The 57,671-nt window shown below is 50.7% G+C and carries 47 protein-coding genes and 1 tRNA gene (1 of these 48 running past the window's edge); 25 read left to right on the top strand and 23 right to left on the bottom strand.

The window, feature by feature from the left end; genetic code table 11:
* Nucleotides 1-166, bottom strand: the start of a protein-coding gene (locus JWJ90_RS05285; RefSeq protein WP_205226158.1) for a hydantoinase/oxoprolinase family protein. Its footprint begins 1,469 nt before the window's first position; only the first 166 of its 1,635 coding nucleotides appear in the window; the start codon lies at nucleotides 164-166; the stop codon falls past the left edge of the window.
* 390 nt (nucleotides 167-556) lie between these two features.
* Nucleotides 557-1,684 (bottom strand): phospholipase D-like domain-containing protein, encoded by a 1,128-nt coding sequence (locus JWJ90_RS05280; RefSeq protein WP_240194761.1) that lies wholly within the window; start codon nucleotides 1,682-1,684, stop codon nucleotides 557-559.
* 289 nt (nucleotides 1,685-1,973) lie between these two features.
* Here JWJ90_RS05280 and JWJ90_RS05275 point away from each other — a divergent pair, with 289 nt between their 5' ends.
* Nucleotides 1,974-2,267 (top strand): GNAT family N-acetyltransferase, encoded by a 294-nt coding sequence (locus JWJ90_RS05275; protein WP_205226156.1) that lies wholly within the window; start codon nucleotides 1,974-1,976, stop codon nucleotides 2,265-2,267.
* 104 nt (nucleotides 2,268-2,371) lie between these two features.
* Here the strand turns inward: JWJ90_RS05275 and pgsA are convergent, their stop codons facing one another.
* The 15 genes from pgsA to argB all read right to left on the bottom strand — a co-directional run bounded on the left by pgsA (nucleotide 2,372) and on the right by argB (nucleotide 15,861).
* A complete protein-coding gene (gene pgsA, locus JWJ90_RS05270) occupies nucleotides 2,372-2,944 on the bottom strand; it encodes a CDP-diacylglycerol--glycerol-3-phosphate 3-phosphatidyltransferase (RefSeq protein ID WP_205226155.1) in 573 nt (190 codons plus the stop codon).
* Nucleotides 2,941-3,684 carry a lytic transglycosylase domain-containing protein gene (locus JWJ90_RS05265; RefSeq protein WP_205226154.1) on the bottom strand — a complete coding sequence of 248 codons (744 nt, stop codon included), beginning with the start codon at nucleotides 3,682-3,684 and terminating at the stop codon, nucleotides 2,941-2,943. Before JWJ90_RS05265 ends, pgsA begins: the two co-directional genes overlap by 4 nt.
* A gap of 114 nt (nucleotides 3,685-3,798) precedes the next feature.
* The gene (fsa, locus tag JWJ90_RS05260) at nucleotides 3,799-4,443 is read right to left on the bottom strand and encodes a fructose-6-phosphate aldolase (RefSeq protein WP_205226153.1); all 645 of its coding nucleotides are present in this window, start codon (nucleotides 4,441-4,443) and stop codon (nucleotides 3,799-3,801) included.
* Nucleotides 4,440-4,715: a YHS domain-containing protein gene (locus tag JWJ90_RS05255; RefSeq protein WP_205226152.1), complete on the bottom strand. Its 276-nt coding sequence runs from the start codon at nucleotides 4,713-4,715 to the stop codon at nucleotides 4,440-4,442. Before JWJ90_RS05255 ends, fsa begins: the two co-directional genes overlap by 4 nt.
* A 129-nt stretch (nucleotides 4,716-4,844) precedes the next feature.
* Entirely contained in the window at nucleotides 4,845-5,360 is a 516-nt protein-coding gene (folK, locus tag JWJ90_RS05250; RefSeq protein WP_205226151.1) for a 2-amino-4-hydroxy-6-hydroxymethyldihydropteridine diphosphokinase, read from the bottom strand.
* Between the two features lie 39 nt (nucleotides 5,361-5,399).
* The gene (gene dapB, locus JWJ90_RS05245) at nucleotides 5,400-6,212 is read right to left on the bottom strand and encodes a 4-hydroxy-tetrahydrodipicolinate reductase (protein ID WP_205226150.1); all 813 of its coding nucleotides are present in this window, start codon (nucleotides 6,210-6,212) and stop codon (nucleotides 5,400-5,402) included.
* 21 nt (nucleotides 6,213-6,233) lie between these two features.
* Nucleotides 6,234-7,115 carry a 4-hydroxy-tetrahydrodipicolinate synthase gene (gene dapA, locus JWJ90_RS05240; protein WP_205226149.1) on the bottom strand — a complete coding sequence of 294 codons (882 nt, stop codon included), beginning with the start codon at nucleotides 7,113-7,115 and terminating at the stop codon, nucleotides 6,234-6,236.
* A gap of 161 nt (nucleotides 7,116-7,276) precedes the next feature.
* Nucleotides 7,277-8,113, bottom strand: a complete 837-nt coding sequence (dapF, locus tag JWJ90_RS05235) for a diaminopimelate epimerase (protein ID WP_205226148.1) — start codon at nucleotides 8,111-8,113, stop codon at nucleotides 7,277-7,279.
* A 62-nt stretch (nucleotides 8,114-8,175) separates the two neighbouring features.
* Nucleotides 8,176-9,228 (bottom strand): fibronectin type III domain-containing protein, encoded by a 1,053-nt coding sequence (locus JWJ90_RS05230; protein WP_205226147.1) that lies wholly within the window; start codon nucleotides 9,226-9,228, stop codon nucleotides 8,176-8,178.
* Nucleotides 9,225-10,622 carry an argininosuccinate lyase gene (argH, locus tag JWJ90_RS05225; RefSeq protein ID WP_338032290.1) on the bottom strand — a complete coding sequence of 466 codons (1,398 nt, stop codon included), beginning with the start codon at nucleotides 10,620-10,622 and terminating at the stop codon, nucleotides 9,225-9,227. Before argH ends, JWJ90_RS05230 begins: the two co-directional genes overlap by 4 nt.
* Before the next feature lie 2 nt (nucleotides 10,623-10,624).
* The gene (locus JWJ90_RS05220; RefSeq protein WP_205226146.1) at nucleotides 10,625-11,824 is read right to left on the bottom strand and encodes an argininosuccinate synthase; all 1,200 of its coding nucleotides are present in this window, start codon (nucleotides 11,822-11,824) and stop codon (nucleotides 10,625-10,627) included.
* A gap of 187 nt (nucleotides 11,825-12,011) precedes the next feature.
* Nucleotides 12,012-12,935, bottom strand: coding sequence for an ornithine carbamoyltransferase (gene argF, locus JWJ90_RS05215; RefSeq protein ID WP_205226145.1), 924 nt, complete (start codon nucleotides 12,933-12,935; stop codon nucleotides 12,012-12,014).
* A gap of 221 nt (nucleotides 12,936-13,156) precedes the next feature.
* Nucleotides 13,157-13,744 (bottom strand): manganese efflux pump MntP, encoded by a 588-nt coding sequence (locus JWJ90_RS05210; RefSeq protein ID WP_205226144.1) that lies wholly within the window; start codon nucleotides 13,742-13,744, stop codon nucleotides 13,157-13,159.
* 42 nt (nucleotides 13,745-13,786) lie between these two features.
* Nucleotides 13,787-14,980 carry an acetylornithine transaminase gene (locus JWJ90_RS05205; RefSeq protein WP_205226143.1) on the bottom strand — a complete coding sequence of 398 codons (1,194 nt, stop codon included), beginning with the start codon at nucleotides 14,978-14,980 and terminating at the stop codon, nucleotides 13,787-13,789.
* Entirely contained in the window at nucleotides 14,977-15,861 is an 885-nt protein-coding gene (argB, locus tag JWJ90_RS05200) for an acetylglutamate kinase (protein ID WP_205226248.1), read from the bottom strand. Before argB ends, JWJ90_RS05205 begins: the two co-directional genes overlap by 4 nt.
* 287 nt (nucleotides 15,862-16,148) lie before the next feature.
* On the opposite strand from argB, the gene lptA reads away from it, so the two are divergent.
* The 4 genes from lptA (at nucleotide 16,149) to JWJ90_RS05180 (ending at nucleotide 19,455) form a co-directional block, all read left to right on the top strand.
* A complete protein-coding gene (gene lptA / locus JWJ90_RS05195; RefSeq protein WP_205226142.1) occupies nucleotides 16,149-16,676 on the top strand; it encodes a lipopolysaccharide transport periplasmic protein LptA in 528 nt (175 codons plus the stop codon).
* A 5-nt stretch (nucleotides 16,677-16,681) separates the two neighbouring features.
* Entirely contained in the window at nucleotides 16,682-17,413 is a 732-nt protein-coding gene (gene lptB / locus JWJ90_RS05190; RefSeq protein ID WP_205226141.1) for an LPS export ABC transporter ATP-binding protein, read from the top strand.
* Nucleotides 17,414-17,529: 116 nt separating this feature from the next.
* A complete protein-coding gene (gene rpoN, locus JWJ90_RS05185) occupies nucleotides 17,530-18,981 on the top strand; it encodes an RNA polymerase factor sigma-54 (RefSeq protein WP_205226140.1) in 1,452 nt (483 codons plus the stop codon).
* Between the two features lie 18 nt (nucleotides 18,982-18,999).
* A complete protein-coding gene (locus JWJ90_RS05180) occupies nucleotides 19,000-19,455 on the top strand; it encodes a PTS sugar transporter subunit IIA (protein WP_205226139.1) in 456 nt (151 codons plus the stop codon).
* A gap of 247 nt (nucleotides 19,456-19,702) precedes the next feature.
* Here JWJ90_RS05180 and JWJ90_RS05175 read toward each other — a convergent pair whose 3' ends face one another.
* Together JWJ90_RS05175 and JWJ90_RS05170 are read right to left on the bottom strand one after the other, a co-directional pair.
* Nucleotides 19,703-21,052, bottom strand: coding sequence for a class II 3-deoxy-7-phosphoheptulonate synthase (locus JWJ90_RS05175; protein WP_240194760.1), 1,350 nt, complete (start codon nucleotides 21,050-21,052; stop codon nucleotides 19,703-19,705).
* Nucleotides 21,053-21,205: 153 nt separating this feature from the next.
* A complete protein-coding gene (locus tag JWJ90_RS05170; protein WP_205226137.1) occupies nucleotides 21,206-21,772 on the bottom strand; it encodes a type I restriction enzyme HsdR N-terminal domain-containing protein in 567 nt (188 codons plus the stop codon).
* A gap of 698 nt (nucleotides 21,773-22,470) precedes the next feature.
* Between JWJ90_RS05170 and JWJ90_RS05165 the strand changes: the two genes are divergently transcribed.
* The gene (locus JWJ90_RS05165; RefSeq protein WP_205226136.1) at nucleotides 22,471-23,391 is read left to right on the top strand and encodes a 50S ribosomal protein L11 methyltransferase; all 921 of its coding nucleotides are present in this window, start codon (nucleotides 22,471-22,473) and stop codon (nucleotides 23,389-23,391) included.
* A 242-nt stretch (nucleotides 23,392-23,633) separates the two neighbouring features.
* On the opposite strand, the gene JWJ90_RS05160 is transcribed toward JWJ90_RS05165, so the two are convergent.
* Nucleotides 23,634-24,593, bottom strand: a complete 960-nt coding sequence (locus JWJ90_RS05160; protein ID WP_205226135.1) for an EF-hand domain-containing protein — start codon at nucleotides 24,591-24,593, stop codon at nucleotides 23,634-23,636.
* 544 nt (nucleotides 24,594-25,137) lie between these two features.
* On the opposite strand from JWJ90_RS05160, the gene JWJ90_RS05155 reads away from it, so the two are divergent.
* From JWJ90_RS05155 to JWJ90_RS05145, 3 genes are all read left to right on the top strand, one after another.
* The gene (locus tag JWJ90_RS05155; RefSeq protein WP_205226134.1) at nucleotides 25,138-25,836 is read left to right on the top strand and encodes a response regulator transcription factor; all 699 of its coding nucleotides are present in this window, start codon (nucleotides 25,138-25,140) and stop codon (nucleotides 25,834-25,836) included.
* 5 nt (nucleotides 25,837-25,841) lie between these two features.
* Nucleotides 25,842-27,359 carry an ATP-binding protein gene (locus JWJ90_RS05150; protein ID WP_205226133.1) on the top strand — a complete coding sequence of 506 codons (1,518 nt, stop codon included), beginning with the start codon at nucleotides 25,842-25,844 and terminating at the stop codon, nucleotides 27,357-27,359.
* 217 nt (nucleotides 27,360-27,576) lie between these two features.
* Nucleotides 27,577-27,652, top strand: a tRNA-Asn gene (locus tag JWJ90_RS05145).
* A 53-nt stretch (nucleotides 27,653-27,705) separates the two neighbouring features.
* Here JWJ90_RS05145 and JWJ90_RS05140 read toward each other — a convergent pair.
* The gene (locus tag JWJ90_RS05140; protein WP_205226132.1) at nucleotides 27,706-33,000 is read right to left on the bottom strand and encodes a hypothetical protein; all 5,295 of its coding nucleotides are present in this window, start codon (nucleotides 32,998-33,000) and stop codon (nucleotides 27,706-27,708) included.
* 518 nt (nucleotides 33,001-33,518) lie between these two features.
* Between JWJ90_RS05140 and JWJ90_RS05135 the strand changes: the two genes are divergently transcribed.
* The 4 genes from JWJ90_RS05135 to purL all read left to right on the top strand — a co-directional run bounded on the left by JWJ90_RS05135 (nucleotide 33,519) and on the right by purL (nucleotide 42,659).
* Nucleotides 33,519-35,198 (top strand): Na/Pi cotransporter family protein, encoded by a 1,680-nt coding sequence (locus JWJ90_RS05135; RefSeq protein WP_205226131.1) that lies wholly within the window; start codon nucleotides 33,519-33,521, stop codon nucleotides 35,196-35,198.
* Nucleotides 35,199-35,386: 188 nt separating this feature from the next.
* On the top strand, nucleotides 35,387-36,976 hold the full coding sequence (locus JWJ90_RS05130) for a peptide chain release factor 3 (protein WP_205226130.1): 1,590 nt from the start codon (nucleotides 35,387-35,389) through the stop codon (nucleotides 36,974-36,976).
* Nucleotides 36,977-37,011: 35 nt separating this feature from the next.
* Complete coding sequence (locus tag JWJ90_RS05125) at nucleotides 37,012-38,565, top strand: B12-binding domain-containing radical SAM protein (RefSeq protein ID WP_205226247.1); 1,554 nt, start codon at nucleotides 37,012-37,014, stop codon at nucleotides 38,563-38,565.
* A gap of 293 nt (nucleotides 38,566-38,858) precedes the next feature.
* A complete protein-coding gene (gene purL / locus JWJ90_RS05120) occupies nucleotides 38,859-42,659 on the top strand; it encodes a phosphoribosylformylglycinamidine synthase (protein ID WP_205226129.1) in 3,801 nt (1,266 codons plus the stop codon).
* 30 nt (nucleotides 42,660-42,689) lie between these two features.
* On the opposite strand, the gene JWJ90_RS05115 is transcribed toward purL, so the two are convergent.
* Together JWJ90_RS05115 and JWJ90_RS05110 are read right to left on the bottom strand one after the other, a co-directional pair.
* Nucleotides 42,690-42,854 carry a glycosyltransferase family protein gene (locus JWJ90_RS05115; protein WP_205226128.1) on the bottom strand — a complete coding sequence of 55 codons (165 nt, stop codon included), beginning with the start codon at nucleotides 42,852-42,854 and terminating at the stop codon, nucleotides 42,690-42,692.
* Complete coding sequence (locus tag JWJ90_RS05110; RefSeq protein WP_205226127.1) at nucleotides 42,839-43,375, bottom strand: cytidylyltransferase domain-containing protein; 537 nt, start codon at nucleotides 43,373-43,375, stop codon at nucleotides 42,839-42,841. Before JWJ90_RS05110 ends, JWJ90_RS05115 begins: the two co-directional genes overlap by 16 nt.
* A gap of 560 nt (nucleotides 43,376-43,935) precedes the next feature.
* Here JWJ90_RS05110 and JWJ90_RS05105 point away from each other — a divergent pair.
* The 12 genes from JWJ90_RS05105 to JWJ90_RS05050 are packed head-to-tail and all read left to right on the top strand — an operon-like array spanning nucleotide 43,936 to nucleotide 56,940.
* A complete protein-coding gene (locus tag JWJ90_RS05105) occupies nucleotides 43,936-44,307 on the top strand; it encodes a DVU3141 family protein (RefSeq protein WP_205226126.1) in 372 nt (123 codons plus the stop codon).
* Nucleotides 44,304-45,104 (top strand): ABC transporter permease, encoded by an 801-nt coding sequence (locus JWJ90_RS05100; RefSeq protein WP_205226125.1) that lies wholly within the window; start codon nucleotides 44,304-44,306, stop codon nucleotides 45,102-45,104. Before JWJ90_RS05105 ends, JWJ90_RS05100 begins: the two co-directional genes overlap by 4 nt.
* Nucleotides 45,101-45,763 carry an ABC transporter ATP-binding protein gene (locus tag JWJ90_RS05095; RefSeq protein WP_205226124.1) on the top strand — a complete coding sequence of 221 codons (663 nt, stop codon included), beginning with the start codon at nucleotides 45,101-45,103 and terminating at the stop codon, nucleotides 45,761-45,763. The genes JWJ90_RS05100 and JWJ90_RS05095 overlap by 4 nt, the downstream gene beginning before the upstream one ends.
* Nucleotides 45,764-45,773: 10 nt before the next feature.
* Entirely contained in the window at nucleotides 45,774-46,856 is a 1,083-nt protein-coding gene (locus tag JWJ90_RS05090) for a KpsE/RkpR family capsule polysaccharide export protein (protein ID WP_205226123.1), read from the top strand.
* A gap of 1 nt (nucleotide 46,857) precedes the next feature.
* Nucleotides 46,858-48,486: a polysaccharide biosynthesis/export family protein gene (locus tag JWJ90_RS05085; RefSeq protein WP_205226122.1), complete on the top strand. Its 1,629-nt coding sequence runs from the start codon at nucleotides 46,858-46,860 to the stop codon at nucleotides 48,484-48,486.
* A gap of 14 nt (nucleotides 48,487-48,500) precedes the next feature.
* The gene (locus JWJ90_RS05080) at nucleotides 48,501-50,168 is read left to right on the top strand and encodes a hypothetical protein (RefSeq protein WP_205226121.1); all 1,668 of its coding nucleotides are present in this window, start codon (nucleotides 48,501-48,503) and stop codon (nucleotides 50,166-50,168) included.
* Nucleotides 50,169-50,177: 9 nt separating this feature from the next.
* Nucleotides 50,178-52,196 carry a hypothetical protein gene (locus JWJ90_RS05075; RefSeq protein WP_205226120.1) on the top strand — a complete coding sequence of 673 codons (2,019 nt, stop codon included), beginning with the start codon at nucleotides 50,178-50,180 and terminating at the stop codon, nucleotides 52,194-52,196.
* Nucleotides 52,193-52,879, top strand: a complete 687-nt coding sequence (locus JWJ90_RS05070) for a 6-hydroxymethylpterin diphosphokinase MptE-like protein (RefSeq protein ID WP_205226119.1) — start codon at nucleotides 52,193-52,195, stop codon at nucleotides 52,877-52,879. Before JWJ90_RS05075 ends, JWJ90_RS05070 begins: the two co-directional genes overlap by 4 nt.
* Entirely contained in the window at nucleotides 52,879-54,543 is a 1,665-nt protein-coding gene (locus JWJ90_RS05065; protein ID WP_205226118.1) for a glycosyltransferase, read from the top strand. Before JWJ90_RS05070 ends, JWJ90_RS05065 begins: the two co-directional genes overlap by 1 nt.
* A gap of 15 nt (nucleotides 54,544-54,558) precedes the next feature.
* Nucleotides 54,559-55,260, top strand: coding sequence for an acylneuraminate cytidylyltransferase family protein (locus JWJ90_RS05060; RefSeq protein ID WP_205226117.1), 702 nt, complete (start codon nucleotides 54,559-54,561; stop codon nucleotides 55,258-55,260).
* The gene (locus tag JWJ90_RS05055) at nucleotides 55,257-56,195 is read left to right on the top strand and encodes a phosphoglycerate dehydrogenase (protein ID WP_205226116.1); all 939 of its coding nucleotides are present in this window, start codon (nucleotides 55,257-55,259) and stop codon (nucleotides 56,193-56,195) included. The genes JWJ90_RS05060 and JWJ90_RS05055 overlap by 4 nt, the downstream gene beginning before the upstream one ends.
* A complete protein-coding gene (locus JWJ90_RS05050) occupies nucleotides 56,188-56,940 on the top strand; it encodes an SDR family NAD(P)-dependent oxidoreductase (RefSeq protein WP_205226115.1) in 753 nt (250 codons plus the stop codon). The genes JWJ90_RS05055 and JWJ90_RS05050 overlap by 8 nt, the downstream gene beginning before the upstream one ends.
* The last annotated feature ends 731 nt before the right edge of the window (nucleotides 56,941-57,671 follow it).

The following is a 57,671-nucleotide window of genomic DNA, read 5'->3' as shown; positions in this document are numbered from 1 at the left end:
CAGATTGCTTTAAAAGCCCTGCCAGGGCCTGGCCCACGCCGACACTGAGGTCATGGTGGGTGGTCCGTTCTTTATGCCAGGCAATGACCTTGCCCGTTGCACTTTCCATAAGGACGGCATCGGTGTAGGTGCCGCCTGTATCAATGCCGATGCTATATCCGCTCATAAGGCTCATTATACATGTTCAAATATAAAAAAAATACGCGGCCCAAAAACCAGCAATACCCGCGCACGAGTTATTTTTTTACTAACAATCAAATCTATAGGGAATCTTGAATAATTGCTTTTTCTTCCAATCCCTGCGTCACGCTTAAAATTTTATCCTCGGAATATCACATATATGCCTGCGGTAAAATTTTGCGCAATCCTTGGCCTTGATTGAAAAATCTAATTATTCAAGACACCCTACAAATTGAAAAATGGTGCTGATGGATACCATCGGCTCCCCTGAAAAGCAAGTAGTGCCTGGCTCCATCCCCCGGCAGCAGATATTTATCACCTTGTATTCGTGAGCTCCCACCCACCGTCACGGTTACCCCTGAATTCGTGATTTAGGTTAGAGATAGCGTCCCAGGGGGGAAAGCAGCCATTCACAGAAGCGCTCAAACCAGCCTCGACGTTCATAGACAAGCGGGTCGATTCGTTGGGATTTCTCCAACTCCTCATGAAAAAGTGTATCCACCTGCTGGCCAAAGGGCTGACTGGCCACGATGACATTGATCTCAAAATTTCGGTGAAAGCTGCGGGCATCCAGATTGGCCGATCCCAGGGTTACCCAGCTTGTATCCACAGCCATCACCTTGGCGTGGAGGATGGTCCCCTGTCGTTCATAAATCTGCACACCAGCAGCAAAAAGAGGCTTCAAGTAGGCCCGCCCGACAATCTTCACCACAGGAACATCGCTGATGGAGGGAAGTATGATCTGGACACGCACGCCACGTCGAACCGCCCGCAAGAGCGAGCGTACAACTCGCGGACCAGGGACAAAATATGGCGTCATGATCTGGATTTTTGCCTCTGCCCCAGACATGGCAAGACGGAAGGCATTGCGAATCCGAGGCCTGTTCATATGGGGACGTCCATTGACAATAACCACATCCGCCTCTCCCTGCGGCTCCCCCTCCGATTGCTGCGGAAAATTCCTGAAACTGCCATCAAGCCGCTTCCAGGTTCCCTCAAAGACTCGCTGCAACTCTTGAGCTGCGGGGCCGTCCAAACGCATCCCCACATCACGCCAACGGGTATAGTTTTCGCCAAACCCAGAATACTCATCCCCCACATTGAGGCCGCCGACAAAGGCTGTCTGGCCATCAATCACAACCAGTTTGCGATGGTCACGAATATCCAGCAACCGAAGTCTGGTAAGAGAGGGAGGGTTAAAAGGGAGACATTCCACACCATGCTCTCGCAGGTCATTCCAATAGGCGTCCGGGGTCTCAAATGATCCCAGGGCATCATAGATGAGAACAATGCCGACTCCCCGACGGCAGGCCTTCTTCAAAGCCGTCGCCAAGAGCATTCCGGTTGTATCGGCTTTTATGCTATAAAACTCTATGCAGATGCAGGTCCGAGCCATTTCAATGGCTGCAAGCAGGGCCGGGAAAAAATTTCCCCCATGAGGCAGCAGGTCCACCCGGTTGCCGGGAAAATACACAAGCTCACCACGACGTAGTATACGCTTCAAAAGTCGAGTCAGCCGCTGTTTTGTTTTGTATTTTTCAAAGAGGACCATGGATAACGAGAGGAGTGCTCACAGATTCAGGAACGAATGATAGTCGACTCTCTGCATTGCCCAAATTCTGCAGAGGATGCCGCTGCCCGGGATGACCAGCAGGGGAAAAACAACGTTTCTATCTTGATGTGCTTGAAGGCAGACAAAATAATGCATATCTCCAACAGGAGAGCACTCCCATTGCAGGTAATCTTGCCAAGACGGGAAATACAATACAACTCTGAAATGAAGGAGGAGAAAGATGACCATGCAACCGGTTAAAAATGAACTGATGCAACGCTTTGAGCTGGCGGTTGAGGGGAAGGTTGCCATCCTTGAATATAAAGAGCAAGACAACAACGTGCTCGTCTTCACCCGCACCTATGTCCCACCTGAACTCCGAGGAAAAGACCTAGCCGCTCTGCTGACTCGCTTTGCGCTTGAGGATGCACGGAAACAGGAGAAAAAGGTGGTCCCTCAGTGTTCCTACACGGCAATGTTTATGAAACGCAACAAGGAATTTGGCGAACTCAGGGCAGCGGAAATCGGCCTTTAATTAGCCGCTATCACGAATTCAGGGAACACTCTTATGAAGGAAGAGGACTGATCATATTCTCGTCGTCCGAGGAATAGCCGGTACCCTTGCACAGGGTGCTGGTTTTACTCTGCGTCTTCAAGAAAGATACGGCGTAACTTATAAAAATAATCAGCCCCAGACCAAACAGTCATCACCAGAGCAACATAGAGAATGGCCAGTCCGATCTGATGCAGATGGGGAATCGGCAACAGTCCCAGGGGAAAGATCAGGGTACCGAGCGCAATGTACTGAATGATGGACTTCCATTTGCCCAGTTTACTGGCTGCGACGACAACCCCGGAAGAGGAGGCGACACCACGCAACCCGGTGACAACGATTTCCCGGCAGAGAATAATCAGCGCGATCCAGGCGGGTAATCTGTCGGTGGGGATGAGCATGATCAGAGCCGTGGTTACCAGAACCTTATCGGCCAGGGGATCCATCAGCTTACCCAGCACGGTCACCTCTTTATACTTGCGTGCATAGTAGCCATCAATCCAGTCTGAGCCTGCGGCGATAGAGAAGACCAGCCAGGCGACAAAGGCTACGCCGGTGGTTTGCTCGAGGAGTAAAAGCAACATCAGGCAACCGGAGAGAATGAACCGACTGCCTGTGATCAGATTGGGGACATTAAAAATTTTGGAACGACGCTTCAATTGACGGTTACCATTTTGCGGACATTGATATTTTTGGCAGCTCGAGGACGACTTTTTCGCTTGTAGGAACGGTAATTCTCTAGAACCTTTGCCACATAGTTCTTGGTTTCAGGGATATTGGGAATGACGTTATGTGGAGCCACCCTTCCTGGACCTGCATTGTAGGCTGCTAAAGTTAATTCCACATTTTGATCAAAGTTGTCAAGCAGGTAGCGTAAATACTTGGCGCCACCGTTGATATTCTGCGCTGGATCAAAAGGATCTCTGACCTTCAAATCCCTTGCGGTTCCGGGCATGAGCTGCATCAATCCCTGGGCCCCTTTGGGGGAAATGGCCTGAGGGTTAAAGTTTGATTCGGCTTTAATCACCGCCTTAATCAGCAAGGGATCGAGCTTGTGTTCGCGCGCGGCCAATTGAATGTAGCGATTGAGAGCGTGGGGCCCGGAGCCTACGTTCCGCCTGGAGGAACGGAAGTGCAGAGGGCGAGAGGCATGACGAGCCAGCTTGGCGGGGGCCAAAGCAGAACGGGAGTGACGGGTGATGGTGCGAATAAGCTGATCTTCCGGGGAGCTAACCCGTCGGGGAGGCCGCTTACTCAGCTTGTAGCGCCCGGTGCCAGGAACGTTGGTATAGTGGCAAATGCCACGGGCATCAACATAGGCATACATCGCCGCACCAGCTGCTCCAGGGAGTACGAGTACCAGAAGGAGAAAAACTATCAGGCTAGGGCGTGGACGCATGGGCACTCTCTTCGATGCGGAAGTGGGCCAGAGTGGAGACGATTGTATTCACGGCCATGCTCGTACCTTCAGGTATGTACCCTGAAGGTACGAAGCATGCTCGTGTTCTCGACCTTACTTTTGTCGTTTTTCCCAGTCTGCCAGGAACTGCTGCATACCGATATCGGTCAGCGGATGTTTGGCCAGCTGGGCAATAACTTTGTAGGGGATGGTGGCGATATCAGCACCAAGAAGCGCTGACTCAACCACATGCATTGGGCTGCGAACCGAGGCAACAATAACCTCAGTGGCATACCCGTAGTTACGCAGTATTGACATTATATCGGCAATTAAATCCAAACCGTTAATGGAAATATCGTCCAGGCGGCCAACAAAGGGGCTCACATAGGTGGCACCGGCCTTGGCTGCCAGAAGTGCCTGTGCGCTGGAAAAGATCAGAGTAACATTGGTTTTGATACCTTCGGCACTCAAAATTTTCACAGCTTTCAAGCCTTCCTCAATCATGGGAATCTTGATCACGATATTATCCGCGATCTGCACCAGTTCGCGAGCCTCGGCAACCATGCCTTCGGCATCCAGGCTGATGACCTCGGCGCTGACCGGTCCCTCAACCAGGGAGCAGATCTCTTTGAGGATGTCCAGAAAAGGCCGGGGCTCTTTGGCCACAAGAGACGGGTTGGTGGTCACTCCATCGACCATGCCCAGGGCCAGGGCATTTTTAATCTCATCAATGTTGGCTGTATCGATAAAAAACTTCATTGCTCTCCTTGTTGGCTTTGTTCAGCAAATTGATCACAGCAGCGTTCGCTGCAGAAATAGTAGGTTTTTCCATCCTGACGCAGTCGTAGCGCCTGGTGTTTGGGGATCAGGACGTGGCAGACAGGATCCTCGACCAGCACGTCCTGAGGATCTTCTTCAGGTGGCGGCTCCGGTGGAACAGATTGCTGAGAGTTGTTGCTCAGACTCCGACGGAGCATACGCCAACCAATATAAAAAAGTATGGCCAGGATTAACAGGCGAAGTGGTGTCATAATAGGTGCTTTCTTCCTAGCTTTGCCTGGTTAGACTCTCTTCAGCATGTGTATTATAGCTCTGAGTAACCAAATGTCTAACCGTATTGCAGTTACATCCGTGAAAACCCGACAAGTGGCCTTCCTTGACTACCAGGTGGACGCAACAACCTGCTGGTTGGCGACCTTGGGCAGGTGGGCTTTTGTCCAATCCGACAGAAGAGAGTCAAAAGGCGAGATTCTGATCTCGCCCGCGAGTTCCAGAAGAGGGGCAAGCACAAACCGTCGTCTGGCCATTTGTGGATGTGGGAGTGTCAAGTACGCCGTATTGAGGATGCAATCTTCATAGAGAAGCAGATCAAGATCAAGGGGGCGGTCCTTATAGCCACTCATGTCCAAATCACGGCGACGACCAAACTGATGCTCCACCCTCTGGAGGACTTCAAGTAAACCAAGGGGGGAAAGCGTGGTTGTCACAATGCCCACTGCATTGAGAAACCAGTTTGTGCTCTCCATGCCTACCGGCTGACTTCGATACGGGGCGGACAAATGCTTGCAACGCACCTCAGAACACTCGGCCAGCGCCTGCCAGGCGCGTTGCAAGGTCTGTCCCGTGTTGCCCAGATTTGCCCCTAAGCCGATCACCGCCTGGTGCTGCCGGCTCATCGCGTCGCTCTACTCAATCTCTTTCCCGGAAAAAGTTGGTTAGAAGTTGGCCAGATCCAGCACATCAAACATGGTATACATGCCCTTGGGCTGTTTACCGATCCAGGCAGCGGCAAGTGCCGCGCCACGGGCAAAGTTATCCCGGCTGGTCGCCCGGTGAGTGATTTCAACACGCTCACCAGCTCCTGCAAAATAGACGGTATGCTCTCCCACGATATCGCCACCGCGAATGGTCTGAATCCCGATCTCTTTATCAGTGCGCTCCCCGATAATACCGTTTCGCTCCATGATCCCGCACTGCTCCAGGTCTCGACCAAGGGCGCTTGCAGCCATCTGGCCAAGTTTCAGTGCAGTCCCTGAGGGGGCATCTTTTTTCATACGATGATGTGCTTCAACGATCTCAACATCATAGGCATCACCGAGAATGGCAGCGGCCTTTTCCACCAGCTTAAAGAGTACATTCACGCCGACAGCCATATTGGGTGATTGGACGCAGGGAAAACTCTCCTCTGCAAGGCCTTTGATCGTGCTCAGTTCATCACCACTGAGCCCGGTTGTTCCAATAACCATAGCCACACCGTGCTGAGCGGCGATCTGGGCAAAGCCTACCGTTGCCTCATGGAAGGTAAAATCAATGAGGACATCCGCCCCATCGATGACCGATTCGATGCCTTCACTGATGGTGACGCCCGTCTCTCCAAGCCCACTGATGGCTCCGGCATCCTTTCCCAAAGCCGAGCTGCCAGGGCGTTCAAAAGCACCAGAAAGGGTCAGTTCCGGATGGTTCAGGACCATGTGAATAATCCGCTGCCCCATTCTTCCGGCTGCACCGGCTACAATTACGTTGGTCATCTTCTTCAACCTCAGCTAAAATTAGAGCAATCCACAATCCTTCATATCACGAGTCAATCGAGCCTCACCGGCGGCATCGATTGCGGTCATGGGCAGACGCACCTCGCTGGAACCGATTTTCCCCATCAGCTCCAACCCTTTTTTGGCGGGGGCCGGGCTCGGGTAGCAGAACATGGCGCCCATGAGGTCAAAAAGCTCATAATGGAGCGCCTTGGCCTTGGCCGCATCGCCCACCATGGCAGCTTCCATCATTTGTGCTGTTTTCGCCGGCTCAAGATTAGAAACAACCGAGATAACGCCTCTGCCACCGATCATTGCCGTGGGCATGGCGGTAAAGTCATCACCGGAGAGCACGATAAAATCCTGTGGACAAAGCTTGATGATCTCAGAGATCTGACTAAGATTACCACTGGCCTCTTTGATGCCGATCACGTTGGGGTGCGCAGCCAGGCGGGCAACCGTTGCCGGCAACATGTTGGTGACCGTCCGGCCGGGAACGTTGTACAGAATCATGGGGACATCGACCGCCTCAAGGATCGCGGCAAAATGCTGGTATAATCCTTCCTGGCTTGGTTTGTTGTAATAGGGGACAACGGAGAGAACCGCATCGGCACCGGACTCCTTGGCCGACTCGGTCAACTCAATGGCTTCCAGGGTGTTATTGGCCCCGGTCCCGGCGATAACAGGAATCCTGCCGTTCACAGTCTGCACCGTCAGCTCAATGACCCGTTTATGCTCCTTAAAACTTAAGGTTGCCGATTCACCGGTGGTTCCACAGGGCACGATGCCATGAATACCGCTTGCAATCTGAAATTCAATCAGATCTACCAGCCCCTGCTCATCAACGCGGCCATCTTGCATGGGGGTGACCAATGCGGTTATCGCTCCCTCAAATCGCTCCATCTTTCCTCTCCTGTCATGTATCTTTCTCCAGCAACTGGAGATTTCCCCCAGCGCGGCAACCACTCCAGCCGGTAATTCTCAATTATATGAAAACGTTAGCTTACACGCCTGCGTACCTTTTGCCCTGAATCCGTGAGCACCGGCTGGCACGAATTCAGATTTTACAATAATGCTTCCGGACTCAGTTCACCCTTATAAATCAAGGATGCAGGCCCTTTTAACACAACCTGATCCACGCTCCCATCTTTCAAGCCAGTAAACTGCACCGTGAGTGTGGTGGCTCCGGAAGTCACGAGCTCCACCGGTGAGGTGGTCATGTTTTTTGTTGCTGCGATCAGGGCTGCTGCGACCACTCCGGTTCCACAGGCCATGGTTTCGTTTTCAACCCCACGTTCGTAGGTTCGAATAAAAAAATCATTCCCTTGCTGCCCGACAAAATTTACATTTGTCCCCGCAGGGGCAAACATTGGGTGATGCCTGAGTTGACGTCCTAAACTGACAACATCCGTGGCCTCAACATCATCGACAAAAATAACCGCATGCGGCACCCCGGTGTCCACGCTATGCACCATAAAAAGTTCACCGGCCACCTCGACCTGACGGTCCAAACAAAAGGAATGCGGTGCGGTCATGCCGATGGTCACCTGGGTATCGGCTACCGCGGCTTCCACGATTCCCGCCAGGGTCTCAAAATGCATACGAGCAGCTGCCATACCGTTGAGATAGGCAAATCGGGCCACACAACGAGCACCGTTACCGCACATTTCAGCTTCCGACCCATCCGCATTAAAAAAACGCCATTTAAAATCCGCCCGCTCAGAAGGCTCAAGCAAAAAAAGCCCATCCGCTCCCACAGAAAACTGTCTGCGGCAGACCCGGCGGGCAAACTCAGGCATCATCTCGGGGAGAATCAGAGGCTGGCGATGGTCAATGACGATGAAATCGTTGCCCGCTCCACTCATTTTCCAAAAGGGAATCGGACGGGTAATTCGCTGCATCAAAAGCTCGTTTTCGTTGAGGGGTGTCGTGAATCTTGTTGAATGCTCCCTGGTAGAGCAGACTATTCGGCCCTTGCTTCCACGGAGCGCTCACTCTCGTTAGCAGGATCCTGGTCATCAAAACTGCTTACCGAATAATAGAGCACACCGCCTGGAGGATTCTGATCGACGAACAATGTATACGGGAGACTGACCTCAGCAACCTGCACAGGAGCCTCTCCCGCCTGCCGCCGATAGACTCGATAACCAGCCAGGTCATCTGCGGCAACATCCTTCCAGAAAACTTTCACCCCCATATCGGTGCGCAGGGCGTCTACCTGGCTCACCACTGGCGGTGCGGTCTGATCGGTCGGCGTGGCAACAGCAGACTCGCTCAGGGGGCCAACGATGATGCCGTGGGTATACATATTTTCAGCCTGCACCTGGTAAGTGTAGCGGCTACCGTTTTTCACATCGGTATCACGATAGCTGGTGATCGTAAGTGGTGTACCGTATGGCTTCACCTGCTTTCCGTCAACCCCTCGGAAGAGCTGATACTGCAGCGGCACAGTCATTTTTTCACCGGTTGTAAGTTCTGTAACCGGTTGCCACTGCAAGGTATTCTCCCCATCACCACTTAAGACTGTCAGGCTTCGGGGAGAGCGTGGCGGTGTCTGCCAGAGAAAAGAGATTTCATTGGAATCCTGAGACTCACGCCACCAACCGCTCTTACTGCGAACCTTGAAGTAATAGAGGTTCCCTGGGCGCAGGTCATTCACCTCATAGACAGCGGTTTTCTCGCTGCCAGGGACCAGATAACCGCCGGGTACATCAATGATTGTCCGGTAAGGAATGGGACAGGACGGACAAAAGTCGTCTTCAGGGATTTCAGCCTGGAAGAGTTCGAACCCGTCAATCTCCTCAACCGCTTCACCAGACATCGTTTTTTGCGGGTAGCTCCAGCTCAGGGTTGCCCCCTTGGGGGTTACCTCCACTTGAAGATCGGGAACGGCCTGGGGAAGAACCTGTTGGGGCGAGACGGGATCATCTTTAAACCCGCAGCCGCCGCAGAAAAGCACGCCTGTCGTCAGCAGGGTGAGCGCTGTTTGAACCAACCGGTCTTCCCTTCTCATCATTGCATTCCCAACTGTTGCTCAACCCGGGTCAACGCTTCCTCAACCCGTATCTGTGCAGTTCCGCCTGCCGAAAGCCGGCTATTGATCGAGCCTTCAACGGAAAGAACCTCAAAAATATCAGCTTCAATCAGCTCCGAATGTTCCTGGAGTTCAGCAAGGCTCAGGTCGATCAGCTCGCAGTCGCGCTCCTGGCAGAGGGCAACAATGCGCCCCACCACGCCGTGCGCCTGGCGAAAGGGCATATTACGCTTCACCAGGTAATCGGCCAGATCGGTTGCAGTCATAAAGCCACCTATGGTCGCAGCCTGAAGTCGCTCTTGGTTGAACTCGGTGTTATCCATGAGCTCGGCGGTGATCGAGAGACTGGCTTTGACCGTATCCAGGGCGTCAAAAACCTGTTCTTTATCTTCCTGCAGATCCCGATTGTAGGTCAATGGCAACCCCTTCATGGTCATCAACAAGGACATGAGCGCACCGGTAACCCGCCCGGTCTTTCCGCGCATCAATTCGGGGATATCGGGATTTTTTTTCTGGGGCATGATCGAAGAGCCGGTACAGTACCGATCACCTATACGGACAAACTCGAACTCTTTAGAAGACCAGAGGACCAACTCTTCGGAGAGACGGCTCAAGTGCAGCTGAATCAGATTCAGACAAAAGAGCATCTCCATGGCAAAGTCACGATCTCCACTGGTGTCCATGGAGTTGGCGCTGATGGCGGCAAAACCAAGCTCATCTGCAACAAACTGTCGATCTATGGGCAACCCGGTTCCGGCCATGGCAGCAGAGCCAAGCGGAAGCACGTCAATACGCTGGCGGCAGCCAACCAAACGGTCGCGATCGCGCTGAAACATCTCCACATAGGCCAGTAAGTGGTGGGAAAGCAGAACCGGTTGCGCCCGCTGCATGTGGGTGTAGCCGGGCATGACGGCGCCGAGATATTTCCGTGCCATACGGGCAAAGGCACGCTGCACTTCGGCCAGCAGGGTATCCAATGCATCGGCCTCATCGCGCAGATAGAGGCGAAAATCCAGATTCACCTGATCGTTACGACTGCGGGCAGTATGCAGCTTTGCTCCTGCCGCGCCGATGCGATCGGTGAGCACCTTTTCGATATTCATATGAATATCTTCAAGTTCGGGCCTGAATACGAATTCGCCCCGATCGATCTCTGCCTCGATTTCGGTCAATCCTTCAAGGATGGCATCACACTCTTCCACGGTGATCAGTCCCTGGCGCGCAAGCATGCGTGCATGCGCCTTGGACCCCATGATATCATGGTGATACAGCCGGGCATCGTACTGGATGGATGCGCTGTAGGCCTCAACCGATGCGGCGGTCGCCTCAGCAAAGCGACCGCCCCACATTTTCTCTGATTTCTGTTGCTCAGCCACGCTTATTTGTTCCGTTGGTAGGCTTGAATTTTCAAACGCAATGCGTTTAACCGAATAAATCCGGTGGCATCAGCCTGATTGTAGACCTCATCCTCTTCAAAGGTGGCAAAGGATTCGGAGTAGAGCGAATTATCCGACTTTCTCCCCACCGGGATGCAGTTGCCCTTGTAGAGCTTCAGACGTACTGTTCCATTCACCGTTGCCTGCGCCTCATCCATGGTCTTCTGCATCAGTTTCATTTCAGGAGAGAACCAGAAACCGTTATAAATCAGCTGCGAGTAACGCGGCACCAGAGAATCGCGAACACTCAAGACCTCACGATCCATGGTGATGGTCTCAAGGTCACGGTGAGCCGCCCGCAGGATCGTACCACCGGGAGTCTCATAGACACCGCGTGACTTCATCCCCACATAGCGGTTTTCAACCATGTCCAGACGACCTATACCATTGGCACCGCCCAGAGTGTTGAGTTTGGTCATGATATCAACCGGACCAAGACGCTCGCCATTGATGGCAACGGGATTGCCCTGCTCAAAATCGATCTCGATATAGGTCGGTGTATCCGGAGCTTTCTCCGGAGAGACGGTGAGCTTAAACATATCCTCATCCGGCTCGTTCCATGGATCCTCAAGAATTCCGCCTTCAAAACTGATATGCAGCAGGTTCTCATCAGAACTGTAGGGATTTTTCTTGGTTACCGGAACCGGAATATTATGCTCTTTGGCAAAGGCAACCAGCTTGGCACGTGAATTCAGATCCCAGATACGCCAGGGTGCAACAATGGTCAGCTTGGGATTCAGCGCCAGATAGCTCAGCTCAAAACGGACCTGATCGTTGCCTTTACCGGTTGCACCGTGACTCACGGCATCTGCCCCTTCTTCAGCTGCGATACGCACCTGCTCTTTGGAGATCAGTGGCCGAGCCAAAGAGGTCCCTAACAGATACGAGCCCTCGTAGATAGCATTGGCACGGAAAGCGGGAAAAATGTAATCGCGAACGAATTCCTCGCGCAGATCAGAGATAACCACCTTCTCCGCACCGGTCGCCATGCCCTTTTCGCGGACCGCATCCCAGTCCTCTTTCTGGCCGATATCGGCTGAATAGGCAACAACGGAGCAGTCATACTCATTGGCCAACCATTTTAAAATAACCGAGGTATCCAACCCGCCTGAGTAGGCGAGTACAATCTTGTTGATCGACATAATTCCACTCTGTGATCTCAAAGAGATCGTCTTGTATTGGTGTTGAGGCTTACCTGACGACATGGCTCTTTAGAAGAGTAGGTCATGCAAAGAGATTTTTCCACCGCCTTCTGTACACATATACACAAATCGACGTAGAAAAAAACGCGCAGCCCTTTCTTGAAGAGGGGGAGTCGCCCAAACCTTATTATTTTTTTGCGCCGAGAATAAAATGTTCCAGAATCGCGGCGTGAATGTGCATTTTGTTTTCAGCCTGGTCAAAGATTACGGACTGAGGTCCTTCAAGTATCTCTTCGGTCACTTCTTCCCCCCGGTGCGCGGGCAGGCAGTGCATAAAAATGGCCTCTTTGTCCGCCTCTGCCATCAAGGCAGCGTTGAGCTGGTACTTTTGAAAGAGACCAAGGCGTTTTTCCTGCTCGGACTCCTGCCCCATGGACGCCCAGACATCCACATTGACCACATCGACACCTTTGATCGCCTCACTTGGGCTCTGAGTCAGGCTGATAGCCCGGGGGCTCTTGGCCGTTGCTTTTTCCAGGATCTCCTGATTAGGGGCAAACCCTTCGGGACAGGCAAGACTGAGCGGAAAACCAAAGACCGATGCAGCCTCAATCCATGAATTTGCCATATTGTTGCCATCACCGATCCAGGCTACCTTGGTGGTGTCAAGTGTGCCTTTCTTTTCAAGCACCGTCATCATGTCACTTAAAACCTGACAGGGATGATGCAGGTCGGTTAGAGCATTGATGACCGGTACATCAGAATATTTTGCCAACTCCTCGACCACATCCTGACCAAAGGTGCGCACGACAATGGCGTCTACGTACCGGGCAAGCACCCGTGCCGTATCTTTAAGTGGCTCACCCCGGCCAAGCTGTGACTCTTTGGCCGACATAAAGATTACCTGCCCCCCCAGACCATACATGCCCGCTTCAAACGAGACACGGGTACGAGTGGAGGGTTTTTCAAACAAAAGACAGATCTTACGACCGGCAAGCTGTTGATGCCGAATACCCTGCTTCGCTTCGGCTTTTAGTATAAGTGCCCGATCAATGAGGGCACGGAGTTCTTCACGTGTAAAGTCGCCCAATGACAACAGATGTTTCTTCATTGTACTCTTCCTGGTAATCCAGAATCGACAACGACGATAAGCATTTCAAGAGCAACGCTCTTTTTCCATCGGTGTCTCTCCGGGTAAAAAAAACAATTGATACAAAAAAACAGGGCGTTTGCAAAGGGATTTTGCCAGCAGTCAGTGGAATGCAAGGGGAATCAGGGAATCTGACGATGAATTCCTGGGCATTCATCGCAACGTCACACATTGAGGTGAGGTTATATAATACCAGTAACCGCCCTCTCGAAAAAGAGGGCGGAAAAAAGGATTTTGCCTCCGATGAGAATCAGGATGACACCACCGGCCACCTCCACCCGCGTCCCCCAGAGTTGTCCGGCCCGGGTTCCAAGAAACAGCCCCAGAACGGTAAAAGCACTGGCAACCAGGCCGATGACCAGGGCTGGCATCCAGACGACAACGTCGAGCATGGCCAGAGAAAGGCCAACGGCCAGAGCATCAATACTGGTGGCAACAGCCAGCCCCACCATGGTCAGGCCTCGGCTGGGATCATTGGCACGTTCCTCATCCTCATCTGCCGTCAGTGCCTCACAGATCATACGCCCACCAATGTACAGCAGGAGGCCAAAGGCAACCCAATGGCTCCAGGTAGCGATAAAGGAGTGTACGGTTCTTCCGGCAAGCCAGCCAATAACAGGCATAAGTGCCTGAAACAGACCAAAATGAAAGGCTAAACGAAAACAGGGCCGAAAGCTCAGAGGATGCAGCACCGCACCGGCGGCCAGGGCCACGGCAAAGGCGTCCATGGCCAAAGCCACGGCAACAGCAATCAGAGAAAGACTATCCATGGTACGGCAATCTGCTTAATCCGGTTTTTCAAGTGAATCCGATTACAGGCTATCAAAAATGCGACAGAGCTTCTCCACCACCGCATCGATTTCTTCGGTGCTGACAATCAGAGGTGGCACAAAGCGCAGCACCTTATTGCCGGCAAAGTTAATCAGGGCGCCATCCTCAAACATTCGCTGCACGATCGCAAGCCCCTGCTCAATGCCCTTCTCAGTCAGCATCAGCCCAAGGAGCAAGCCCCGTCCCCGTACTCCCGTAGCCAGGTGGGGATACTGGGCTGCAACAGCTTCAAGCTTTTTGATAAAGTAACGGCTTTTCTCCTGCACCGACTCCATAAAACCATCCGCCAGCATGGTTTTCAGCACTTCAACGGCGGCAGCGGCAGCCACCGGGTTACCACCAAAGGTAGAGGCATGGGTTCCGGCCACCAAGGATGCGGCGATCGTCTCCGTGGTCAGCATGGCGCCAATGGGAAGCCCATTGCCCAGTGCCTTGGCCAGAGTCATGATATCCGGAGTCACGCCGAGCTGCTCATGGCAGAACAGGGTTCCGGTTCGACCGAGGCCGGTTTGGACCTCATCAAAAATAAGCAAAAGTCCATGCTTATCGCATAGATCGCGGATGGCCTGAAGATATTCTGTCTCCAGGGGACGCACACCGCTTTCTCCCTGCAAAGGCTCGCAGAGGATGGCGCAAGTCTGCGGAGTAATCAGCGCTTCTATAGCCTTGGGATCACCAAATTCCGCGTGAACAAAGCCCTGGGGCAGCGGTTCAAATCCCTGATGAAATTTGGGTTGCCCTGTGGCCGCTACCGCTGCCAGCGTACGCCCATGAAAAGATCCGGAAAGCGAGATAATTTCGTACTTCCCAGGCCCACTGTGGATTCGAGCCAGCTTTATTGCCGCCTCGTTCGCCTCTGCTCCGGAGTTGCCCATAAAAACACGATCGGCAAAACTGTTTTTGACCAACAGCTCGGCAAGCTCAATCTGCGGCTTGGTGTGATAAAGGTTGGAGACATGAACGAGCTCGCCTGCCTGCTTTCTGATAGCCTCGGTGACCACCGGGTGACAATGCCCCAGCGAGCACACGGCAATACCGGCGAGAAAGTCGAGATATTCCTTACCGTCAGCATCCCAAAGCTTGCAGCCACTCCCCTTCACCAATGCTGCGGGGTACCGATTGTAGGTACCTATAAAGACTGCATTGCCCCGTTCTGCCCATTCTTGATTACTCATGCCACTAACTCCGTTCCGATACCTTCTCGCGTAAAAATTTCCAAAAGGATGGCATGCTCCTGCCGTCCATCGATGATATGTGCCTTGGCCACACCGCTATCAAGCGCTGATTTACAACAGTTCACTTTGGGGATCATACCCCCCTGAATCACACCTGAATCAATCAGGCCATTGATCTGATCACGGCTTATGGTGGAAATCAGCTCCCCCTTTTCATCCTTGACCCCTTCCACATCAGTAAGCAGCATCAGCTTGACCGCATTGAGCTCTGCGGCAATGGCACCGGCAACCAGATCGGCATTAATATTAAAGGCCTGCCCGTCTTCTCCCACCCCCACCGGGGCAATAACCGGGATAAAATCCTGCTCGTCAAGCGCGGTTAAAATCTCCGGATTAACCTGGGTGACCTGTCCGACTCGGCCAATATCGATAAGTTCCGGCGGACGGTCCTCACTGGCGGGCTTACCCTGAATCGTCAGCTTACGCGCCTGCACCAGGTCACCATCACGGCCGGAAAGCCCCACAGCCTTCCCCCCGCAATGATTGATCAGCCCGACTATTTCCTTATTCACTTTGCCCACCAAAACCATCTCCACCACATCCATGGTCTCCCCATCGGTGACCCGCATGCCCTGAACATAGGAGGGAGTAATCTGCATTTTTTCCAGGAAACGGTTGATCTGGGGGCCACCTCCGTGGACAATGACCGGGTTAATGCCGACATATTTCATCAAGATCACATCAAGGGCAAAGTTGCGCTTGAGCGTCTCGTCGACCATGGCATGGCCACCATACTTGATCACGACGGTTTTTCCCCGGAACTCGCTCATATAGGGCAGCGACTCCACCAGTACCTTGGCCTTTGCTATCTCTTCTTGCATCATGTGCTCTATATCCTTAATCCAGTAATTGGAATATTCTGTATTCACTCGGGCGCTTATTGTACCTCTGCTTCCCGCACCTGTAAACTCCTGCGTTTTCTTCCTTCCGTCAATCTGTGCTCCACACGCCTGGCTCGGAAAAAGATTGTCTGAAAAAGCCAACATGACAACGGACCAAGGGGCTTTACTTTTAGAGGATAACCAAGTAGTATTTGTCTGCTCTTGCAAAAAATAAACCCAAAAACCACATTTGTTCATTTTTCCCTTGCATTTCTGAGGAGATGACCATGGAGCATGGAAAACGCATTCGCCTGCGAATGCTGCCCCTGCTGATCATCATATTGCTTTTCCCGCTGGGTGCGGCGATTGGGGCCGAACAGGCGAACAAGCCCATCAGCATTGAAGCAAACCGCATGATATCGCAGGAAAAAGACAACATCGTCATCTTTCAGGGCAAGGTAGATGCCCGTCAGGGAAACCTGACCATCCGTGCCGATGAGATGACTGTTTATTATAGTGCCAAATCCACTCAAGGGGGGGGCGGCGATGCGTCCACTAGCCGGGTGGAAAAATTGATCTGTAAAAATAATGTCAAAGTCAGCCAGGGCGACTGGCTCGGCACGGGCAAACGGATGGATTATTTTGCCCCTGAGCGCAAGGTGGTCTTGCAGGGAGATGCCAAGGCCTGGCAGGGACAAAACATGGTTGCCGGCAAAACCATCACCTATTACCTGGATAAAAAACGCTCGGTGGTCGAACAGGATCCCTCTGCAAACGGTCGTGTTCGTGCCATTATTCATCCTGAATCGAAGTAAAGACAATGTCCAAACGAGCACTGCTTGAAACCAGCGGCCTGATCAAAGAATACCGCAACCGAAGGGTGGTGGATCAGGTCAACCTGCAGGTGCCCGGTTCTTCGGTGATCGGCCTGCTCGGCCCCAACGGTGCCGGCAAAACCACGACCTTTTACTCCATTGTTGGTTTTGTTCGCCCGACGCAAGGCTCAATCCTGCTTGATGGCGAAGATATTACCAGCCTGCCGATTCATAAACGCGCTTCGCGTGGAATAACCTATTTGGCGCAGGAAGCCTCGGTCTTCAAGAAGTTGACCGTGGAGGAAAATATCCGCATCGTTCTTGAACCGCTTGGTCTTTCGCGCAGCGAGATCAATAGGCGCATCGAAGAGTTGATGGCCGAGCTCAAACTCGAGTACCTGGCGGGCAATAAGGGGCATGGCCTTTCCGGCGGCGAGCGACGCCGGGTTGAAATCATGCGGGCTCTGGCCACACGGCCCCGCTTTATCCTTTTGGATGAGCCCTTTGCAGGCGTGGATCCGCTCTCGGTGGCTGATCTCCAGGGAATTATCCGTGACCTTAAAGACAAGGGGCTTGGCGTTTTGATTTCTGATCACAATGTGCGGGAAACCTTGCAGGTCTGTGATTTCGCCTATATTATGAACGGCGGCCAAATTCTGACCAGTGGCGCTGCCGATGAGGTTATTCAAAGCTCAGTCGCGCGAAAGATGTATCTCGGCGATAATTTTAAACTGTAGGGTTGCAGTAGGTACGGTAGAAAGAAGTAATTCGAGAATACAATTTGGCAACAACTTGAATACGTCGAAAAAGGTCGCATTTAAGCTGTTGAAGACTTGACGGGAAACACTAATCGATGGCTCTTGAACTCAGGCAAAATCTGAAGCTGGCGCAAAAACTGGTGATGACACCACAGCTCCGTCAGGCTATTAAGTTGCTCCAGTTAGGACGCCTTGAGTTGACCGAGGCCCTGCAAGCAGAAATTGAGCAAAACCCAATGCTTGAGGAGGCGCCAAGCCTGCAGGAGCAGGCGGGCAATCCTGAGGCGCTCAATGCCGAAGAAAATACCGCCAAAAACGAGGCAATCGTCACCGACAAGGTGAAGGGAGACGACCCTTCTTCGGTGGCTGAGATAAACTGGGAAGATTACTCAAACAGCTTCGACACAGATCTCTCCTTTGCCCACGAGGCCCCTCCCGCCGATGCCCCCTCACAGTTTGATTTTATCTCTGCCACACCAGGATTGGATTCTTATCTGATGTGGCAGCTGACCCATCTCGAACTCAATGAAAAGGATGTCGACCTAACCCAATTTATCATCTGCAACCTGGACGGGCACGGCTTCCTTGAAGCTACCGTAGCCGACATCGCGGCCTATGGGGAGTGTAGCGAAGACGAAGCCGAAGGCTGTCTGCGCATTATTCAAAGCCTCGACCCGCCAGGGATTGGTGCCCGCGATATTCGCGAATCTCTGCTGCTCCAACTGGACAGACTCGATTATTACGACACCCTGCCCTACCAGATTGTTGAAGAGCATATGGGGCTTTTACAGTCGCGTAACTATGCGCAGATTGCCCGCGAGGTTGGCTCTCCGGTCAAAAAGGTGATGGAGGCAGTTGCAGTCATTCAGGAACTGACCCCCTATCCGGGCAACGAATTCAGCAACGAACAGACCAACTACGTTGTCCCGGACGTCTACCTCTATAAAATTGATGGCGAATTTGTCATCCAACTCAATGACGATGGCCTCCCGCAGCTGCAACTCTCCAGCGAGTACCAGCAATTGCTCAAGCAAAAAGGGAATCTCAACACTGAATCCCGGGGATATCTGCGTGAAAACAAGCGAAATGCCGAATGGTTTATCAAATCCATAGAGCAACGCCAGCGCACCATCTACAGGGTCATGGAGTCCATTCTCAAATTTCAGCACGACTTTTTTGAGACCGGGCCAGCGGCCATGAAACCGCTGATCCTGCGAGACGTGGCCGAGGACATCGGCATGCACGAGTCCACAGTCAGTCGGGTCACTTCCAACAAGTATGTGCACTGCCCTCAGGGTATCTACGAGCTCAAGTATTTCTTCAGCACCGCTGTTCCCAATGCTGACGGTGAGACAGTTGCAGCCGAGGCCATCAAGACCCGCATTCGCCAGCTCATCAGCGGAGAAAACCCTGCCAAGCCTCTGAGCGATAATAAAATTTCCGAGCTGCTCAAAACAGAGAACATCTCGGTTGCTCGGCGTACTGTGGCCAAATACCGGGAGCAGATGAAAATCCTTCCGGTGAAACATCGGCGCCAGACCGTGTAACCTTAAGAAGGTGGACTCATGCCCCAACTGAACAGCGATGCTATCATTTTGGATATGAAGGCCACCACCAAAGACGGGGCCTTACGGGAGCTGGCCGGGCTTGCCGCCACCCAATGCGGACGATTCACCGAAGAGGTGCTCTATCAAATTCTTCTGGAGCGGGAAGCGGTGGGCTCAACCGGTGTGGGCAATGGAGTGGCTATTCCCCACGGAAAGATAGAGGGGTTGGATCAGATTCTGCTCTGTTTTGGACGCAGTCGTGCTGGAATCGACTTTAACGCCATTGATAAACGCGATGCCTACCTTTTCATGTTGATGATTTCCCCTGCAGGAAAAGGCGGTGAGTACCTGCAGACCCTGGCACGGGTCAGCCGTATTCTTAAAAAGAGTCGAAATCGCCAACTTCTTTTTGATTATCCCACCCGAGAAGAAATCGTTACACTTTTTGCCTCGGAAGACAACGCTTCAAAATAATCCCCTGAAGCCTCTACGGCTGGAAGAAATCGAAAAAAAAATCCCGATGCGATCAAAGATGATTGCATCGGGATTTTTTTTAGGGTGTCTTGAATAATTAGATTTTTCAATCAAGGCCAAGGATCGCGCAAAATTTTACCGCAGGCATATAGTTGATATTCCGAGGATAAAATTTTAAGCAAGACGCCGGGATTGGAAGAAAAAGCAATTATTCAAGATTCCCTTTATTCTCGTACGGACGCAAGTATCAACTACTGCGAATCATCTCCGCAATCTGGAAGGCCATCTCCAAAGACTGCTCGGCGTTCAGCCGCGGATCACAGGTGGTGAGGTAACGCTGACCAAGCTGAGCATCGGAGAGCTGGCGAGCACCGCCGATACATTCGGTGACATCATCACCGGTCAGCTCGAAATGAACGCCGCCAGGTACAGTGCCTTCAACCCAGTGCAGCTCGAAAAAGCAGCGCAGTTCAGAGAGAATGTTCTCAAAATCGCGGGTCTTATGGCCTGAATCCGCCTTAAAGGTGTTGGCATGCATGGGGTCACAGGTCCAGAGCACCTGCTGACCGGATTTTTTCACGGCACGCAAGAGCGGTGGCAGGTATTTTTCAATATCTCTGTAGCCAAAACGGGTAATGAGGGTGATACGCCCTGCCTCATTTTCCGGGTTGAGGCGCTCAATGATTTTCAGGATGGTGTCTATATCGTAATTGGGTCCGACCTTCATCCCCAGAGGATTGCGAACGCCACGGAGAAATTCAATATGGGCGCCGTCGAGCTGACGGGTACGATCACCAATCCAGAGCATGTGAGCTGAACAGTCGTACCAGCCGCCGGTGATGGAATCTTCACGGGTCAGAGCCTGTTCATAGCCCAGGAACAGTGCCTCATGGGAGGTAAAAAACTGCACCTCTTTCAGGCGGGGAATATCGGTTTCAATGCCGATGGTTTCCATGAACTTAATCGCATTGGAAATCTGCACCGCCATGCGCTCATAAGAGCGCCCCATGGGAGACTGTTTCACAAACTCCTGGTTCCAGGCCTGTACTCGATGGAGGGAACCAAAACCACCGCGGGTAAAGGCACGCAGCAGGTTCAGGGTCGAAGCAGAGAGGTGGTAGCCCTTGAGCATGCGGGCAGGATCAGGAATTCGTGCCTCGGCATCCGGCTCTATTGAGTTCGCCATATCGCCGCGGTAACTGGGAATTTCCATGCCATTGACATTTTCCATGTCCGCAGAACGGGGCTTCGCGTATTGACCGGCAATACGACCGACTTTGACCACTGGCTTATTACCGGCATAGGTCAGAACGACTGCCATCTGCAGCAGGACTTTTAACGTCTCACGAATATTGGGGGCTGTGCAGCGGGAAAACTCTTCAGAACAATCACCACCCTGCAGCAAAAAGGCCTCACCCTTGACCGCCTTGGCAAGCATTGATTTCAGATCCCTGATTTCACCGGCAAAAACCAAGGGGGGCAGTTCGGAAATAGTCTGAACGATTTCGTCGTATCGTTGTTTGTCCGGCCACTTGGGTTGTTGCAGGGCTGGGAAATTGTGCCAACTTGTCTTGCTCCAGTTGCTCATGTTCTCCATGTTCGTCATGTGGGTAAGGGTTTATGGCTATTCGCCGCCACACATGGTGGCGACGCGGTTGGTAATTTTTGCGTCAGTGGCCGTTTAGAGACGAGGATTTTTGTTCAAGCTCAGGTAAGCCCCGACTCCGAAAAGGCTGTCTCTGAATGGGCACTATTCAGGCTTTGGGGTACACCCACTGCCCATACAGCAGACTTCCAAATCAAACACATTTAATATACGCAGAGCCTGGTCACGCTTTTGCGGATCTGCAAACGGCTCGAAACTATACTCTTTTCGCAACTGTTCGGCCTGTGCCCGAGTCGGAATGCAGTCCATGCCCGTGGCCAACACCTTGCCGTGCTCTGTCTCCAGCAGCTCGGCATCGCGACCGTTCGTCACAATGGCCAGGGGAATACGATATGCAGGCTCAAGAATTCGGGCAGCTGCAAGAGCCGCCTTCTCCCGGGTTACCAGAGAGCCTGGCCCGTAGCGCAAAATAAAAAGTCGTTTTCCCTCAATACTGACCGTCAACTCAATGGTGGTCACCACATGATGATCATAGTCTGTGACAATGGTCAGACGGGGTTCTAATTCCTCTTTGGCATAGCCCAAACGTTCGACTAAAAGCCGAGCCAACTCCTGACGGGTGCGTTCATCATCCGTGTCCTGCAGCGTTGCTCCGGTGAGAAAATCCTGTAGCTCACCGTAGACAATATGATGTCCAGAGGTATCAACCATGGCAGCCTCACATGCATCTAACCAGTTTTTTTTCCACGTACGCCAACAACTTGCTGAGTAGCGGGCCCTATCAGTTGCCCTGCAAACCGTTTGCGGTGTACAGCACAATAAGAAAACCAATTCAGCTGGTTAGTACGCACACGGGGTAAAAACAGGAGGGAACAGCAGATGGACGAAAAATCCTTTGGCGATGCTGTCGGCTTCTCTCCCCTCGGCGACCAGCCGCAACTCTACCTAGGGCAATTCCGTGACCAGCAACAGGGAGACTTAAGTAATCGTTAAATGATGATTTTGTCAATCACCAATTTGGCCTGACCACCTGGCAGCATGGATCGACAAGAAATGCCTGCAAGAGGAAAGCCTCGCCGTCGGCTTTGATTACGAGTAGTATAGAGTACACTCGAATCCGTGACGGCGGGTGGTCACTGAACAACGCATCTTTTTAATAAGACGACGTATTTTTACAAATTCATGTATTGTTCAGTTGCACCCGCCGCCCTTTGGGGCATCCATTAGCACACCATTTTCATTGCCTGTAACATACCGATAAAGTTTACTTTAATCGGCATGTCACAAACAACGAAACTGGCGCACTGATGAATGCTCACGGATTCAGAGTACAATTATCCTGAATTCGTGAGCATTCAGAAAACCCTCCATGCCCTGCGCATGTCACAATACAGCAACAGACAACGAACATGACAGACAACACAAATGACACGACCAACCAATGGCTGAAGCTTTCTTTTCTCTGCCCACTGCCCCTTCTTGAACCAACCTCCGATTTACTTGGCGTCTTGAGCGGCTCCGGCGTTGAGCAGAGCCCGGAAACCGATGCAGGGGCGACAATCAGTGGCTTTTTCCAGCTTGGAACGACTGAAGATGAAGGAGAGACGACTGTGCAGTCCGTTATGGCCCAGGTTCAAGCACAGTTAGAGGAGCTCTTTGCCCTGTATGAACTCACTTTGCCAAGCTTTGAAACAACGCTCATGGCTGATGAGGATTGGGCAACAAGCTGGCAACAATACTTCAAGCCCTTTGAAATCGTACCCGGATTGATCATTAAGCCCTCCTGGGAAGAATTTACCCCAGAGGCTAACCAACAGGTCATAGAAATGGATCCGGGCATGGCTTTTGGAACGGGACAACATGCCTCCACCCAGATGGCGTTGTCCCTTATTCAAGACAGTATGCGACAGCTTCATGCACCTTCGGCTTTTGATGTCGGCACAGGGACAGGCATTCTCGCCATGGCTGCCCTGCTTTTTGGAGCTCGATACGCCCTTGCCATTGACAATGACCCCGAAGCAGTCCGCGTCGCTCTTGAAAACATTGAACACAACGGGCTGGCTGAACGTATTGCCGTACGCACCACTCCGGTTGAAGAGGTGAGCGAAACTTTTCCTCTAGTCATTGCCAACATTGTCCACGATGTTCTCATTGCCATGGCCCCATCCCTGGTAGAACGTACAGCTCCTGGCGGCCATTTGATCCTGGCTGGCATCCTCAGTGGTGCCCAGGAAGAAAATATCATAAAACACTATGGGGAGCTTGGCTGCTCGATCCTGAACCGAAAATACACCGATGAGTGGGTATCGCTGCAGTTTGAGCGTGAATAATTAATCCTTATAGGGTGTCTTGAATAATTAGATTTTTCAATCAAGGCCAAGGATTGCGCAAAATTTTACCGCAGGCATATAGCTGATATTCCGAGGATAAAATTTTAAGCGTGACGTAGGGATTGGCAGAAAAAGCAATTATTCAAGATTCACTATAGACTTTCTCCTGAGTGATCATTTAAAAAAAGCGCTGCTTTCCAAAGAGTCGAGAGCAGCGCTTTTTTTGAGCATTGAATCAGGGGTTAGGCCATGCCACTAAAAGGCCCCATCATCGTTTCCATCATGGTACCGGTATTTTCTGTCCCCAGAGACGACATACTCATCATGTTCATGTATGTTTCAACCGCAACAGTATTCAGGGGACCATTTTCAGTAGCTGGTGGGCCACCTTCTGGTCGGTTTGCTTCCATGGCGGCAACAGCATCTTCAGCTGTCAGGCCATCAGAAGAACTGGCATAATCTGCAAGAAGTGAGTCAGCATCATATGCAGAGCCAGTGGCCTCATTGAGGAAGTCGGCCAGCTCTGTTAAACTGTCCTCGTCCAGAACGCCACTGTCAGTTAAAGAAAGCGCACTGACAAAATCCTCTTCAAAAGAAGCCCCCATGCCTGTTGCCTCTTGCGCTTCAGGTTGCTCTGGGCGATTATCCTCCATGGCAGCAACGGCATCTTCAGCTGTCAGGCCCGTTTCAGCATCGCTTGCATACTCCTCTAAAAACGTCGACACAGTATATTCTGAACCTGTGGCACCGTTAATAAAGTCAACAAGCTCCTGAACGTCATCTTCACTCAGCGCTTCTTCATCAGAACTCTCAAGTGCACTGACAAAGTCCTCTTCAAAGGAGGCCCCTCCTGGACCACCAGAAGGAGGTGGAGGAGGCCCCTGTGGCGCGTTGGCTTCCAGGGCCGCCACCGCTTCATCCTCACTGATGGTACCGCTCTCATCAGTGTCATAGGTTGAGAGAAACTCCGTTAACTCTTCAGATACACCGGTATCGTAGCCAACCGCTTCGGCAAGCGATTGAATTTCCGCATCTGTATCCAGACTGCCGCTTTCATCCGCATCCAGATCGGAAACAAGTTCCGTAAAATCCGGTTGTTCTTTTGCCTCTTCATTTCCAGAAGGGGCTCGGGTCTGCATATTGGACATCATCTGCCCAATAGAGTACCCACTGACACTACTGCCTATACCGAAGACCGACATAATACACCTCCTTATGACGTATCTGTCCTCTCTGCACTTTCACCTGCGGCTTCATGCCTGTGTGAAAAACGGAGTGAACATGATTATCCCGCCCACTGCGGGTTACCTCTCGCTTCGTCGTGAACAAAGAGGCCGTTTATGCGTATTTAGTTGTTTTTTAGTAACAATGGGCAACAATTAGCGCCTTCCCTGTCAAGGATGTGACTCTACCTGCTGAAATATCACTGAAGGTAGAACCAAGCGCGTAAGCAAGTTTGACTTTCAAACATACCTGACGATTTTCCAATGCTCATTCCCTTTCCAGATACAGGTAAGATTATATCGGTATATTAGGGAGATTTGCTTGTTAACCCTCAGAAAATTATTGTAAACTTCTGTAAATTGCCTAACAAACTTTTTACAGGAAACACTATGGTGGGCCTTTGAAATTGTATCCCCCCTCGTATTTGCAGTGAACAAGCGTACCGGTTATGCGCAGATTGCAGCGTGCAAGCCAACAAAACCGCCTGCAAATCAGGGCCATGCTTAACTTTATGGACACCTCATGAAAATTCTGATTATTGACGACGACACCGAACTCTGTGACCTGCTCACGACCTACCTGGATCAGGAAGGCTTTGATGTGGCTGCCATCCACGAGGCTCAGGACGGACTTGCCGCCGCACAAAGCGGTGACTATGCCTTTCTTATACTGGATGTGATGTTACCGGGATTCAGTGGATTTGATTTATTGCGTCAGCTGCGACGCACTTCCGCCATGCCGGTGATCATGCTTACGGCACGAGGTGATGAGGTCGATCGCATTGTTGGCCTGGAAATGGGAGCTGATGATTACCTGCCCAAACCGTTTAATCCGCGTGAGCTGGTGGCCCGAATCCGTGCTATTCAACGGCGCGGTGAAAATGGACTGGGGAACCAATCTGGAGTGCCGGGAAAAATCATGGCTGACGATATTGCCATTGATCTGGGAACTCGCACCGTCTACCAAAACGATGCAGAGGTCATTCTGACCGCGGTTGAATTTTCCCTGCTTCATGCGCTGATTAAACGCATCGGTCAGGTGGTCAACCGTGAAGACTTGGCCCAAGAGGTGTTGGGCCGCAAGTTGGAGATGTTCGACCGCTCCATTGATGTTCACATCAGCAGTCTGCGCAAAAAACTTGGACACCACATCCACGGAGTCGAGCGGATCAAAACCATACGCAGTGTCGGCTACATGTACTCCTGCACCGCTGCGGTCTGATCCTCATGCGCTCTATCTTTTTTCGGCTGTTACTTAGCTTCTTTTTCACTATCCTCCTGACCAGCATCATCAGCGGCCTGGTCATGTTTTCCATATCGCGTCGCTCGGTGGACACCTTTCGCCACGACTTTCAACAACGACTGCAAAACAATATCGCCCGTTCCGTTGCTTTGATGGGGCAGGCGGCATATATCATGCGGTTGCATCGCGGCGATACAGCTTTCAACGACTATGTACGGGAAATTGAGGAGTCGATGCACACCCAGCTTCTCCTCCGTATTGACTCGAAACTCTACCCGGACGCTGCCCCCCTCAACCGGGATATTCTGGAAGCACTGAATCGAACCGATCTGAGCACGCAGCCATATATCGCTGAGCAGGGGCGACAACTCATCGTCATTAAAGAACTGCAATCGCTCCAGGGAAAACCATATCAGGTCATCGGCTTGCACCATATCGGCCCCCCACCGGGCATGAAAATGCCACCTCCCCCACAAGAGATACGCGGGGGCCGCATGCCTCCCCCACCTCCCTTTGAACCAAAAAGAGGTTTTCTTTCATATTACATGGGAGACAAATGGGTTCGCTTACTGGTTTTTCTCCCTATTGCCGGAATCATCTGTTATCTGCTGGCGCGCTCGTTCAGCGCCCCCCTGACTCGTCTGCGTCGTACCAGTCGCCAGATAGCCTCTGGGGATCTCTCGGCCCGGATTGGCACAAGTTTAGGTAAACCTGGCAATGAGGTCGGGGATCTGGCACGAGATTTCGACCATATGGCTGAACGGATGGAGGGGCTCGTCACCGGACAAAAACGGCTGCTTTCAGATATTTCCCATGAACTGCGCTCGCCTTTGGCCCGGCTTAACCTGGCCTTGGAACTGGCCAAAAAACGTTTTAACGCCGAAGATGATGACAATCTTGCGCGCATTGGCCGTGAATCGGAACGACTCAATGCCCTCATCGGCCAACTGCTTTCCCTGACCCGCAGTGAAGCCTTTCTCATGGACAAGGATACTCCAGATGTTGCACTGCCAGAACTCATCCAGGAAATAGTCGATGATGTACGCTTTGAAACAAGTACCCAGCATAAAACGATCAAGGTGCTGAGTCTAGAGCCACTGATTGTGATTGGCTCGATGGAGCTGCTCCACCAGGCCATCGAGAATGTGATTCGCAACGGAGCCTACTACACCTTTGCCCATACCGAGGTGCATGTGCGTCTTTTCAGCAAAGCAGATGCCATACAGCAGCAATGGGCTGTTATTCAGGTGCGAGATCATGGCCCCGGGGTTCCGGAGAAAAAAATCCCCTATCTCAAAGAGCCTTTTTTCCGGGTTGCAGAAGCGCGAGATCGAAACAGCGGCGGGACCGGCCTTGGCCTGGCTATTGCCCACCAGGTCGTGCAGCAGCATGGTGGACACATCAGCATCTGCAACGTGCCCAACCAGCACGGGTTGATTGTGGAAATCCATCTTCCTCTAGCCCGACAAAAGGCCGAGGCAACTCAAGGGCATCTCGAATAATTGCTTTTTCTGCCAATCCCCCGGAGTCTGGCGCTTACCTGGCCTTGATTGAAAAATCTAATTATTCAAGACACCCTCAATAGAGATATTTTTTCCACCCAATGTACATCAAACTGCAAACTTCTTATTGACGGCCCGGCGCCACCATGCTATATAGCCATTCTCGAAATGACGCGGTTGTCGTCACAATAAACGACCAGTCAAGCAAGAGCTACATTCCTCGGTAGCTCAGCAGGTAGAGCAGGTGGCTGTTAACCACCCTGTCGGGGGTTCGAGTCCCTCCCGAGGAGCCATATATAGAAGGGGTTAGACGTTTTCGTCTAACCCCTTTTTTTATGCTCGTCTTTCACTGCTGCATATACTTCTTTCGCCACTTGAGCCATTTCTTGTACTGCGCGCTGTCCTTGCGACGAAAATCCCGCATTGCCTCTGCAAAACCACAGGCCTCCAGACTGGCCCGGTCGGTGGCCGGATGCAGACGAGAGCAGCCCCAGTTCCCCTGGATACAGGGGGGCCCGGGATTATCACAAGCCGGGCTCGATCCCTTGGTGGGCTGCGGGTGGTAGGAGCAGCCACTGCCCATCACCGAATGCCGATTACACAGACACTGGCTGATATTCGTGTTGCCACTGATGCGCAACAATACCTCAAGGGCATGCCCGCTTTTCTTAGACAACTGCTTGATCTTGGGATCAACTTTCGCTGGCAGGGGTTTGGGCAAAGCACCGCAGGCCTCGGCATTGGAGACCATCGTGGTTTTATAGGTTGCCGGTGCTGTTAACGCCTGGCAGGTGAGTTTATCAATCAACCGGTTGTTCTCTCTAGTCCCTAAGCGACAAGCCTTCTCCTTCCCTTTCTGCCAGCCTGCCATCTGGCCTATAATCTGACCGCGCAGGTTGAGGAAATTTTTAAAGGCCACGGCTTTGCGCGCGCAGGTCACCGAGGAGTAGGTTTGCTTTCCGCTAAGTGCCCCGGTCAGTGAGCTGGTATAATGTCCACCGATCTCTTCCATGGTCCCGAAAAAATTCTTTTTGGCCACCTCGGCACGGAAAGCTTCATGGCGGCATTGACTGGCAAACCAGGCATCTTTCATTTTCTGGTAGTAACGATCCTTCTTTTCATCTGCCCGTTCCTGCTGATACCACTTTTCCATGTAGCTCATAATAACGGTATCAATCTCACCGGCACTGAGCTGTATTGCCTTTCCGTCAATAGCCCGGCGGTTGTTGGCCTCGGTCAGATACTGCTTATACCCTCTGGGATTGGCCTCAATACGCTGACGCAATGAGGTCATCAGATAGTTGACCTGTTTACCGGCAAGAATGGTGTTCACCTGTGCGATGGTCCCGCCCTCCTTGCGCAGCTTGCGGTAGGCATCCATGAACTCCACGGTTTCCTTGTCAATGAGAGCACCACGCAAAACATTCAGCGTCTCATAATATGCCTTGAGCGCTGTATACCCAGGCATTGCACTGGCCATGGAGAGGGTGACCGATTTCATGGTGCTGATGGCAGCCGACTTGGCCATTTCCTTAGCCTTGCCTGCAGGATCGGGAACGGCCAATTTTCCCGCCAGGGCAGCGAATTTTGCGGTTTGGGTTTCGATGGCTCGCAGGTCCGTCTTATTCAGCAGAACCACCATACGGGTATACTCCTGTTTCCAGGCCTCCTGCTGGGCCTTACTCATCTTGGTGGGGTTATAGCCTTTGAGTTTATATTCGATGGCTTTTCGCCCCAGTTTAGAAAGACAACCATCGGTAACGCAGGAGTTAAGCATAGCCTGGGTGGAATTCCACAACGCCCCCTCAACGGTTTCCTGCCAGCCGTTCTTTTCCACTCCGGCTTTGAGCCGCATGGCCTGCTCGTAATAGCCTTTGGTTGTATCGTAGTACTGTTTAGCCTGGGCAATATGTTTTTGCCCCATGACCAGATCGGACGCCATGTTGGTCGCAAGCTCACTAACGACCTGGCGCACATTGACCCCATCGCCAAAGTTAATATTGACCTTGCGCATATTGGCAATGGCCAGATCAATATCGGCCTCACAATCCTTTGCGGATGTGGCGGCACAGGCAGACTGTGGACTGAACAATTCAAGAATGGCTTCAGCAAAATACACCGCATCTTTCTCCTGCGTGCTGCCCTGGAGCTGTTCGAACATCTTCTGACTCACCGGAGTGGGGCGCAAGCGGGGCACCTCCAACTGTTCTTTATACTGCTCTCTGATCGCTTCCCGAATAGTCTCCTGCTCCTCTTCAGGGTCAGGTAAGGCCTCGAGCAATGCTCCAGCCTCCTTTTCAGCCACCCGGTTCAACAGGTCCGTATCCGCCTGGTGCAAAGTAAGCGTTTCCTGAAAAACCAGGGTACCGTCTTTAGCTCCATCAAACATAACCAGCTGATAGGTCCCGGGTTGCTTGGGAGTATGCAGACTGAGATGCCCCTGATCTCTCCCACTGAGCGTCGTGGACCAGAGCGCTATTTTTTTGGCGCTCGCTGCGTCCAGTGTCGCTGCCGATGGCTGTTGCGGCAACAGACCAATCCAGGCGGAAGCATCAAAATCCTTACGCGCGATAAAGGTTCCATCCGTAAACATATCCGCATAGAGTCGGGTATCAGTGGCAAAGTATGACTGCAGCGCCACCTTGGGTTTATGTGCCTGGAGATAGGCGTTTGGCAGGGCAATATGCAACGGAATCTGTACTGCATCCTGAGGCAGGCTGGTATAGGCAACCTTGTCGCTCTTTTGCCACATACAGAGTTGATACTGGCCACTGGTCCGGGGCAGCTTGATCGCTTTACGTACAACCTGCCCCCTTCCCTTTTTCACCGTCTGGGGCTGTTGGAGAAAAACAAACTCTCCTTTGTCATTCTTCCCGGCCCAGGCCCAGGCCCAGCCCTCTTTCCACGCAGAAGCCGGGGAAAAATCAACCTCCACCAAGGCCTGGGGCAACAACTCTTGTTCGTTGCCTCGTAAGCTGACTGCGGCCAATTTTTCCAGTGGGCGGTTCTTCATCACCTCAAGCGCTGAGGCCAGGGGAGCATCGGCCAAGCGAAGCTGATACCTTCCAGAAGGCAAGTCCAGCTGCATCTTCCCCTGATACCAGCCATCGAACAGTGGCTCCAAAACCGTCGAGGCGACTGCAGCCGAATCGTTCCGGATAAAATTAACTTCCTGAGGATAGAGGCGTACCGTTCGCTCCGCCTTAGAGAGATCAGTCTCTCCTGTTTGCATGCGCAGCACCAGCGCCCCCTGCGCAAACGCAGCCTTACTGTGAAAAAGCTGCCGCGCTCCCCCTTCTGCAACCACATCCATGGGCAGGGTTGCCAGCAGGGAAGGAGCCCCAGCCTTGGCCCACTGCAGGGTATCATAAAAGCAAAGATCCCATTGCCCGGATTTGGGTGCCCGCAGAGTAAACACATCGTTTTTGGGGTTCAACTCATGCACCTGCACCGCACCCTTGAGGGCCAGCGCAAGAGAATCGGCTGCCACCCCACGCGGCACAAGAATCATGCAGGCAGGAACTCCGGGAGGTAGGCTGTAACTGATAAGAACCTCTTCTCCGGGGGCAGCCTGTTTCTTGAACAAGGTAAATTCGGCCAACCCGCTCCCCGACAGGGCCGCCTTTTTCTGAAAAGCCGCCACCGCCTGTGGGTGAACAGCCTCAGGCTGGTTTGTAAAATCGGGTTGAGTGAGTGCCGCACGGTCCACAAAACGCAGCTGCCTTTCCGCAAACAGAAGCTGGTCTTGTTTAGAAGAGGCCTTACCAACAAAATAGCGAAGGGTATAGCTCCCCGGCTGCTGCGGGCCCTGCAAGGTGAGGGGAAAATCCATATAGGGCAGAGAGATATTTCGCTTTTGCACCACCCTGTCCCCTGCATAAAGGGCGACACTGCCCGACTGCTCCATCCCCTGCGCCGGAGGAAACAGTTTAAAGGAATACGGTTGTCCGGTCTCGTACTCCCCTGGGGCAAGAACGATTTCAGCCTGGGGCTTGGGACGAGGAGCAACCTGGACAGGCACAGCGGCGACTAAATGCCTGGCACTGTACCCGGCCAGCACATATTTTCCCGGTTGCAGAGGGGCGGTAATATCAAACCATCCCCATCCTTCAGCCATCTTTTTCGCCTCCAGAAAAACAGAGTGCCGTTTCTGTGCGACATACCTGGCTTTATCCTGGCGCAGCTGAAGATTTTCTTCGGGCAGCAGATAGACCTGCAAATCATTGCCCAGTGAACCGACTCGGGCAGCGGCACGTATACTTGCCCCCGGCGGAACAACAGACTGGTTGATCACCAGCCGTGCAGCACGCTCTTCTTGAACACTGAACCTGGCCAGTTGAACTGGAGCCGCTTCTTGCTGTAGAGCAAGCCAGTGCGGGTAATAGAGCAGGTTGAATTCGCCTCCTGATCCAGGAAGTTCCAGCACACTGCCATCTCCCCGGGGCAGATCGATATTGCTCACCAGAGCATGATTCAGCCCGTGACGTATATCCAAAGGATGGAACCAGGAAGGAACCAGCAAACACCGGGGATCAAGCCCCCTAATCCGCTTCAGCCCCAAACCGGCATTGGCTATTTTGATCTTCTGCTGAGCCTGCAACAGCAGCGGCTCGCCGGCTGCTGTCCCTGCACTGAAGCCACGCACGGATTTGGGTTCTCCCACAACCACATCCGCACTCAAGAGTAACTCCTGTTTTTCCCCCTCACGGCTATAGAGACGCAACTGATACTCACCGGGTGCATTGATCCTGGTCGTAATCTGGGTGAGTTCTTTTTTGCCGCCTATAGACCAGGTGGAGATGGCATCGGCCCCCTGCTCTGGATCTGCTGCGCGATAGAGCCCCAGCCAAATTTTTTTCGTGAGTTTACCCGCAAGCCACTCTTTTTTGTGATGAAGGACGCAGGCAAAGGAATCCTTGGGGCGCACCGGCATATCATTGAATCCGGGATAGCCCTCTGTTTCAATTTTGAGTTGTCCCGCCCAGGTGGGGGCACTGAGTACGGTTACAGTTCCTCTAGCAAGCAAACCATCGTCGTTATAGGCTGAGAGGATATATTCTCCAGGAGTTGTCGGCAGTTGTAGCGCCAGAAAATCATCGAGCGCCTGGTGTGCATAAAGAACTGGAAGAGGAAGATCCTTTGGAGGCGTCCCTCCTTGATCCACAGGCTTGAGCACCAGCCAGACAGAACTGGCTGTTTCAGCTCTGAGCTTGCATAAGAGGGTCTGCCCCGGACGATACGACTCCTGATAGAGCAACAGCGAATCCTGCTGATGCGCCCGGGCGGTTTCAATTTGGGCAGTATCCTGCCTGGTGCTCAAGCTCATTATTTTGACCTTGAGTTGTTGGTGCTGCTGTTGATTTTGAGGAGGAAATTTTTCCCAGACACTATCCAGATAGCGGTAATATCGCACCGCCTGCGAGTAGACACCCGCCTGTTCAAAGCGCTGTCCTGACGATAACAGGATCTTGTGCAGCTGTGGCGAGTCCATGGGCAGGGTGCGCACCTGCTCACTGGTTTGCTCTTTCAAACGCCCTAAGTCGCCCCCAGCTGTTGCAAAACCAGGTTTCGCGGCCAGTAAACCTGCAATCACCGCCAGGAAGATCAACAGATTCCACATTTTCAGTACAACAGATTCCATATTGCCCTCAAAGAGTATTACTGAATCCGTGACGGCGTGTAATTCGTGAACAACGAAACGAACGCGTAGAAAATGATCACGAAAATCAAGGTATTGTTCTTTCCCTCTCTTCTGCATCGAATTACACTTCAGCGTATCGTAAAGTTGTGCAAAGCTGTAGAAAAAAAGCATAAATTTATATGATTACCATCAAAGCTCCGCTGAAAAAGAAGAATTTGTGCCAGGTGCCACTTCTCTTCCGCAAAAGGCAAAGAGTCGGTAAACCGTTCGCCCTGTCGCGGGCATGGTCCGTCTCCTACAGCCTCCCAAATGTTATCGGACTTGAGCGGGCCTTGCCCGCGACAAATATTGCAGCAGAGTTTCAGTGGTAATCAAATAAACCTAACTCGAATCCGTATTGGCAATCGACACCAGAACGACGATATTCAGCAGCTGAGTATCCCTACATTTAGAAATTTAGCTCTTTATGGTGTAGACTTGGTGATAATCAGAATGTACAGGCGCATAGGAGAATCAGCATGTGGGAACTCTTTGATGGGTGGAAATTTTTAGCAGGGCTTGGGATCTTCCTCTTTGGCATGTTCATGATGGAGGAATCGATCAAGCTTCTGGCCGGGCGCTCCTTTAAAATTCTCATTCGCCGTTGCACGGAAAGCCGCTTCAAAGGGCTGCTCACCGGATTTGTGACCACGGCTATCCTCCAATCAAGTTCTGCTGTTTCCCTGATGGTGCTGGCTTTTGTCGGCGCGGGGTTGATGTCACTTGCCAATGCGGTGGCCGTACTCATGGGGGCCATGGTGGGAACCACCTGTACCGCCTGGATCGTTGCCCTTATCGGCTTCAAGCTCAAGATTGATGTCTTTGCTCTGCCGCTGATCGGCCTGGGCGGATTGGGGTTGATTTTCTTTTCCAACTCGACCCGGTATGTCAATATCAGTAAGTTACTGATCGCCTTTGGCTTTCTCTTTCACGGCCTGGATTTCATGAAAACCAGTGTTGAGGCCTTTGCCAGCGGGGTGGATCTCTCTCAACTGCCGAATCTGGGCCTCTGGGTCTATGTCCTGGTGGGCACCATCATGACCGCTGCCATGCAATCAAGTTCGGCCACCATCGCTATCATTTTAACGGCACTCTTCTCCGGCATCATTGATTTTCAGGAAGGTGCGGCTCTGGTGATCGGCGCCAATGTCGGCACCACGGTTACGGTTCTTCTTGGGGCCATTGGCGGCATACCCGCCAAAAAGCAGACCGCGCTCAGCTCGCTGCTGTTCAATGCCGTGACCGGCCTCATAGTCTATCCGCTTATTCCGGTCATGGCCTGGGCCTCTCAAAATATCCTCCATCTCTCTGACCAGCCGGTGCTGGGTATCGCTCTGTTCCATACCCTGTTCAATCTGCTTGGCGTGCTGATCTTCTTCCCCTGGATCACGGCGATGGTGCACCTGCTGCACCGTGTTTATCCAGAAAAGCAGACCGTGGCCACGCTCTATATTCACAACACCTCACCCAAGGTACCGGAGGCGGCTACCACCGCCCTCAAAAACGAAGTTCTCCACCAGTTGCTGCTCTCCCTGCGCTACCTGGGCAAACGCTACAAACTCAAACCATCCCAGATACAGATGGGCAACCAGGCTGAAGGTCCAAGCGTGGAAGAGGAGTTGAAGGAACTGACCCATGGAGACCTGGAACACCTGCATGCCGAAATCTTCACCTTCTATGCCCTGATCCAGGCTGAAGCCATTGAAGCAGAAGAAGCTCTCCAACTGGAACCGATTATTCGTTCCAGCCGCAGTATGATGAATGTGGTGCGCAATCTCTACGACCTGCGTATGGAAATTGATGATATAGGTCGGGAAGACAACACCTTCTTGCATCAAGCCCACGCCGAAGTGCTTGCCCGCATCACCCGGCTCTGGCACACCATTGAAGAGATCGCTCTCGAGCCCAGAGCAGAGATGCAGGAAGAAAAACTGCACCTGCTCTTTCAAAGCGTTGAAGAGGAAGACAAAGCTTTTATTCGGGCCAATGCCGGAGCAATCTCACGCCGTGAAATTCGTGAGCAGGATGTGACCAAACTGTTGATGATCAACCGATTGCTGACCCAATCCAGCCGCATGGTTGTTCTGAGTTTACAGAACCTGATACCGCTTACCCCTCCGCTTCGGTCAGCCCAAGGCGAACAGAAACCTGCAGCTTAAGCGCCCATATCTTGAGGGGGTATCGGATCATCGATGCTTTCGTGATTCTCGGTTGGACAAACTCCGCCAAATCTAGTATATAGGGGCAAAATTTCCGCAAATGGGCCGGATTCCGGCCCATTTTTTTTTGGCCTGGCGCCTGCTTTTCGCCGGACTTTTCTGAACAATTCGTTGCAAACGGTACCATTGTGAGCAGTCAACACCTCAAAGAGATAGAAAAAAGACGCACCTTCGGCATCATCAGTCACCCCGATGCCGGTAAGACCACCCTCACTGAAAAGCTGCTGCTCTTTGGTGGTGCCATTAAAATGGCCGGCGCGGTCAAGTCGCGTAAAACTGCGGTCCATGCCACCAGTGACTGGATGAGCATTGAGAAAGAACGTGGTATCTCGGTCACAACTTCGGTTATGAAATTTAATTACCGTGATTACGAGATTAACCTGCTCGATACTCCTGGCCATCAGGACTTCTCCGAAGATACCTACCGCGTATTAACCGCCGTCGACTCGGCGCTGATGGTGATCGATTCGGCCAAAGGTGTTGAAACCCAGACCACCAAATTGATGGAGGTCTGCCGGATGCGCAATACCCCCATCATTACTTTTATCAACAAACTCGACCGAGACGGCCTGGATCCCCTTGATATTCTGGCGGACATCGAAGAAAAACTGCAGATCGAGTGTGTGCCCCTCTCTTGGCCCATCGGTATGGGCAAGGAGTTCAAAGGGGTCTATGACCTGCATCGCAAACAGATTACCCTGTTTACCCCCAGCCAGGAAACACGGCCCGAGGACTGTGTCGTGGTCAAGGATCTGGCGGATGCGCAACTTGACGAACTGGTGGGCAGTTTTGCAGCGGACAAACTGCGCGAAGATATCGAGCTTCTGCAGGGAGCAGCCAATCCATTTGATTACGAGCAGTACCTGAAAGCTGGCCAGACTCCGGTATTTTTCGGGAGCGCGATCAACAACTTTGGTGTTCGCGAACTGCTCGATGCCTTTGTCGAACTCTCACCTGCCCCCGGTCCTCGCGCCACCACCACCCGCATGGTCAGCCCGGAAGAAGAGGCTTTTAGCGGCTTTACCTTTAAAATTCAGGCTAATATGGATCCGGCCCACCGTGACCGTATCGCCTTTTTCCGTATCTGCTCGGGAAAATTCACCCGCGGGATGAAGGTACTGCACCACCGGCTGGGCAAAGAGATCAACCTCAGCAACGCCACTGTGTTCATGGCCCAGGAGCGTGCCAATGTGGACGAGGCGTATCCCGGTGACATCATAGGCATTCATAACCACGGAACCATCAAAATCGGTGATACCTTCACCACCAAGGAAGAGCTAAAATTCACGGGGATTCCCAACTTCGCACCGGAGCATTTCCGCCGGGTAGTGCTGCAAAACCCGCTGAAAATGAAACAGCTGCAAAAGGGCTTGATCCAGATGGCCGAAGAAGGCGCGGTTCAGGTCTTTCGCCCCATGGTGGGCAACGAGTATATTCTGGGCGCGGTCGGTGTACTCCAATTCGAGGTGACCATGACCAGGCTCAAAGATGAATACGGGGTGGAGGCCACCTACGAACCGCTCAGTTACACCCTGGCCCGCTGGGTGAGCTGTGAAAACAAAACGCAGATGCGCGAGTTTGAGAAAAAGTACCAGTTTAATCTGGCCATGGATGCCGAAGGCCACCTCTCGTACCTGGCGGAAGGTGCCTGGCGCCTCTCCCACACTCAAGAGCTCTTTCCTGAGGTCGAATTTCATAAAACACGGGAATCGGTCTGAGAGGCGAGAGCGGTTTGAACGCTCCCAAAAATTCCATACTGCTGATCCACCCGCCCCTGGCCAAGGCTGCTGAACCGCCAACAGGTATTACTGCCTTGGCAGGGTATCTGCGTGGGCATGGGATTTCCTGCGCCCAGATGGATGCCAACCTGGAAATCCAGCTCTGGCTGATGGAGACGGCTGAAAATCCGCAGGATACCTGGTCGACTCGGGCACATAAGCACCGGTTGAAAAACCTTGCGAGCCTGCGAACTACGGCCACCTACAGCAATATCGACAGGTACCAGCGGGCGGTACGTGACTGCAACCGGGTGCTGGAGCTGGCCGGAGCCGAGTATCCCGAACTTTCACTCAGCCTGGCCAACTACGAGGATGCGGGCTTTGATGCGCTGGATAGTCGAGACTTGCTGGGAGCAGCTGCATCCTACAAACAAAGTCTTTTTTTCCCCTGGTTCCGCCAATACCTGGCGCCACGAATTGAGCAGCAGACACCGCAATGGATTGGCCTGTCACTGTGCTATCTCAGCCAGGCCCTGCCAACATTTGCACTCATTGGTTTTCTTCGCGCCACCTTCCCACATATTCCGCTGATCCTTGGTGGCGGTTTAGTTACCTCCTGGATGTCCAATCCCCAATGGAACAATCCCTTTGCTGCTCTGGTGGATCACTGCATCGATGGCCCGGGGGAAAAGCCGCTGCTCACACTTTTGGGAGGTGCGGAACAGCAGGAAGAGCTGGCCCCGGATTACAGCGGCCTCCCATTAAGCGACTATCTCGCCCCAGGACTGATCCTCCCCTATGCCGCCTCACGAGGGTGTTACTGGAATAAATGCAGCTTTTGCCCGGAACCGGCGGAGGCAAGTCGATACAGACCAGTGGAGGTCGCTGTTGTTATGGAGCATCTCCATGGGTTGTGCCGAAAGATGCAGCCGGCTCTGATCCATCTTCTGGATAATGCCGTCACCCCTTCCCTGATGGAAGCTCTCTGTGCACAGCCTCCAGGTGCTTCCTGGTACGGTTTTGTCCGCTTCCATGAGCAGTTGGCTGATCCTGCCTTTTGCCGTCAACTGCGAGCCTCGGGTTGTGTGCTGCTCAAACTCGGCCTTGAATCTGGATCGCAAGAGGTGCTTGATGCCATGCGCAAGGGAATACGGCTTGAACTGGTCGAAAAAGTTCTGGAGGCACTCAAACAGGCAGGAATCGCCACCTACGTGTATCTGCTCTTTGGAACGCCAACGGAATCAGTGACTGAAGCACGACAGACACTTGCTTTTACCAAGGAGCATCATGAGGCGATCACCTTCCTGAACCTGGCCATTTTTAATATGCCCTTGGGGAGTCGCGAGGCAGACACACTGAAAGCACAACCCTTTTCAAATGGCAACCTCTCGCTTTATCAAGATTTTGAGCACCCACGGGGCTGGGATCGCCGGAACATTCGCAGCTTTCTTGACCGCGAATTCAAGCGGGTTCCCGAAATCAGCGCCATCATTCAACGTGATCCACCTTATTTCACTTCGAATCATGCGCCGTTTTTTAGTCCGCATTTTTGCTTGGAATCGGCACCAATGCGAGTAAAATCTTGTTAGTGCCCAGCCAGAAACGGTATTTTCGGAGTCTGCGCTTATCTGAAATCGAACAAAAATCTTCATTTCTGGACAGACACTCGTTGGTGATTTACTTTTGAGCGGAAAATTTTTTTTGATAATGCTAGGGTTGTCAGTTTTATAAAAAACGGCACGACGCCCCTCGCGATTTCATCGCTTCTCCAAGATTTGCCACAATTCATTTTTCAATACATTCAATTCATTTAATATAATTCCCACTGTTGTATTATCCAGCCGCCCCCCCGGTTGAGATAATCAAAGAGAAAGGATAGATCATGGCACCTTCTGTGACCCAGCTTCACCGACAGCTTACACCCAATTTTGCCTACTGCTTCAATATTGAATCCAGTCGCCCCCTGGAGCCCCAGGAAATGGAGCGGTTGCGCTTAATCCTGGCCGATGGATTTCTGGTGGAAACCGTCAGCCTACAGCCGCAGCTCACTGGAGAGAGAGTGGTTGAGGTGGGCCCACGTATGAACTTTGCTACGGCCTGGTCATCAAACATGGTCTCCATCTGTCGAGCAGTCGGCCTTGATGTGGTCAGCCGGGTCGAGCGTTCGCGCCGTTACCTGGTGGACTCGGATGAGGACATGGACACCTTCATTGCCAAAAACCATGATCGTATGACCGAATGCGTCTACGACAAACCGCTGACCACCTTTGAAACCGGCGTCCAACCAGAACCTGTCTACGAGGTTGACCTGAAAACCAAGGGAGCGGATGGGCTGCTTGATATTCCAGGGATCTCCATGGATGAGTGGGACCGAGAGCTGTACTACGATTATTTCGTCAACAAGTGCCAGCGCAACCCTACCATTGTCGAGATTATGGATCTCAACAATGCCAACTCCGAGCACTCCCGCCATGGTTTTTTCCGGGGCAAACAGGTCATTGACGGAGAAAACTACGACAAGCCACTCTTTAAGGTGGTCACCGAGACTCTTGATGCCAACCCCAAAGGCAGCATTGTTGCCTTTAAGGATAACTCCAGTGTTATTCAAGGGTTCGAGCTCACCACTCTCCTACCCAAGCAGCCGGGCGATCCGTCCCCACTTGCCGAGTCCAGTGTTGAATATCACCCGCTCCTGACCGCCGAGACCCATAACTTTCCTACAGGCGTAGCGCCCTTTCCCGGCGCTGAAACCGGAACCGGTGGCCGCATTCGTGACGTCCAGGGCACCGGACGCGGTGGCTTTGTCATGGCCGGCACCGCGGGCTACTGCGTGGCCAACCTGCACATTCCCGACTACCAACTCAACTGGGAAAACGACTACGCCTGTCCCGACAGTTTGGCCCCTGCCCTTGAAATTGAGATCGAGGCCAGTAACGGTGCCTCGGATTACGGCAACAAATTTGGCGAGCCGCTCATCCAGGGCTTTACCCGCTCTTTCGACCTGCGCCTTGAAAGTGGTGAGCGTTGGGGCTTTTTGAAACCGATCATGTTCACCGGCGGTATCGGTCAGATCGATAGCCGCCACACCGAAAAAAAGGATGCCATCAAAGGGATGATCATCGTTCAGGTGGGTGGCCCGGCGTATCGGGTCGGCTTTGGTGGTGGTGCGGCTTCCTCCATGATGCAGGGGGAAAACGAATCAAGCCTTGACTTCGACGCCGTCCAGCGTGGTGACGCTGAGATGGAGCAGAAGATGAATCGGGTTCTGCGGGCCTGCAACGAGATGGGCGATCTCAGTTTGATCGATGTGATCCACGATCAGGGCGCCGGTGGTCCGGCCAATGTACTCAAGGAGTTGGTGGAACATGCCGGTGGCCGGGTGGAGATTCGCAACATTCGTGTGGGCGACCCGACCATGTCGGTTTTGGAAATCTATGTGGCCGAATATCAGGAGCGGGTCGGTCTTTTAATCAGCCCGGAGAATATCGAGCAGTTTCAGCAGATCTGTGCCCGTGAAAAGGTTGCCTGCGAGGTCTTGGGTGAGGTCACCGGAGACCTGAAGTTCATTGTCCATGACGACCAGGACAACACCAATCCCGTCGAGATCGACATCCCCGACTTACTGGGTAAAATTCCGCAGAAAACCTTTACCGACAGCCGGACACAACAGGCGCTGTCCCCCTTTGTCCCCCCCAAGGATTTGGATGTACGCGAGGCCCTGAATCGGGTCCTTCACCTGGTTTCGGTTGGCTCCAAACGCTTCCTCACCAATAAGGTGGACAGGGCGGTAACCGGACTCATTGCCCAGCAGCAATGCTGCGGACCGCTGCAGTTGACGGTGGCGGACGTGGCCGTGGTTGCCCAGAGCCATTTCGGCCATACCGGTATTGCCAGCGCCATTGGTGAGCAACCCATCAAAATGCTGGTTGATCCGGCGGCTGGTGCCCGCATGGCCGTGGGCGAGGCCCTGACCAACCTGGTTTGGGCAAAGATTGAAGATCTGCAGCAGGTGAAATGCTCGGCCAACTGGATGTGGGCCCCGAAACTTGCCGGTGAAGGCGCGGCCCTGCGCGACGCTGCCGAGGCCATGGCTGCGGCCATGATTGAGCTTGGTGTCGCAGTGGATGGCGGCAAGGACAGCCTGTCCATGGCCACCAAGGTCGGTGACGAGGTGGTCAAGTCGCCGCGTGAACTGGTTGTCTCGCTCTATGCAGCCATGGGGGATATTCGCAAAAAAGTGACTCCAGACATCAAAGAGGCGGGCTCTGTCCTCCTGCTGGTTGACCTTGCAGACGGCAAGAATCGCCTGGGAGGCAGCGCTCTGGCCCAAACCTGTGGGGCCATTGGCAATGAAGTCCCGGATATGGACGATCCGACCCGTTTAAAAAATGGATTCCTTGCAATCCAATCGCTCATCAACGAGGGCATCATCCTTTCCGGCCATGACCGCAGTGACGGTGGTCTGATCACCACACTGCTGGAAATGGCCTTTTCCGGGAATTGTGGTTTGAATCTTGCTTTAAATGGTTCAGACTCCATCCTGGAGACGCTCTTCTCCGAGGAGCTGGGTCTGGTGATCGAGTGCCAATGGAGCCATCTTGCCCAGGTGAAGGAACGTTTCGAGCGCTTCCAGATCCCCTGCTCGGTTCTTGGGTCCAGTCAGGTTAAACAGGCCGTGACCATTCAATTTAATGGCGAACTAGTCCTGGATGACTCCATGGTGCTGTTGCGCCAGTGGTGGGAAGAGACCAGCTACCAGTTGGAACGGTTGCAGATGAATCCTGAATGCGCAGATGCAGAAAAGGTCAACTGCATGGATCGCAAGGGGCCTGAATATTCTCTGAACTTCACCCCGGAACACACGGCCCCAGCTATTTTGACCAAAGCAGACAAGCCGAAGGTGATTATTCTTCGTGACGAAGGGTCCAATTCGGACCGCGAGATGAGTTCAGCCTTTTACAGCGCTGGCTTTGAGCCCTGGGATGTGACCATGACCGACCTGCTGGCGGGAAGGGTAAACTTGGCTGATTTTCGAGGTATCGCGGCTGTGGGTGGTTTTTCCTATGCCGATGTACCGGAGAGCGCCAAAGGCTGGGCAGCCACCATTCGCTTCAACGAACGGCTGCAGGCCCAGTTCCATGAATTTTACAACCGGCCAGATACCTTCACCTTAGGTATCTGCAACGGCTGCCAGTTATTTGGTCTACTGGGCTGGGTGCCCTGGTTAGGGATTGAGGCAGAGCGTCAGCCCCGCTTTATCCATAATCTGAGTCGCCGCTTTGAATCACGTTGGAGTACGGTGAAGGTGCTCAAAAGCAACGCTATCATGCTGCAGGGGATGGAAGATCTGGTCTTTGGTATCCATGTGGATCATGGCGAGGGCTACCTTCACTTCCCGGATGAAAAAATTCGAGAACGTGTCTGGAACGAGCAGATGGCAGCGGTTGTCTATGTGGATGATACGGGCAATCCAACCGAGGCCTACCCTTTTAATCCCAACGGCTCACTGGACGGACTCACCGGACTCTGTTCGCCCGATGGACGTCATTTGGCAATGATGCCGCATCCGGAGCGTACCTTCCTCACCTGGCAGGCCCACTGGGTGCCGGAATCGATGAAATCACTCCCGGTCAGCCCCTGGCTGCGCATGTTCCAGAATGCCTATGCTTGGTGCATGAAATAAGTGAACCTAAGCGAAAAAGAAAAAGGACCGTCAAATCTGACGGTCCTTCATCAACTCCCGCACAGTCGCTAAATATTGCAGAGTATCCACCTTTGGGCCAACAGTCGGAACCTCGAAAACGCGAATGCGAAATCCAGCAGAGAGCAGGCGCAACTGCTCCAACTTTTCGGCCAACTCCATCATCGGCTGTGGCAACCCGGCGTACACCTCCAAAACCTCGAGCCTGTAGGCATATATTCCGACATGTTGAAATAACATGCTGTTTCCGGTGTACGATTATAGGGAATGGGAGAACGGCTAAAGTACAGGGCATCTCCGATAGCGGGAACAACAACCTTGACGAGATGCGGGTTATCTGCTTCACTTGCAGGAAGGCGATGGCATAATGTACCGATCTGAACGGAAGAATCAGCCAACATCCCTTGAGCCAGCTTACTGATATCTTCCGGTCGCACCAACGGTTCATCACACTGCAGGCTGATATAAATATCCGCCTTCAATGTCTGCATAACCTCGGTCAGCCGGTCGGTTCCCGAAGGATGTTGCGTCGAGGTCATGATGGCCTGTCCCCCAAAGTCCTGCACAGCCACCATTACTCTCTCGTCATCGGTAGCCACAATAACAGAAGTCACCTCCGGCACAAGCAAAGCCCGCTCATACACATGCTGCACCATGGAGTTCCGCCAGAGGCTTTCCTGGTAGACGGGTTGCCCCATAAGGGGCTGGGATAACGATATTTATACGCTTACTCATCAAAAAGCACCTTATTTGAACTCTGATCTGGCTGGCAACTGGTGTCGAGCACGGTTAACAAAATCTCTCCCTTTGAGAGATACCAGAGTAATTGGTTTCAATAAAACGATTTTTTTTGTCAACGCTCGTACTCTTTCACAAAATAATTTACAATTTTTTAGCAAAACATAATTTCCGAGCTTGTGTTGCACATAGAGGAATCATTGAACATCGGTAATCGCACAGGCTTGCCCCGAGAACTATACATAATAAACGATCTCAATTTGCTAAAATTCAACCAGCCAAACCTGCCTGATCATTATCTGTGACAAGGTATTGCGAGGAGTTTGATTATTCACAATGTTGATTCATTACCGTGTGTGGTTCTAAGTAGGGCATGCCCGATCTGCGGTTATTTACAAGACAATATTTAAGCTACCAATATATTAAATTTACTGATATATTTTATATATTGTAATTTTTTCACCAGACCTGATAACTGAGAGGTATTTAAATTCCTAATGAACGCCTCTGGGAGATAATAATGCTGCATCGTTGGTATGCCAGGTTGCTCAACCAGGCTCAAGTATCATTGACTATATTCTTTCCTCTACTTTTCCTTTCCGGTTGCGCGCTCCAAAACCCATTCTCTCAGCCCACCATAACGGAAAAAGGAATCAGCGAAAAAAACCTTTTATTACTCAAAATTAAACAATTACAACAAGGAGACACTGTCACACTGAATGACCCAGCATTTGGTGGAGTACTCCAAGCCAAAGTGATTGACAGCTACTTCTCCGCAGCCGGTGTCGATTGTAAACGCTTAATTATTAAAACTATGACTGACAGCCAACAGATTCTCATCTGCAACAATCCGACTAAAGGGTGGGCGGTAGTCAACCAAGTTGATAAATGATCACCGGCATGGACAATACTTTCCAACACGCTTTTAAAGTCCAACAACGGGTTATCTGGGCCCTTATGTTGCGTGAATCGAAAACCCTCTTTGGCAAACATAAGCTCGGTTACCTATGGGCAGTTATTCAGGCAGCATTCCAGATTTCTGTCTTTTGGGTGATCCGTGAGGTGGCAGGTGTTCAAGCTCCGCACGGTATGTCAACTCCGGTTTTTCTACTCGGTGGCTTTGTTCCATGGTTCATTTTCAGCAACGGTATTACCAATGGGATGAATGCGATTAACGGAAACCGTGCCCTGCTTACCTACCCCCAAGTTTCCCCCCTTGACCTCTTAATGGCCAGAACTCTTTTACAGGGAGCCATGCAGACCCTGGTGCTTGTTGTGCTATTGATTGCCTCCTGCGCAATGGGGCAAGAGGTAAGCATTGAAACCCCTCATGTCATATTAGCAGCCCTCTTGCTGGCACTCATTCTTGGACTGGGAGGAGGAATGATTTGCTCCGCTTTCAATCTGATTTGGCCTGCGACCGAACAATTGGTTCCGATGCTCCTACGAATATTGTTTTTTACCTCCGGCCTCTTCTTCTCAATGGTCGACCTTCCGGCATCAGTTCAAGGTATTTTATCTTTAAATCCCCTCACCCACGTCATTGAAATGATGCGCCAGGGGTTTGTGTCTGGCTATGGAGAGCAGTTCATCTCAGTCATTTATGCATTCAGTTTCTCTCTATCGATTCTGACTATCGGGCTCCTTTTAGAACGCTACGCACGACGATACTTGGACCGATTGATATGATAAAGTTAGTCAATTTGTGCAAATATTATCGAGTCGGCCAGGGGGTCAAGACCGTACTGAACAATGTCAACGCTCACATCAAGCCAGGCCGAAACCTCGGGATTCTGGGACAGAACGGTGCTGGAAAATCGAGCCTGTTGCGCTTGATCGGAGGGGCAGAACTCCCTACTAGTGGTCACATCTGTCGCCATGGACGAGTGTCTTGGCCTATTGGATTTAGCGGAGGGTTCCATGGCAGCCTCTCCGGTCGAGAAAACCTCAGGTTTATCTGTAGAATCTACGACGCTTGCATCAATGAAATCACTGAATTTGTAGAAGATTTCTCTGAACTAGGCGCATACATGGATATGCCAGTCAATACCTACTCTTCTGGTATGAAAGCCAAACTAGCCTTTGGCCTCTCCATGGCAATTAATTTTGATTACTATCTGATTGATGAAATCACAGCGGTCGGCGATGCTAATTTTAAGAAAAAATCCAAGGCTGAATTTGAACGACGCAAAGATCATTCAACATTGTTGGTTGTTTCTCACTCGATCAGTACAATTCGCGAACATTGTGATATTGCCGCTGTTCTCCATAAAGGTGATCTACTTTTTTACGACGATATGGAAGAAGCAATAACCTTTTATCAGGCATTGCCAGCTACGAAACACTAGGAAAAAAGTAATGAGGAAGGCTCAAATCAAGTGGTTGCTTTTTGTTGCTCTACCGATGCTGGTCGTTTTGATCTATTTCGGGTTCTGGGCCAGCGATATGTATATCTCCGAAACCCGTTTCTCCCTTCGCAGCCAGGAAGGGGGGGGCTCGACCGAGCTCTTATCATTTCTGGGGCAGTCCACAGGAGGAACAGGAACAGATGCCCATGTTATTGAAGAATACATAGAATCATCCGAATTATTGGCCCTGCTTGACCACCAGCTCAGTCTCAAGGATCACTACCAGAATCCAAAGGCGGATTTTTTCTCCCGATTACGGCAGGAACCGAGCCAAGAAGAATTTACTCTGTATTTTCAGCGTCAGGTTACGATCCGCTTTGACCAAACTTCTGGAATATTAAAACTCCAAGTCAGAGCCTTTACACCACAAGCCGCACAACATATATGCCAGGCGATCCTGACAAAAAGCGAAGACCTGGTCAACCGTCTTCGGGAACGCGCCATAGAAGACAGCTTGTCATTATCCCGTGCAGAAATACAAAGAGCAGAGCTTCGCTTAGCAAATATCCGGAACAAGTTACATCAATTCCGCCAGAACCATAATTTACTCGACCCCACAGCAGAGGCAGGTAAGGTGGAAGGATTGGTCGCTGAATTGGAAGGTGCTGCCGTCAAAATTCGTACGGAACTGGCTGAAGCCAGATCTTATATGCGCAACGATAGCCCTAAAATCGTCGGGCTTAAGGCAAAACTGCAGGCCCTGGAAGAACAAATTGTAACAGAAAAATTGCGTCTCTCTGGACAAGGAAAAAGCACTGTTAATAGCTTGGCCGCAGACTATGAACAACTTACACTGGAACATGAGTTTGCCCAGAAAGAACTTGTTGTCGCAATGCAGGCCATGGAGGCAGCCAGAGTTCGTGCTGAAAGCAAAAGTCGTTATCTGGTGGCATTTATCCAACCTACTCTACCGGACGAGCCGCTCTGGCCTCGGCGAGGCTACGCCATAGGAGTGAGCTTTGCGGGTGTACTGTTGATCTTTGGAATGGGCTCACTGTTAGTCGCGGCAATCAAGGAGCATGCAGGATTCTGATATGAAAATACGTTACCATCTTTCAATCACTGTTGCGCTAGTATTCATCCTCCCCTTTCTGGTGCATGCTGCCACTCAACCGCCAAATTATCCTGATGCCTCGCCCCCAGCTGGTAACAAGCAAATTTCTTTCAATAAATCAGGCATGGCCCCCTACGGAGCGGAACTCTTTCAGGGAAAATTTGCTCAGGGCTATTTTGACGGTCGCAACGATGACTATCTCATTATGCCCGGTGATAGAGTACGCCTGCAGCTCTGGGGGGCTCAAACCTATGACGGAATCCTGGAGGTTGATGCTCGCGGCAATCTATTCCTCCCTGAAATTGGCCCGGTCCGAGTTGAGAGATTAGCCCATGCCAAGCTTGAGAACGCCATTCGAGAAAAGGTGCGCTCGGTTTTCACCAAAAATGTTGAGGTCTATGTCAATCTGCTGAAACCACAACCCGTTGCTGTTTTTGTTTCTGGTTTTGTTGCCCAACCAGGACGCTATGCGGGAGGCCCGACTGATTCAGTTCTCTATTTTCTCGACCTTGCCGGTGGCGTCGACCCTGATCGCGGCAGTTATCGCGATATTCGGGTGCTGCGCCGAGGCAAGACAATCGCCCAAATCGATCTCTATCCCTTCCTCCGTGAAGGCCTACTCCCCCCTGTGCGACTTGAAGACGGCGATGTCTTACTTGTGGAAGAGCGTGGACCGAGTATCGCAGTTGAGGGACAAGTACGGCACGCAGCCTCCTTTGAATTTCAGGGAACGGAGCTGCTGAATGGCAACAAACTCCTCGCAATGGTCAATCCTGAGAACAATGCGTCGCACGTGAGTGTTGTAGGAACCCGGGGAGGCGCACCATACAACGTCTATTTACCCCTCGACCAATTTGCAAAACTCCCTCTCGAAGACGGTGATCTGGTCCGTTTTCACGCAGATATTCCTGGAAACACGATTATGGTAGCTGCAAGTGGTGCGATTGTTGGCGCCTCTCGCTATCCCGTTGATAAAAATACGCGCCTGCAAACACTGCTGCTGCAAATAGCGGTTGAGCCTAAACTGGCAAATCTTGACGGCATCCACCTGCGTAGGAGAAGCGTCGCTTTTCAGCAAAAAAAGGCCTTGCATGAAGCCCTGCAACGATTGCAGCAAAGTTCACTGACAGCGACCTCTTCATCTGTCGATGAAGCCAATATTCGAGTACATGAGGCCGAGCTGATTGCCAAATTTGTCGAAAAGGCCAAACAGATAGAACCGGACGGCACAGTTGTAGTGCGACAAGGCGATAAGGTGGCGGACATTCACTTGGAAAATGGTGACGAAATTATCATCCCCCCGAAAAGTGATGTCGTGCTTATTAGTGGCGAAGTCTTGATTCCCCAGGCGGTCATCTGGTCTTCTGAGTTCGATGTAGATGATTATGTGGCCGGAGCTGGAGGTTTTTCGGACCGAGCCGATAAAAATCGGTTACTCGTTGTAAAACCCAATGGTGCGGTTCTGCTGGCTCAAAATACAGACATTAAGGCTGGTGACCGCATATTGGTTCTGCCACGTTTCGACAGTAAAAATATGCAGGTATTTAAAGATATTTCTCAAATTTTGTATCAAATCGCTGTAGCTGCTAAAGTAGCTATCGATATGTAAATGGAGGAGGTAAAGTGAATAAGGTTATTGTTGTTGGCCATCCTTTCTCAGGCTATAGCGAGGTAGAACAATTACTTTTGGAATGTGGGATGGCTTCAGCACTCCCGTCACACCAGGAAAAACTGACTCCTCAAGAAATTGATCTCATGCTTTGCAAGGCACATGACGTTGCCCCACTCAGTATTGCAGATCTTCAAGACCCTATTTTTGATCAAATTGATATTGGTGTCGTCTGGCACGGTATGATACTTGATTTGATGCGAGGTAATCTGGGACAACAATTTTGGGGATGGGGCGACCCACAGGCAATCTATCTTCTCGATTTTTGGAAGACCATAGACCCTAAAATTGCTTTTATTCTGGTGTACAATCACCCCCGCACAGCTCTACGCAATAATCCGACTGAGGCGGATTCTGGCCACAGTGATCAAGAAAAAAATGAACTAGACTGCTGGACAGCCTACAACGACACACTGCTCCATTTTTATCAACGCAACACGGAGCGCTGCCTGCTTGTTCATGCAGAACAGGTTCGAACATCTGTCAACAGCTACCTGCAACAACTCAAGACCCGTCTCGATGCCCCCATCGGGCAAATCCAAGATGACTGCAGTCTCCAACAAAAAACAGAACAAATCCGAGAAGAAACAGCAACGTATACTGCTGAAGACGAAGCAAACCTTCAATGTCAAACCGCCTTGGCGGCTTTTACAAAAAAACAGGATCCTCTTGAGATTTTTTTAGCTTCTGAGGTGATCGAGCAATTTCCTGAAGCGATGGAACTTTATGAAGAACTTCAGGCAATTGCAACTCTTCCATATAGCAACAATTTGACCTCATCTCATAGTGCCTTTTTAGCCTGGCAGACCTTCTCGCGACTCAAAAGAGACAATGACAATATTACCAAAAAATATCAAAAATTAAACACTGAAACAGAAACACTAAATAATGAAAAAATAAAATACCTACAAAAAAACAATGAAATCCAGCAAGAAAACGATCTTCTTATACAACAAGTACTTCAGTTGCAGAAAGATCTTGATAAATATTATGCGCAATCACATGATTGCATGATAAAAAATCAAGATTTCAAACAGATAGAAAAAAAATTCACCAAACAGTCTATAGAGCTAATTCAAAACAAAAAAATAATTAATGATCTCAACAAAAAATTGGATGATCTGAAAAGAAAATCACATGAATCAAAAAATAAAACAGATAGAGACACATCAAAGCTGAAAGAAGAAAATGAATTACTACTGCTTCAGTTACATCAAGTTCAAGAAGAGCTAGAACAATATTTCTTAGAAAATACAAAGCTGAGGAAGAATCAACTCCCCGTCCACTATGGCGCTGCGGAACGGGTAAAAAGCGAGCTGCCATACCTAATTGGGGCAGCCATAATACAACGAAGTCGTAAAGGATGGCCGCTTCTTTTCTTGCCTTTTTCCATGCGTCCCCTTGCCAGACGCTATCGACAGTCTGCTCAGCAACATGACAACCCCCTTCCCCCGCTGAGCGAATATCATGACTTCCCTGAAGCTCAAAGGGTGATGAAACACCTATCTTACAGGTTAGGAACAACATGGCTCAAACATTGCCGAACTCCGTGGGGGTTACTAATCATGCCCTTTGCTCTCATGAAGGCGGATAAACAATTTCAGCAATATAAGAATCAATAAGGTGATATTATGTTGCCAATTAATCCACTGCCGCAGTTTCTAACTCATATCCAAAAATTGATTCCAGCAAATGGAGTCCTCCTAGTTGGAGCAGGTTCGGGAACTGGACAATGGATTACTTGGCTGCAAAAGATGGAAATTCAGTCAGCCCTATTAATAGAGGCTGATTCAAAAAATTACATACAGCTCGAAGCATTTACGCAACACGTCCCTGGCTGGTTAACCGAAAACAGTATAATTGCTGAAACGCAAAAAAATGCGACCTTTCATATTGTTGGCAATAGATTGGAAAGTAGCTTATTGCCTCCGTATCTATTACAAAAACTTTGGCCTAATATTAATAGTATTGAAGACCACTCATGTCAGACAGTAACACTCGACAATATCTGCAAGAAAAATAAATTTGTTGCGAATTGGCTGATAATCGATTGCCTGCCGAGCTTAGCAATTCTGCGTGGCTCCATAAAAGGTATCGATGACTTTGATGTCATAGTTGTGCGTATGGTACTGAATCAGAAAGTATCCCCCAACGAAGATGCAGGCCAAAAAAAAATAGATTCTTTTTTGCAGGACAATGGATATCGTTGCGTAGAGAAGGAGCATGAGCGTCACCCAGATTTAGCGCATGGGCTATACATACGTGATTACAAGCTATTAGCTGAAAAAAGGCGTGAACAAATACAACAGTTCTCTACCCAAAAAAACGACCAAAAAAAACTGGCGAACGACCGGCTCGACCAAATTGAAAACTTAAAAAATAGGCTAAAGCGACAGGTAGAGGAACATCAAAGACAGATTGAGCAGTTAAACTCTCAAAAAGATACGCAAGAAAAACTAGCTCAAGACCGGCTCGACCAAACTGAAAGCTTAAAAAATAGGCTGAAGCAACAGGTAGAGGAACATCAAAAACAGATTGAGCAGTTAAACTCTCAAAAAGATACGCAAGAAAAACTAGCTCAAGACCGCCTTACCGAAATTAAAACTTTACGGAATAAGCTTATATCACCGGAACAACGTGAACAGGAGCGCATACGTTTAGAAGCCCGGGTTGCCTCTTGTTGCTCAGCACAAGATCCTCATTCCGCAATCGATGATGAATTAGAAAAGGGAAACCTATCAGAATCAGAGAAAATACATTTTTTGTTTATGGTCTCCGATGCGTTTTATTCCCAAGGGGATAAAATGACCGCACTCCATTATCTTCGCATGCCGTTGGAGTGGGGTTCTTCGTTAAGTATGCTACAAAAAAACATGCTTGTATCCGCCTTAATTAGCCAGGGTAGAGCAGAGTTAGCCGCAGATATTGTAATTCAGGACATGCTGAACACTTCCAAGGTTGATGGTCTCAAACCTGAGGAGCAGATGGCTATACGCAAAGCCTATTCTGAAAAAATCAGGCTCATTCATTCGCAGAAAGAGCATGGGCATGATCTTCTGCTTAGCTATCTTGAAGCTAACCTGGGCAAATTTAAAGAAGAGCATGGTCAGGGCATGCCGGTATTTATTGAGATTGGCACAACGAGAGAAAATGTTCCAGGACAGGGGTCAACACGTAAAATTTCGATGTTCTGCAAAAAAAACAAGTTGACTTTTATCACTGTGGACATGGATCCCCATAATACCTTGATGGCTCAAAGGATGTTCTCTCGATTGGGGGTAAATGCGAAAGCTATAACTGCTAAAGGGGAGGACTTTCTCCGTAACTATGAGGGAGGTATCGACTTTGTCTTTCTTGACGCTTACGACTTTGACCATGGAGGCCACAGTTCTTTGCGCCAAAGTCGTTATGAGCAGTTTCTTGGCAAACGAATCGACGATAAAGATTGTCACAAAATGCATCTTGACTGTGTCAAGAGTATCATTCCCAAACTTTCCAAAAATGGAATTATCTGTTTGGACGATACCTGGACAGAGAATGGCATCTGGATGGCTAAAGGAACTTTGGCAGTTCCATATTTAATAGAGCAGGGGTTTATCATTCTTGAAGCACGTAATCGTGCAGCCCTTTTAATAAAACCTGAACAATGAACCGCTTAGAACGATTTAAAAATCGACATATTGGCGAACGCGTGGTTGTGGTGGCCAATGGTCCATCATTAAATACTATGGACCTCTGTTTCCTCCGCCAGGAGACAGCTATCGGGATGAATAAAATATTTCTAGGACTCAATAAATTTCGCTTTTATCCCAAATACTATGTTGCGATTAACAGAAAAGTTATTGAGCAGTCGATAAACAACATCAAATCCCTTAACTGTAATAAATTTATCAGCATGCGTGGCAGTGAATTGTTACCAGAGGATGCTCTGACATATCATCTTGAAACCCAAAACCCACCAGCACGTTTTTCAAAAGACATTACACGTGGTATTCATGAGGGCTGGACGGTCACTTATGCTGCGATTCAGGTTGCTTATTTTCTAGGCTTTAGTGAAGTGGTCATAATAGGCATGGACCATCGTTACCAGTTCACCGGCCAGCCCAATGAAGCCCGACGACAGGATGGACCGGATCCGAATCATTTCTGCCCTGAGTATTTTGGAGGTGGGCAACACTGGGATAACCCCGATCTTAAAAATTCAGAAGAGTCATACCGCATAGCCCGTACAGAATTCGAAAATGATGGGCGAAGAATTCTGGACGCCACGCTTGATGGAGCTTGCGAAATTTTTGAGAAAATTCACTACAAGGACTATTTTGGTTTAAGATAATGAATACACCCCGTATTGCTGTTCAACTTTTAGGGCAATCCGGTTGTCGCTTATGCTTTGGGCAAACAATCATCTACATTGATCCCTACCTTTCCAATTCTGTGCAAGAACTTGATGCACCAGACCTTGAACGACTTCAACCGCCTCCCTTCCCCCCCGAATCGGTGACTGATGCCACTTGGGTTCTACTTACTCACGATCACCTTGATCATTGTGACCCCCATACCCTGCCGATACTAGCCCAAGCCTCACCAAACGCACAATTCGTCGCACCAGCGCCTGCCCAATATCTGCTTCACACTTGGGATATCCCTTCCTCTCGTGTGCAATTAGCTAAGGAAGAATGGTACCCTTTGGGCGACAATATTGAGATCAAAGCAGTCCCTGCGGCACACCCCAATATCGAACGCGACAGCCAGGGAAGATTACAAGCTGTAGGCTACCTGCTTAAAATACACGGGCAGTGTATGTACCTCGCGGGTGATACATCAATTTGTGACGAGTTACTGGATGCTCTACGTGAAAATTTGCCAATACACACAGCAATTGTACCTGTTAACGAATCAAATTTTTTCCTGGATAAACGCGGCATTATTGGCAATATGAGTATCCGCGAGGCCATGCTCCTAGGACAAGAAATTGGTCTTGAGCAGCTTATCCCTGTTCATTGGGACATGTTTGCCTGCAACTCTGTCCCCCCTGAAGAGATTGTACTTGTACACAAACATCTCAACCCAAAATTCAGGCTTGTCCTCAACCCGACTGCCATTACCTTAGGAGTTGTTAATGTCAGTATTGTTATTCGTACGTTAAATGAGGCTTTACATCTTGATGCATTGCTGACATCTATCGCCAACCAAATAGCCCCCAGACTCAACCCGGAAGTGGTGCTGGTCGATTCTGGCTCAACAGACTCTACTTTGGAAATAGCACATCAGCATGGGTGCCGTATTTGTACAATTGATCGCGCTGATTTTTCTTTCGGTCGCTCGCTTAATATTGGCTGCGATGCTGCCCGGGGTGACATTCTGGTTTTCATAAGTGGTCATTGCATACCAACAGACGACCAATGGCTTTCAAGACTTTGTGCCCCTCTACTCGAGGGCAAAGCTGATTACGTTCATGGAGGTCAAATTGGCGATGAGAACACCCGTTTCAGTGAAAGCCGTATTTTTGCAAAATATTTTCCGCCCGATTCCCGCTTTTCCTCGACGGAATTTTATTGTAATAATGCTAACTCGGCAATCACTCGGAATGCATGGCACAAATTCAGATTCGATGAAGAGTTGACTGGGCTGGAGGATATGGATCTCGCCCAAAAAATCATTCATGATACGGGTACGATTGGCTATGTAGCTGAGGCCAAGGTCATGCATTTACACCATGAATCCTGGAGCACCGTCAGGAGGCGCTTTGAGCGAGAAGCAATTGCCTTACAGAAAATTATGCCTCAGGTTCATGTCGGCTTGGGAGATATGCTCCGCTACTTCATGTCAAGCGTAGCAAAAGATTGCCTCTTTGCATGCACTAACGATAATCTCAAGCGTAGAGTTCTTGAAATAGTTCTCTACCGCTGGAATCAATACTTTGGCACCTATCTCGGCAATAGGGAATTACGCAAACTTTCTCATGCCGAAAAAGAAAAATACTTTTATCCTGTATAAAAAAGGAAATAAACAATGCCCCAAAAAACTATCGTTGCACTACTTCCAATGAAAGCGAATAGTGAACGCGTAAAAGGAAAAAACTTCCGTGAATTTTGCGGAAAACCTCTTTTTCAATGGATCCTTGATTCTCTGCTGGCCGTAGATGCAATAGATAAAGTCGTTATCAATACCGATGCCCGTTCTATTTTGGCTGAAAATGGTCTACTTGAGACTGAGCGAATTATCATTCGTGACCGAAAACCGGAAATATGCGGTAATCATGTGTCAATGAATCTAGTACTGGCCGACGATGTGGCAAACGTTGACGCCGACACATACCTTATGACCCACACAACTAACCCTTTAATGAGCCCTGAAACGATCCAAAAAGCACTGGCTGCATTTAATGAGGCACAGGCAGCAGGCACAGCAGATTCACTTTTCACTGTCGACAAAGTACAAACTCGCTTTTATCGATCTGACTGCAGCCCTGTTAATCATGATCCTGACAATCTTCTGCCGACACAACATTTGGAACCTTGGTTTGAGGAAAATTCAAACCTCTACCTCTTCACTCGTGACAGTTTTTCCCAAACACAGGCACGCATCGGAAAAAAACCGATGATGTTTGAAAGTCCTGCCTTTGAGTCCGTAGACATCGATACCCCTGCTGACTGGGATTTTGCCGTCGTTGCAGCTCGTTATCTTCTAGAAAAAAATGGTATTGCCCAATGAAAATTCTTGTCACCTGTCCGCCTATGCTTGGAATGATAGAATCATTTTCCACTGTCTTTTCGCAATATGGCTGTGCAGTCACCGCGCCTGATGTTGTGCAGACTCTTACTGTCGAGGAACTCAAATCATTAGTTCCCAAACATGACGGTTGGATTATAGGTGATGATCCAGCAACTCGAGAAGTGTTTACTGCCGCAAAAGCAGGCCGTCTTAAGGCCGCTGTCAAATGGGGCATAGGAGTCGACAACGTTGATTTTGCCGCGTGCAAAGAACTTGACATCCCCATAATCAACACCCCAAATATGTTTGGACGAGAGGTTGCCGATATTGCCATGGGGTATGTTATCGCTTTAGCGAGGGAAACATTCCAAATCGATGACGGTGTACGGCAAGGTAACTGGCCAAAACCTCGAGGTATTTCTTTGTATGGCAAAACCGCTGCTTTAATCGGCTATGGTGACATTGGCAAGCAGGTAGCGGCACGCTTACGAGTTGCTGGTATGAAAGTCATCGCCTACGATCCTATGGCACAGGACGCACCAGATATGGCAGATGTCCAGCGAGCACAATGGCCCAATCGCGTTGAGGAAGCTGACTTCATTGTCGTAACCTGCTCTTTGACCCCATCCAGTGAGCACATGGTCAATTCTGCCGTACTTAACCAGGCCAAGGATGGCGTGCGAGTCATTAACGTTGGACGCGGCCCGGTCATAGACGAACCATCTCTGGAAGCTGCCTTGAAATCGGGTAAAGTCTATTCTGCAGCCCTTGATGTGTTTGAGGTAGAGCCGTTACCAATGACCTCATATCTTCGCCAGCACCCCCGTTGCATCTTCGGTTCACATAATGCATCAAACACTGCAGATGCTGTCGAAAGAACAAGTTTGATTGCCATTGACAAGCTCATGACATTTTTAGGGGTAAAGAATGAATAAGGGGTTTGTCATCATAACCGGCGCTGCCGGGGGAATTGGGCAGGCATTTGTTAACGAGTTTGCGAATGCCGGATACGGTATCATCGGCATTATCCACAAAAATAAACCCGCAGCTCCCCAAAACCAAAATGTCCACTATATCACCTGTAACCTCGCCCAAACGACCCAAGACACAGAATACGCTGCAAAAATTTTTGCACAAATTCGAGCCGTTTTTAATCAAAATGGGCTCAAAGGGTTAGTGAATAATGCCGCCACCCAAATTTTGGGTGGCGTTGATTCTTTGACACGAAAAGATTGGCAGGAAACTTTGAATGTGAACTTGCTTGCTCCTTTTCTCTGGTCGCAGGCCTTTCTTCAAGAGCTTGAAACTTCACAAGGTTCGATAATCAACATCAGTAGTATCCATGCGCGCCTGACCAAAAAAAATTTCGTCGCCTATGCAACCAGCAAAGCAGCATTAAGCGGGATGACTCGGGCTATGGCTATTGATTTGCAGGGAAAAGTTCGAGTCAATGCAATAGAACCTGCTGCCATTGAAACGGAAATGCTGAAGGCAGGTTTTTCTGGTAAACCTGAGCTGTATTCAAAACTTGAAGCATGCCACCCTCAACAGCGGATAGGTCGTCCCGAAGAGGTTGCAACCTTATGTCTATCGCTTATCGATAGCAAGCTCGATTTCATTCATGGGGCAACCATATCAATTGATGGTGGGATTAGCGGACAATTGCATGATCCTGATTAATCAGTCGTATCTATTTTAACCAGAAATACGTTTGCGGCCAACCTTGATTCCAGCACAACCGACCAGAGCTCGCAACATACCTGGGACCATAAATAAGTCTTACTTACAACTCAACATGGGAGCATGGCCGGCTCATACAACAGGCTTTTTTTGGGGCGGGGAGAATTCAAGTTGATGCGACTTATAGGGCCTGATTGCCTGTCTAGTCGCAAATAATTTTTTTGGCACAGAACCAGTTGATTTAGTGGGGGACGATCCTGAGGTTGCATACGAGCAGATCCTTAATCCTGTCCACCTGAATTTCGGTCAGCTTTTCAGATCGTTTCAATAGACATCAGTGGCTTTTTGTGAGGAGTGGCTCTTTCCTTTTTTTAAGTTTTGGAGCCTCATCGGCGTGGCCCACATCGATTGCATTGCTCAAGTGGATCATGATGTGAAACCAGTCGAGAATATTGACAGTACCCGCGGCTTTTTCTGTAATGACTGCCAGACAGGGGGTCCACATGGTAACCGATCACGGGGTCTAATTTTTTCGCTGGCGTCGTAAGCCAGTATTTGCTACGGTGCTGTTATGGAAATCACAGCACCTATGTACAAAATTCGTGGTCGCCACCTCAACCAGCACGATCTGGATGAAATTCGTCAGATCACTGCCGACCATTGGGATAAGGGGCGCACGGCGATCTCAAAAATTCTCTGCCAGCGGTGGCAATGGCGACAACCTAATGGCC

It is taken from the genome of Desulfobulbus rhabdoformis (genome assembly GCF_016919065.1).
In the GTDB taxonomy this organism is placed as follows: domain Bacteria; phylum Desulfobacterota; class Desulfobulbia; order Desulfobulbales; family Desulfobulbaceae; genus Desulfobulbus; species Desulfobulbus rhabdoformis.
The sequence above is the reverse complement of the archived record's forward strand: the minus strand, read 5'-3'. Positions and strand labels throughout refer to the sequence as shown.

Excerpts from the sequence above, each read along its gene's own strand:
- JWJ90_RS05275 (WP_205226156.1), top strand. The coding sequence starts at position 1,974 with ATGACCATGCAACCGGTTAAAAATGAACTGATGCAACGCTTTGAGCTG.
- JWJ90_RS05265 (WP_205226154.1), bottom strand. The coding sequence starts at position 3,684 with ATGCGTCCACGCCCTAGCCTGATAGTTTTTCTCCTTCTGGTACTCGTA.
- fsa (WP_205226153.1), bottom strand. The coding sequence starts at position 4,443 with ATGAAGTTTTTTATCGATACAGCCAACATTGATGAGATTAAAAATGCC.
- JWJ90_RS05255 (WP_205226152.1), bottom strand. The coding sequence starts at position 4,715 with ATGACACCACTTCGCCTGTTAATCCTGGCCATACTTTTTTATATTGGT.
- folK (WP_205226151.1), bottom strand. The coding sequence starts at position 5,360 with ATGAGCCGGCAGCACCAGGCGGTGATCGGCTTAGGGGCAAATCTGGGC.
- dapB (WP_205226150.1), bottom strand. The coding sequence starts at position 6,212 with ATGACCAACGTAATTGTAGCCGGTGCAGCCGGAAGAATGGGGCAGCGG.
- dapA (WP_205226149.1), bottom strand. The coding sequence starts at position 7,115 with ATGGAGCGATTTGAGGGAGCGATAACCGCATTGGTCACCCCCATGCAA.
- dapF (WP_205226148.1), bottom strand. The coding sequence starts at position 8,113 with ATGCAGCGAATTACCCGTCCGATTCCCTTTTGGAAAATGAGTGGAGCG.
- JWJ90_RS05230 (WP_205226147.1), bottom strand. The coding sequence starts at position 9,228 with ATGATGAGAAGGGAAGACCGGTTGGTTCAAACAGCGCTCACCCTGCTG.
- JWJ90_RS05220 (WP_205226146.1), bottom strand. The coding sequence starts at position 11,824 with ATGTCGATCAACAAGATTGTACTCGCCTACTCAGGCGGGTTGGATACC.
- argF (WP_205226145.1), bottom strand. The coding sequence starts at position 12,935 with ATGAAGAAACATCTGTTGTCATTGGGCGACTTTACACGTGAAGAACTC.
- JWJ90_RS05210 (WP_205226144.1), bottom strand. The coding sequence starts at position 13,744 with ATGGATAGTCTTTCTCTGATTGCTGTTGCCGTGGCTTTGGCCATGGAC.
- JWJ90_RS05205 (WP_205226143.1), bottom strand. The coding sequence starts at position 14,980 with ATGAGTAATCAAGAATGGGCAGAACGGGGCAATGCAGTCTTTATAGGT.
- argB (WP_205226248.1), bottom strand. The coding sequence starts at position 15,861 with ATGCAAGAAGAGATAGCAAAGGCCAAGGTACTGGTGGAGTCGCTGCCC.
- lptA (WP_205226142.1), top strand. The coding sequence starts at position 16,149 with ATGGAGCATGGAAAACGCATTCGCCTGCGAATGCTGCCCCTGCTGATC.
- lptB (WP_205226141.1), top strand. The coding sequence starts at position 16,682 with ATGTCCAAACGAGCACTGCTTGAAACCAGCGGCCTGATCAAAGAATAC.
- rpoN (WP_205226140.1), top strand. The coding sequence starts at position 17,530 with ATGGCTCTTGAACTCAGGCAAAATCTGAAGCTGGCGCAAAAACTGGTG.
- JWJ90_RS05180 (WP_205226139.1), top strand. The coding sequence starts at position 19,000 with ATGCCCCAACTGAACAGCGATGCTATCATTTTGGATATGAAGGCCACC.
- JWJ90_RS05175 (WP_240194760.1), bottom strand. The coding sequence starts at position 21,052 with ATGGAGAACATGAGCAACTGGAGCAAGACAAGTTGGCACAATTTCCCA.
- JWJ90_RS05170 (WP_205226137.1), bottom strand. The coding sequence starts at position 21,772 with ATGGTTGATACCTCTGGACATCATATTGTCTACGGTGAGCTACAGGAT.
- JWJ90_RS05165 (WP_205226136.1), top strand. The coding sequence starts at position 22,471 with ATGACAGACAACACAAATGACACGACCAACCAATGGCTGAAGCTTTCT.
- JWJ90_RS05160 (WP_205226135.1), bottom strand. The coding sequence starts at position 24,593 with ATGTCGGTCTTCGGTATAGGCAGTAGTGTCAGTGGGTACTCTATTGGG.
- JWJ90_RS05155 (WP_205226134.1), top strand. The coding sequence starts at position 25,138 with ATGAAAATTCTGATTATTGACGACGACACCGAACTCTGTGACCTGCTC.
- JWJ90_RS05150 (WP_205226133.1), top strand. The coding sequence starts at position 25,842 with ATGCGCTCTATCTTTTTTCGGCTGTTACTTAGCTTCTTTTTCACTATC.
- JWJ90_RS05140 (WP_205226132.1), bottom strand. The coding sequence starts at position 33,000 with ATGGAATCTGTTGTACTGAAAATGTGGAATCTGTTGATCTTCCTGGCG.
- JWJ90_RS05135 (WP_205226131.1), top strand. The coding sequence starts at position 33,519 with ATGTGGGAACTCTTTGATGGGTGGAAATTTTTAGCAGGGCTTGGGATC.
- purL (WP_205226129.1), top strand. The coding sequence starts at position 38,859 with ATGGCACCTTCTGTGACCCAGCTTCACCGACAGCTTACACCCAATTTT.
- JWJ90_RS05110 (WP_205226127.1), bottom strand. The coding sequence starts at position 43,375 with ATGGGGCAACCCGTCTACCAGGAAAGCCTCTGGCGGAACTCCATGGTG.
- JWJ90_RS05105 (WP_205226126.1), top strand. The coding sequence starts at position 43,936 with ATGCTGCATCGTTGGTATGCCAGGTTGCTCAACCAGGCTCAAGTATCA.
- JWJ90_RS05100 (WP_205226125.1), top strand. The coding sequence starts at position 44,304 with ATGATCACCGGCATGGACAATACTTTCCAACACGCTTTTAAAGTCCAA.
- JWJ90_RS05095 (WP_205226124.1), top strand. The coding sequence starts at position 45,101 with ATGATAAAGTTAGTCAATTTGTGCAAATATTATCGAGTCGGCCAGGGG.
- JWJ90_RS05090 (WP_205226123.1), top strand. The coding sequence starts at position 45,774 with ATGAGGAAGGCTCAAATCAAGTGGTTGCTTTTTGTTGCTCTACCGATG.
- JWJ90_RS05085 (WP_205226122.1), top strand. The coding sequence starts at position 46,858 with ATGAAAATACGTTACCATCTTTCAATCACTGTTGCGCTAGTATTCATC.
- JWJ90_RS05075 (WP_205226120.1), top strand. The coding sequence starts at position 50,178 with ATGTTGCCAATTAATCCACTGCCGCAGTTTCTAACTCATATCCAAAAA.
- JWJ90_RS05070 (WP_205226119.1), top strand. The coding sequence starts at position 52,193 with ATGAACCGCTTAGAACGATTTAAAAATCGACATATTGGCGAACGCGTG.
- JWJ90_RS05065 (WP_205226118.1), top strand. The coding sequence starts at position 52,879 with ATGAATACACCCCGTATTGCTGTTCAACTTTTAGGGCAATCCGGTTGT.
- JWJ90_RS05060 (WP_205226117.1), top strand. The coding sequence starts at position 54,559 with ATGCCCCAAAAAACTATCGTTGCACTACTTCCAATGAAAGCGAATAGT.
- JWJ90_RS05055 (WP_205226116.1), top strand. The coding sequence starts at position 55,257 with ATGAAAATTCTTGTCACCTGTCCGCCTATGCTTGGAATGATAGAATCA.
- JWJ90_RS05050 (WP_205226115.1), top strand. The coding sequence starts at position 56,188 with ATGAATAAGGGGTTTGTCATCATAACCGGCGCTGCCGGGGGAATTGGG.